We start from the raw sequence: 40,757 nt of genomic DNA on the forward strand, positions 1-40,757 counted from the left end.
GGTTGAGCCCCCCGCGCCCGGCCATCAGGAATTTGCGGGCGGGCGAGGGCATGCGTTCATAGATCGAGACGGCGTGTCCGGCTGCGGCCAGTCTTTCGGCGGCGATCAGACCCGCCGGTCCCGCGCCGATGATGACGATGTCGCTCAAGTCCGTCACGTCCGTCTTTATTTCCATCTTGCATTATGCTCATTGCCCTCATGGCATTCTCCTTCCGGCAAATCCAATATTTCGTGGCAGTGGCCGAGAACGGGGCGGTGTCGCGCGCCTCGCACGAACTCTCGATCTCGCAATCGACGGTGACGGAGGCCATTCGCGAACTGGAGGGCGATCTCGGCTTTCCCCTGTTCGACCGGCGCGCCCATGGCGTCGAGCTCACGCTGAAGGGCCACCAGTTCCTGCGCCATGCCCGCAAGATCCTTTCGGAAATTGCCGATGCCCGCCGCGCCCTGCGCTCTGACACGGCGCCGATCGAGGGGCGGCTTGCCGTCGGGGTGACGCCTCTGGTCGCCGCCTATGTGCTGCCCGATCTGCTGGCCCGCTTCCGCCGCGCCTTTCCGCATGTGGCCGTCGACATCATCGAGGACAGCCGCGATTACCTCGATCATCTGCTGGTGGGGGGCGAGCTCGATGTCGCCGTGATGGTGGCAGGCGCCGAGAAGAGTTCGGCGGCGCTGCATGTCGAGACGATGGAGGCCTCGCCCTATCGCCTCTGGCTGCCGATCGGCCATCGCCTGGCCGAGGCCGAGAGCATCGGCATCGTGGATCTCGCGGAGGAACCTTTCGTGCTCCTGATGCTCGACGAGATCGCCGAGGCCGCCGAATATGCCTGGCGGCGGGCCGGCGTGCGGCCGCCGGTGGCCATCCGCACCCGTTCGGTGGAAGCAGCCCGCAGCCTGGTGGCGACCGGGGCCGGCGTCGCCATCCTGCCCGACCTCACCTATCGCCCCTGGTCGCTCGAAGGCGACAAGATCGAGGCGCGCGACCTCGCCGAGGCGCTTGCGCCGGTGGAAGTGGTGATCGGTTGGCGGCGCGGCTCGCCGCTCGACGCCATCGCCGCACAATTCGTCGCCGTGGCGCGGACTTACCGGACCGGCAGAGGGCGCAGCTAGAGCACTTTGCGATTGGGCGGAATCGCCGAAACTTGCATTGCTCTGTCGTTCCAATGCAGCGAAGCGATCCCTCGTCAATGATATCGGAAAAACCGATATCATTGATCTCCCGAATGGTGTGGCGCCTGTGGCTTTTCCAAGGCATGCTCGCCGCAATCAAGAATTCGCCCTGTATTCGGACGGACGGCAACCAGAGGAAAAGCACCATGTCCAGGCTTAGATGGGTTGTGGCGTTGGCGGGTATTACGGCAGTGGCCGTGCCGGCGCTCGCCAAGGAGATCGGCAAGGGGGAGGGCCAGCTCAACATCGTGGCCTGGCCCGGCTATATCGAGCGGGGCGACACCGACAAGAGCTATGACTGGGTCACCGATTTCGAGAAGAAGACAAGCTGCAAGGTCAATGTGAAGACCGCCAGCACGTCCGACGAAATGGTCGCGCTGATGAATGAGGGAGGCTATGATCTCGTCACCGCTTCCGGCGACTCCTCCCTGCGCCTGATCGCCGGCAAGCGCGTGCAGGAGGTTGATACCTCCCTGATCCCGAGCTGGAAGACCGTCGACGAGCGCCTCCAGAACGCGCCCTGGCACACGGTCGACGGCAAGCATTACGGCGTGCCCTATCAGTGGGGCCCTAATGTGCTGATGTACAACAGCGACGTGTTCAAGGAAGCGCCCAAGAGCTGGAGCGTGGTGTTCGAGCCGCAGAACCTGCCGGACGGCAAGCCCAACAAGGGCCGCATCCAGGCCTATGACGGCGCCATCTACCTCGCCGACGCAGCACTCTATTTGATGAGCAAAAAGCCCGAGCTCGGCATCAAGGATCCCTATGAGCTCAACGAGGATCAGTACAAGGCAGTGCTCGAGCTGGTGCGCCAGCAGCACGCCCTGATCCAGCGTTATTGGCACGACGCCAACATCCAGGTCGACGACTTCAAGAATGAAGGCGTGGTCGCTTCCGGGTCCTGGCCCTTCCAGGTCAATCTGATGAAGGCCGACAAGAAGCCGATCGCCTCCACGGTACCGGAGGAAGGGGCGACGGGCTGGGCCGATACCACCATGCTGGCCGCCGATGCCGCCAACCCCAATTGCGCCTATATGTGGCTCGAACATTCGATCCAGCCCAAGGTTCAGGGCGATGTCGCCGCCTGGTTCGGCTCGCTTCCCTCGGTTCCGGCTGCCTGCAAGGGCAATGCGCTGCTGACCGATACGGGCTGCGCCACCAACGGGTTCGACAATTTCCCCAAGATCAAGTTCTGGCGCACGCCGGTGGCCAAATGCACCACGCAGAGCGCCTGCGTGCCCTATTATCGCTGGGTCACCGACTATATCGCCGTGATCGGCGGGCGCTGATGTCGTATGGGGCGGGCCACATGTCCGCCCCTGATCGGTCACCAAATGCGGCCTTGCTGGCCTGTGCGTCCGAGGCTGCCTGGCCTGCCGCGGCCTGGGAATGGTGTGCCGATCTCCAGATCGGCATCTCATCCTTGGTGGGCACTTCGTTTCCAAGGCGGTCGATCGGGAGATCGACCCTCCTCGTGCCGCGCCGAAGGCTGAGGGGTTGACGTTCATGGACGTCGGCTCTCGCCGGTGCGGGGTCATGGAATTTTCGTCCCGACAGAGGCGGCTGAGCCAGCCCACGTCCTCGAGGTATCCTCATGGCTGTAACCAGCACCACTCCTGCCGTCTCCTTCCGCGGCGTCCAGCGCCATTTCGGCAGCGTGAAGGCGGTCGACGGCGTCGATCTCGACATCGCGCCGGGTGAATTCTTCGCCATGCTGGGGCCGTCCGGCTCGGGCAAGACCACCTGCCTGCGCCTGATTGCCGGTTTCGAGCAGCCCACCGGCGGTCATATCGAGATCTTCGGGGAGACGGTGGAGGGCATGCCGGCCTATCGGCGCCCGGTCAACACCGTCTTCCAGGACTATGCCCTCTTCCCGCATTTCAACATCCTCGACAATGTCTGCTACGGCCTGATGATCCGCGGCGTCGCCAGGCAGGAGCGCTATCGCCAGGGACGCGAGGCGCTTGCCATGGTCAAGCTCGCGGGCAAGGAAGACCGTCGGCCCGGCCAGCTCTCGGGCGGCCAGCGCCAGCGCGTGGCGCTGGCCCGCGCCCTGGTGGTCCGGCCCAAGGTGCTCCTGCTCGACGAGCCGCTAGGCGCCCTCGACCTCAAGCTGCGCGAAGAGATGCAGGGCGAGCTCAAATCGCTGCAGCGCTCCCTCGGCCTCAGTTTCGTGTTCGTCACACACGACCAGGGCGAAGCCCTGTCCATGGCCGATCGCGTCGCCGTGTTCAACGAAGGGCGCATTGCCCAGGTCGGCAGTCCGCAGGACATCTATGAGCGGCCGCGCACCCGTTTCGTTGCCGATTTCGTCGGGTCTTCCAACGTGATCGAACCGGACCGGACGCGGGCCTGGATCGGCGTGAGCAGCGCGGCCAGCCTGCGGCCGGAAAAGATCACCCTGCTGCCGCAGGGGGTGGGCGCTGCCGGCGACGCCGTGGTGGTCCCCGGCACCGTGACCCAGGTGCTCTATCACGGTGCCATCAACCGCCTGGAACTGCGCACCGATGACGGCGCCCGCCTCAGCGCCGCCATTCCGGCCGCCATCGGCACGCCGCCCGAACAGGGCGCGGCCATCCGCGTCAGCTTTCCCCGCCGGGCGCTGCACCTGATGGAGGACGCGTGATGAGCCTCGCTATCCTTCAGGCCCCGCGGGACGGTCTTCTGCGGCGCATCTCGGACGTGCTGGTCGCCCGGCGCGGGCTCTATCTCCTGCTCCTGCTGGTGCCGCCGCTGCTCTGGCTCGGCATCGTCTATCTCGGTTCGCTCTTTGCCCTGCTGGCGCAGAGCTTCTTTTCGATCGACGAGTTCTCCGGCACCATCGTGCGTGAGCCCTCGCTCAAGACCTATGGCGAATTGCTGTCGCCCTCCAATCTCGACATCATCGTCCGCACGGTGAGCCTTTCGGCGGTGGTGACGCTGCTGTCCGCCATCATCGCCTTCCCGATCGCCTATTATGCCGCCCGCTATGCCCGCGGGCGCATCAAGGCGCTGTTCTATATCGCGGTGATGATGCCGCTGTGGTCGAGCTATCTGGTCAAGGTCTATGCCTGGAAGCTGCTGCTGGCCAAGGAAGGCGTGATCGGCTGGATCATGGCCAAGCTGGGCCTCGCCTGGCTGCTGGAGGCCTGGCTGGCCCTGCCCATCCTCGGCGGCCCTTCGCTGTCGGTGAGCTATACCGGCATGGTGCTGGTGTTCCTCTATCTGTGGACGCCCTTCATGATCCTGCCGGTGCAGGCGGCGCTGGAACGCGTGCCCGGCTCGCTGATCGAGGCCTCCGGCGATCTCGGCGCCAGCCCTGGGCAGACCTTTCGCAAGGTCATTCTGCCCCTGGCCTTTCCCGGCCTGGTGGCCGGGGCGATCTTCACCTTCTCGCTCACCCTCGGCGACTATATCGTGCCGCAGATCGTCGGACCGTCCTCGCTGATCCTCGGCCAGGTCGTCTACACCCAGCAGGGCACCGCCGGAAATATCCCGCTGGCGGCCGCCTTCTCGGTGGTGCCGGTGCTGATCATGGGCATTTTCCTCACCGTCGCCAAACGATTGGGAGCCTTCGATGCGCTGTGATCCGACAGGGAGTGTCGACCTCCAGATCGACTTCGCACCGACTGGAACCGCCGTTTCTCCAGTATGTCGACCTGGAGGTCGACACTCCAATGGCGCGCCGGCGAGGGCACCATGACCGAGAACCGCTCGCCGCTGACCCTGCGCATCGCGGCCGCCGCAGGCCTGCTCTTCCTGCACCTGCCGCTTCTGTTCATCATCCTCTATGCCTTCACCACCGAGGAGCGCAGCTTCGAGTTCCCGCCCCCGGGCTACACGCTCAAATGGTTCGGCGTCGCCTGGAACCGGCCCGATGTCTGGGCGGCCCTGGCGCTTTCGGTCAAGGTCGCGCTGGTCTCGACCTTCCTCGCCATCATTCTCGGCACGCTGGCGGCGGCGGCCTTGTCGCGCACCCGTTTCTTCGGCCGGGAAGCCATCTCGCTGCTGCTGATCCTGCCGATCGCCCTGCCGGGCATCATCACCGGCATCGCGTTGCGGGCGGCGTTCAACCTGGCCGACATTCCCTTCTCCTATTGGACGATCGTGCTCGGCCACGCCACCTTCTGCATCGTGGTCGTCTATAACAATGCCGTGGCGCGTTTCCGCCGCCTGTCGCCTTCGCTGATGGAGGCCTCGATGGATCTTGGAGCCGACGGCTTCCAGACCTTCCGCCATGTCGTGTTGCCCTCGATCGGCACGGCGCTGCTGGCGGGCGGTATGCTGGCCTTCGCCCTGTCCTTCGACGAGGTGATCGTCACCACCTTCACCGCCGGCCAGCAGCAGACCCTGCCGATCTGGATGCTGTCGGAGCTGATCCGGCCGCGCCAGCGCCCCGTCACCAATGTGGTGGCGGTGATCGTCATCCTCGTCACCGCCTTGCCGATCCTGGCAGCCTATTACCTCACCCGTGAAGGCGAGAACGTCGCCGGCGCCGGCAAATAACCAAGCCTCTTGAGCAAGGTGCGATCTCTTAATCGCACCTTGCTCAAACTCTTTGTTTTGACACGTTTTCTTAAGCGGAAAGTCCGTCGACTTTTCTGGAAAACGCTTCTGGAATGCCCAAGGAGATTGCCATGCTCGATACCAAAATGCTGATCGGGTCGAAATTCGTGCCCGGCACCGAAGCGCCGGAAAAGGTGCTCAATCCCAAGACCGAGGAGACGCTGATCGACCTTCCCGAGGCTTCCGTCGAGCAGGTCGACGAGGCCGTGGAGGCAGCCGCCGCAGCTTTCGCCGGCTGGTCCCGCACCACGCCGGCCGAACGCTCGTACCTGCTGCTCAAGCTCGCCGACGCAATCGAGAAGGACGCCGAGGCCTATGCCACGCTGGAGGCGCTCAATTGCGGCAAGCCCCGCATCCGCGTGTTGCAGGACGAAATCCCCGGCATCGTCGACTGCTTCCGCTTCTTCGCCGGCGCCGTGCGCAACATGCATGGGCTGGTCGCCGGGGAATATCTGGCCGGCCACACCTCGATGATCCGGCGCGATCCCATCGGCGTTGTCGGCTCGATCGCGCCCTGGAACTATCCCCTGATGATGGCGGCCTGGAAGCTGGCGCCGGCATTGGCGGGCGGCAACACCATCGTGATCAAGCCGTCCGAACAGACACCGCTGACGCTGCTCAAGCTTGCCACCACCATCGCCGAGATCTTTCCCGAGGGCGTGGTCAATGTGGTGGTGGGGCGTGGCGAGAGCGTCGGCAATGCGCTGATCCACCATCCCAAGGTCGCGATGGTGTCGCTGACCGGCGATATCGCCACCGGCAAGAAGGTGCTGCAGGCGGCCGCCAAGACGGTCAAGCGCACCCATCTCGAACTCGGCGGCAAGGCGCCGGTGATCGTGTTCGACGACGCCGATCTCGAGGCCGTGGTCGAGGGCGTCAAGCTGTTCGGCTATTACAATGCCGGCCAGGACTGCACCGCCGCCTGCCGCATCTATGCCGGCAGCAAGATCTACGACAATCTGGTGTCCGAGCTCGCCGGTGCCGTGAAGGGGCTGAAATACAACCAGCCCAATGACGACGAGAACGACATCGGCCCGCTCATCTCGGCGCGCCAGCGCTCGCGCGTCGCCTCCTTCGTCGAACGCGCCACCGAGCACAAGCATATCGAGATCGCAACCGGTGGCCATCAGGCGGCGGGCAAGGGCTTCTTCTACGAGCCTACCGTGGTTGCCGGCGCCCTGCAGAGCGACGAGATCGTGCGGCGCGAGGTGTTCGGACCGGTGGTCTCGGTGACGCGTTTCGGCGATGTCGAGGAAGCGCTGGCCTGGGCCAATGATTCCGACTACGGCCTGGCGTCCTCGGTATGGACGCGCGATATTTCCAGGGGCATGCAGATGGCCTCGCGCCTACAATATGGCTGCACCTGGGTGAACTGCCATTTCATGCTGGTGAGCGAGATGCCGCATGGCGGCGTCAAGTCCTCGGGCTACGGCAAGGACCTCTCGATGTATGCCCTGGAAGACTACACCGTGGCGCGCCATGTCATGGTGAAGATGGGCTGACAACCCTTTCCTGCGCTCGAGAGCGCTTCGCCCATAGGCCCTCGCTGACGGCCTGAGACACCCGGCTACCCTCCCCTCGATGGGGAGGGTCATGAGCATGACGGCCGATATGAAGGCGGCGGCGGGCAACGAGCGACGCTGGGAGCGCCTGTCGGACCTGACCACCGATTTTACGTCGTTCCGCCGAATTAATGTGTGTCTTTTTCCAGCCAGCTTGCCCGGCGCGACAATTCCGTCATGATGTCGTCAACCATAAACGAGTTGGGAGGAATCATGACGGCGGTTTCGTCTATGCAAAGGCCATGGTTGGCGGCCTATGACGGAGACATGAAACCGCATGTCGAGGAGGTGCCCTACAGATTGCTGGGCGACATGATCATCCAGAGTGCGCGTGAGGCTCCTCGCAAGACCGCCTACACCTGCGTCATGCCCAACGGAATGCATGGTTCGCTCAGCTATGGCGAGGCCGATCGACTGTCGGACCGGTTCGCTGCCTATCTTCATGGCGAGCTGAAACTGCCGCCGGGATCGCGCGTGGCCATCCAGGCGCCGAACGGACTGGCCTATCCGGTGGTCGCTTTCGGCGTATTCAAGGCGGGCTGCGTGCTGGTCAATGTGAACCCGCTCTATCTGGCCGAAGAGGCGGGTGCGGTCTTCGCCGATGGCGGCATTTCCGTGCTGGTGGTGATCGACATGTTCGCCGACCGAACCGCCAAGGCCCTCGCGACGGTGAAGGTGCCGCATGTCGTTCTGATCAATGCGGCCGAATTCTTCCCGAGCTTGCCGCGCGCATTGATCGGCCTGGTGCAAAAACATGTGCGCAAGGAAATTCCGGCCGCGACTTTCCCGCATATCCGCCTCACGCAGGCCCTGGCGCTCGGCCAGGCCAAGCTCGCGCGCGGCTTGAAGATTGCCGACATCACCGCCAGCATGGACTCGTCCGCGACCGCCTGCCTGCAATATACGGGCGGCACCACCGGCGTGAGCAAGGGCGCCATGCTCACCCATCGCAACCTGATCATGAATGTCCTGCAGGTCCTGGCCTTCGGGGGCAGCGCCTTCAAGCGGGACGATGTGATCATGACGGCGCTGCCGCTCTATCACATCTTCGCTTTCACCGTGAATTTCCTGACCTTCACGGCGTGCGGTGCCCATGTGGTGATGGTTCCCAGCCCCCGGCCGCTGAGCAATCTGCGCAAGGCCTTCGAGAAATATCCGGTCAGCTACATCACCGGCGTCAACACGCTCTATAACGGCCTGATGAACGAGGCCTGGTTCGCCACCCTGCCCAAACCGCATCTCAGGATCTGCATCGCCGGCGGCACCGCCCTGCAGGCGGCGGTGGCCGAGCGCTGGCATAAGATCGTCGGCGTGCCGGTGGGTGAGGGATACGGCCTGACCGAGACGTCGCCCGTCGTCTGCTTCAACCCGTTCGGTTCGGGACATAACGGGGCGGTCGGCGTTCCCCTGCCCGACACCGACGTCAAATGCGTCGATGACGATTTCAACGAGGTGCCGCTCGGCACGCCTGGCGAACTCGCCGTGCGCGGGCCGCAGGTGATGGCCGGCTATTGGCGCCGGCCGGACGAGACCGCCAAGGTGATGCGCGGCGATTGGATCCTCACCGGCGACATCGCCGTGATGGACGAAGCCGGCTATTTCCGCATCGTCGACCGCCGCAAGGACATGATCCTGGTTTCGGGCTTCAACGTCTTCCCCAACGAGGTCGAGGACGTGCTGGCCAAGATGCCGGGGATCAAGGAAGTGGCGGTGATCGGCGTGCCGGACGGAGCGGCCGGCGAAGCACCGAAGGCCTTCGTGGTCAGGAGCGATGCCGCTTTGACCGTGGAGGCCGTGCGCGCCTATGCCAAGCAGCATCTGACCGGCTACAAGGTGCCGAAATTCGTGGAATTCAGGGACGACCTGCCGAAATCCAATGTCGGCAAGATCTTGCGCAAGGACTTGCGGAGCTAGAACGTTTTGCGATTTGGCGGACTCGCCAGGAATCGCAAAGCCGTGTCGAACCAGCGCGTTGGAGCAATCAAGCGTTTCCGTCCAAACGCGCTTTGCTCGAGCTGGGTAAGCTCGACGGCTTCCTGCTTGGCAGCCCGGCGACATCACTATCCTCGACGAATGATCTCCGGCCTCGTCGTACGGAATGTCGGACGGCCGCGCTTCCAGCCGCGTATCACGCGGCTGTTCTCGCGTATCGCCTGTTCGGGCGTCACGCAGTCGATCAATACGATGTCGGCTGCTGCTCCGACCGATAGGCCGGATACGCGCTGCATTCCGCACGCTGCAAGGGGACCAATCATGTCGAAGACGAGCCGCAGATGCTCGGTGCGCGAAAGCTGAATGACATTGGCATAGAGGTTCGCCATGCGAAGGAGTGAGGCATCACCAAATGGTGTGAAGGGGTTGAGAATATTGTTGGTGGCGATCGAGGCATTCACACCCCTCGAAGCCAGAATATGGGCCGGAGCGACCCCACGTGGCACCAGTCGCTCATACTCGCGGCCATTCAGGAACAGGTCCGTGGCCGGCAGGGCCACCACGGCAATACCGGCCTCCCGAAGCCCTGCAGCGATCGCTTCAACCTCGTGCGGCGGTCGCGCCGAAAGGCTCGTCATGTGTCCGAGCGAGACGCGTCCCTGCCAGCCGCGCCGTATCGTTTCCTTCAGGACGACGGGCAAATTGCTCTTTTCGGGTGCGAGATCGAAATCGAGATGGAAGTCGACAGCGACGCCGTGCGCTTGCGCGAGGTCGAAGATCAGGCTGATTTGTCCAGCCGGATCAGGATCGGTGTAGGGAGCACCACCCACCAGATCCGCTCCGTCCGCCAGGGCCTCCTTCAACAAACCTAGCGTTTCCGGCTCGTTGGTGAGCCCTTCCTGCACGAAGGCGCAGATCTCGATGTCGATGGCGAACGCGTAGTCCTGGCGAACGCGTTTGATGGCTTCGAAGGAGCGTAACCCGGCCCGCGGATCGACTTCGACGAAGCTGCGCATCGTCATGGTGCCTTGCATGATGGCCTGCTCGACGACGCGAGCGGCCCGTGCATAGACATCCGCCTCGGTGAAGGACGCCTTGGCTCTTGCCGTCTCGCGCACCGCCTCCGCCAAGGTACCCTCGCAGATGCGGCAGCGATCGAGGATACAGGCTTTGTCCAGATGGATGTGGCTGTCGACGAAGCCGCCGCAAGCCAGCGCACCTTCGGCATCGACGATTTCAACCGCTTCACAACGAAGCTCTCGACCGATCGCGGCGATCGAGCCGCTGCGTATCGCCAGGTCGACCGGTTCCTCACTGGTCGGCAGGCGGGCATTGCGGATCAGCAGGTCGGCTGGGGAAATGTCCATCGTCAAAGACCGATCGCCCCGCCATCGCTGCGCGGATCATGCGCAGCGATGATCGTCCCGTCAGGTCGGAGGCGAATGATGCCGGCATGTCCGCCGAGTTGGCTGAAGGGTTCGATCCGGCCCACCTGATGTCCCCTGTCCGCAAGCTCGGCAAGGAGCGAGGCTCCGGCATGGGCCTCTATCTTCAGGCTGTCGCGACTGTCCGAGAAGGTGCGCCCCAGAAGGAAACGCGGCCGGGATAGGGCGGCAAGCGGATCGAGCCCGTGATCGATCAGCAGCGACAGCAGCAGAGCGAGGGTCTGCGGCTGTCCGTCGGCGCCTTGAGTGCCGTAAAGCAGGCAGGGACGCCCATCCTTCAAGGCAATGCCGGGGTTCAACGTGTAGAAGGGACGCTTGCCGGCCCTGATGCAGTTCGGGCTCGCTGGATCGAGGCTGAAGGCTGCGCCGCGGTTCTGCCATAGGATGCCCGTGTCGCCGGCGACGACACCGCTGCCCCAGTCGAAATAGAGGCTCTGCAGCATGGCAACGCTCCTGCCCGCGCTGTCCGTCGCCGCCAGGAAGGCCGTGTCGCCGGTCTGGAAGGGGGGCGGCCAAGGCGCCGCCTTGTCGAGATCGATCGAGCGTGCCTTCACAGCCAGGCGGCGCGCATCGAGCAACCGCGCGACATTCACGTCTGTGAAGGCGGGGTCGGCGATCGACGGGCGATCGAGGAAGGCCTGTTTCACGGCTTCCACGAGGAGGTGGTAGAATTCGGCCGAGGCAGGGTCGAGCCGGGCCAACTCGAAGGAAGACAAGATAGCCATGATGGCAAGCGTCGTCGCGCCTTGCGTCGGCGGCGGCGGCGCAAGAAGGGTCAGGTCGCGATAGTTCTGCGCCAGTGGCTGCTCACGCAGTGTGCGGGTGCTGGCGAGATCCGCAGCAGTCAGGGGTGAACCGGCGGCTCGCAGGCCCGACGCGATGCGCGCGCCCAGCTCGCCTTCGTAAAACTCGCGCACGCCGTGATCGGCTATGGCGCGCAGCGACCTCGCCAAGGTCGGCTGGCGCTGTATGCCGTTCCGGAAGAAGACCCCCTGGAAGCCAGGCCATTGCGTGACCTCGCTTCCGCGGAAACGATACCAGAATTCCTGAGAAGGGCTGACGTCGAAGCCGTTTTGGGCCAGCGCGATGGCGTCGTCGAGCAGGCCGGCGACGGACAATCGGCCCTGCCACTGGCTGTGGGAGTAATCGAGGACTCGTCCCCAACTGTCGACGAGGCATGCCGTCGTCATGGCCGAAAGCGGCCCGCGAAGCGAGATGACAGACAGATCAGGGATGAATCCTGCCGCCTGGCCAATGCCGAGGAAGACGGTGGCAGAACCCGTGCGATCGGCAACAAGCCAGACCGCGTCTCCGCCGAGGCCACAAAAATGTGGATAGAGGACCGAGAGTGCCGCGCTCGCGGCAACCAGCGCCTCGATGGCGTTGCCTCCCCGCTCGAGGATCTTCGCCCCGGCCTTTGCGGCGAGCCAGTGCGGCGCGACGACCATGCCCCCGCTCGACGTCGCGTTCTCGCTGGGCCCTTGCCGCTGGACGGTCTTCATGCAATCGCCGCGATTGTGTGAACAGACCTCCAGTCAAGCAAGTTCCGGGCCATTTCCGGCGTAAGCGTTCGAACTCTTCCAGGCCCGACGTCGGTGCAGCCGGCGGGATCCCGGCGATGGGACAGACGACAGCGAAGCGTTCGCAGCGTGTGGGTCGCCGCACGACAAAAAAGAGCAGATTGCGGCTTTTGCTCATCGCAATCTGCTCTTGGACTGTCGTATCCGCTGCAAGCGGAAAGAGCTGGCCGGAAGGCCTGACCCCGCGTCTACTGCCGATAATGCTGGATGCGCGTGGTGCGCAGGCCTGCCAGGCCATGGCGATCGATCGAGGCCTGCCAGGACAGGAATTCCTCGGTGGTCAGCACATAGCGGTTGCAGGCCTCCTCGAGGCTCAGAAGTCCGCCGCGCACGGCGGCGACCACTTCTGCCTTGCGCCGGATCACCCAGCGCTGGGTGCCGGGAGGCGGCAGGTCCGCAACGGTCAGGGGGCTGCCGTCGGGGCCGATGACATATTTCACCCGAGGGCGAAGAGTTTCGGTCATGGGTACGCTCACACAATTCGAATGACCATGTGAGCTGCAGGCTAGGGGCGCTCGCTTAAAAATTGTTGAAGGAAATTTAGAAAAGCCCTTGATCTGGCTTCGATCATTGCAATTCGCCAACAAGCTGAATCAGGCCTTAACTTCGTCGGCATCTGTTGGTTTGCCTGGCGGCAGAAAGGGCTTGGCCAGGGCATGGTAGAGTTTCTCCCGGCAGATGAGGGCGGAGACGCCGTCGGCGATGATGGCGGTCGCCAGCAGGGGCAGCACCATGGCGCGGCTGTCCGACATTTCGGAAATGATGATCACGGCGGTGAGCGGCGCCCTGACCACGCCGACGAAATAGCCGATCATGCCGAGAAGCACGATGGCGCCGAGCGGCTGGTCGGGAAAGGCAAGGGCGATCAGGTTGCCGACCCCTGCACCGGTGGCGAGCGAGGGCGCGAAAATCCCGCCGGGTACGCCGGATAGCACGGTGATCAGGCTCGACAGGAACTTGGCCGGCCCGAACCACAGCGGCTCGGCATGGGATTCCACCAGGCGGCGGGCGACCTCATAGCCGGTGCCCCAGGTTGCCCCGTGGCTGAGAATGCCGAGGATCGCAACGAGAAGGCCGCAGATCAGGGCGAGGCGGATGGGCCGGCGGCGCAGGGCTGCGATCGGGGCGAGGGCTGTGGCGCCGAAGGCGAGGACCAGCCGCGAGAACAGGCCGCCGGTGATGCCGCCGATCACGCCGGCCAGCGGGGCGATGAGCAAGGCGGCGCCGAGCGGCAGCGCTTCGTGCACGGAGCCGAAATAGATGTAGTCGCCGGCGATACCCAGGCTGACGAGGCCCGAGATCATCACGGCCGCCATCGCCAGCAGGGCGAGGCGCTGGTGATAGGAGGCCGCGAGTTCCTCGATGGCGAAGGCGATGCCGGCGAGCGGCGTGTTGAAGGCAGCCGAAACGCCTGCCGCTCCGCCGGCGATGATCACGGCGGGCGAGAGATCGATTTTCAAGAGGCGATGCATGAAGGCCATGAGGGCGGCGCTGATCTGCACGGTTGGTCCCTCGCGGCCGACCGAGGCGCCGACCAGGATGGCGCCGACCGTCGCCGCGAATTTGAAGACGGCGACCTTCATGGAGATCAGCCCGGCTGCGACGGCGTGACGGGGATCGCGGGCGCCGGCACTCACCTGAGGAATGCCGGAGCCCCGCGCTGCGGGCGCAAAGCGTCGTGTGAGCCAGGCCAGGAGAGCGAGCCCCAGGGGCGTCACCACCAGTGGCGCATAGGGGGCCTTGTCGACCATCAGTTCGAACAGCTTCGCGGCCTGGTCGGCTGTCCAGGTGAAGGCGAGGGCGACGAGGCCCAGAATGACGGCGCCGATGGTGGTGGCGGTGCGGCGGCGCAGCAATATTGGAAAGTCGTCAGGAATCATCGGGAGACGGGGTCCTTTGCTTCCCTTCTACACCCCCGGGACCTTATGACGGCAAGCAAGAATGGGGATCGGGTCCGAAGACCCAGCGGGCGGCAGGATGCAGGCGAATTGCCCGCTGCACCGCCTAATCGCTCGCCCTCTCGGCGCTGATGATCCATGCGCGCGAGTCGAAAAGCACGCCGTCGGCCGTCATATGCGCATCCAAAAGATCGCGCAGCCGCTGCAGGGGCCGATCCGGCGGCTCGTCCGTGCGCGCGAGCGTATCCTTCACCAGATAGAGGCCCGAGATGGCATCGAAGGCGGCATCGACATTCGGCCCATAGTAGACCGGCTCGTCCACTTCGGCAAAGTCGATCGAGGTGAAGCCGGCTGTGCTCAGAAGCGCCGTGGCCACGGCAGGGTCGCCGAGTGAAAACGGCTTGCCGGCATCAACGGAAATCACCCCTCCCGGAGCCAGTGCCTGCCTGATGGCGCCGGACCAGGTGTTGCGCTCCTGGCTCTGCCACACCATCCAGGCCAGACGCCCCGCCGGGCGCAGGGCCCGCGCGATATTGGCAAAGGCGGCGGCGGGGTCCGCAAAGAACATCACCCCGAACCGGCTGATGCACAGATCGAAGCCGCCGGCCGGAAAGTCGTGGTGCTGCGCGTCGCCCTGTTCGAACACGACGTTTTCCAAGCCTGCCTCCAGGCAGCGCTGTCGCGCGATCGCCAGCATTTCGGCAGAAATATCGACGCCGACGACGCCCGCTTCCACAGCGATGCTGGCGGCATCGCGCGTGGTCTGGCCCGCACCGCAACCGATATCAAGCACCCGGTCGCGTCTTCCGACCCTGGCGGCAGCCCGCAAATGCCGGTTATGCCGGGACAGTTCCGCGTCGTAGAAATCGGCACATTGCAACGCCATCGGACTCACCGGGTTTCGTCGTGGCTATGGAAGTCGCATCCCGCTGCCGAATTGCCCGGCTATCCAGGCCTTTCGCCACAAACTGATTGCACAACAGAACCAGATATGCAATGTCAGATCCAGTTGCAGTATGCAATCAGAAGGGGCGTGCGCATGCAACGGACCGGATCATGCCGCATCACCGGGAAGTGCGTCGACATCAAAGCCGCGAAGCTTCAGACGGAGGCTTTCGGCGCGCCGTCCGACCCGCCCATCGTGCTGATCATGGGGATGATGGCATCGATGCTGTGGTGGCCGGAGAGGTTCTGCAGGGAGCTGGCCGATCGAGGGCACTATGTGATCCGCTACGACCAGCGCGACACCGGTCTTTCCACCCACTATCCGCAAGGTGCGCCCGGCTATTCTTCCAGCGATCTGGCCGACGATGTCATGGCGGTTCTCGATGCTTATGGCCTGGAGGCGGCCCATCTGGTCGGCATGTCGATGGGTGGCTTCGTCGCGCAGGAGGCCGCTTTGCGCCACCAAAGGCGCGTGCTTACGCTCACGCTGATCAGTACTTCGCCGCTCGCGGTCGAGGGCCTGCCGCCCTCGACCAAAGCCTATCGGGAGCATTCTGCGACGGCCGAGGGGATCGACTGGTCGGATCTTGGAGCCATCGCCGATTTCCTGCGCCGCGATGCCGCCATGCTCGCCGGCACCCGGCATCCGCATGATGCCGAGGCCGTAAGCGCGCTGATCGCGCAGGACATGGCCCGGGCACCGTCCTTTGCCAGCGCCACCAATCATTTCGCGCTGGTGGGCGGGGAGGGGCAAGCAAGGCTGCGGGCCTGCGATCTCACGATGCCGGTCCTCGCGATCCACGGCACGGTCGATCCGCTGTTTCCCATTGCGCACGGGGAAGCCTTCGCGACGGTGGTACCGAAGGCACGGTTGCACCGGATCGAAGGCGGCGGACACGAGATTCATGACAGCGACATTGACGAGATGGTGCTGGCCATCGCCCACCATGCGGCATAATGCCTTGTTCGGCGCGGCAATCGCGCCTTCTCCGCCCTGAACTCGTAGTAATTTTCACACAACGTATTGTGCTGATCGAATACAGACCGACGCGCTATTTCACGCTGGCAAAAATAAACTGAAAAGGGCAGGGTGACCGGAGTCTTTCTCCTATCATCGAAAGAATTCGGCGATGCTGAAGTGCCCCCAAGGTAGTAAAATTGCCTTCCGACTTCGGCATGCGCTGGCGACGGGCGTCATTGCCGGCGCGATGACACTGTCGGCCATGGCGGTCGCGCAGTCGCTCAAGCCGGAAATCGGGCCGTCGCCGCCCCAGGATGCCATGCCGCTCTATAAGGGCGGTGTCGACAAGGCGGTCGGCCGGCTGCCGGACATCGTCCGCGATATCATGACGAAATCGCAGGTGCCGGGTGTTGCCGTGGCGGTCGTGCATGGCGGCAGGACGGTGTTCGCCAAGGGCTATGGCCAAAAGGTCAAGGGCGATTCCAGCCGCCCCATCGACGAAAACACAGTGTTTCAGATCGCCTCGATCTCCAAATCCGTTTCGGCGACGATTGCCGCCATCGCCATGACGAGGGGCGGCAAAGCCGGCCGGCCCCTGCGTTGGGACGATCCGGTGCGCAGCTATCTGCCGGATTTCATCCTCGGCAACGATTATGTCTCGGCCCAGGCCACCATCGGTGATTTCTTCGCCCATCGCTCGGGCCTGCCGGAGGCGGCCGGCGACGACATGGAGGATCTTGGTTTCGAACGCCGGGACATCATCCCCCGGCTGCGCCTGTTGCAGCTCGATGCCTTCCGCACCTCCTATCACTACGCCAATTTCGGCACCACGATCGGGGCCGAGGCCGTAGCCGCCGCCATGGGCGAGCGCTGGGAGGTGCTGGCGTTACGCCTGCTGTTCCAGCCTTTGGGCATGGCGTCGACCAGCTATCTGCACAAGGACTTCGTGGCGCGGCAGAACCGGGCCTTGCTGCACGCCTTCGTCGGGGGCACCTTCAAGCCGGTCTATGACCGCAATCCCGACGAACAGGCCCCGGCTGGCGGCGTGTCCTCCAATGTGGTGGACCTCGCCAAATGGCTGCAATTGCTGCTCGCGGGCGGCAAGCACGGCAAGGACACCATGGCCGCGACCACGGCGCTGCTTCCTGCGCTGACGCCCCAGGCGGTGAACGGGCGCGGCGAGGCGCTCGACGCGCGCACCGCCTTCTATGGCTATGGCTTCAACGTGAACGTCAATGCCAATGGCCGGACCTCGATGGGCCATTCGGGCGCCTTCCTGCTTGGGGCGGGCACCACTTTCCAGATCCTGCCCTCGGCCGATGTCGGCATCGTCGTCCTGACCAACGGCGCGCCGGTCGGCGCCGCCGAGGCCATCGCGGCGCGCTTCATGGACGTGGTGCAATATGGCGAGGAAACGCGAGACTGGTATCCCCTCGCGCATCAGCACATGATGGGCTTCTTCAAGCCGGTCGGCGATCTCGTCGGCAAGACGCCGCCTGCCCATGCCAAGCCTGCCAGGCCGCTTGCCAGTTATGCCGGCGCGTATGTCAGCCCTTATTTCGAGGTCGGCACCGTGCAGGTCGAGGGCGACCATCTGGTCGTGCTGCTCGGGCCGCGGCTGATGAAATTCCCGCTCAGCCATTGGGATGGCGATGTTTTCGCCTTGAGACCCGGCGGCGAGAATGCGCCGGAAGGCTCGGTGTCATCGGTCAAGTTCTCGGGGGAGGGAAGTGGCCCGAGGACGATGGTGATCGACTATCTGAATGCCGAAGGGCAGGGCAGTTTCAGCCGATGATCGCCTCTCCGCCCCCGCCCTGACCGTCCGAAAGGAAAAGCCCGCTCGAGAGCGGACCCGGAGCATAGTACCGAAAAGCGGACGCCGGTTTTCGGCATCACGCTTGCCGGAGGCATGCCGCCGCAGGGGAAGCGGCGGGATTGTATCGGCCATGGCGTGCGCGTCAGGCGTAGCGCTTGGCGCCGGCGACGCAGATCACCACGCCCGCGGCGACCGCCCACACTGTCAGGCCGACCTGTTCGTGCAGCAGCAGCGCGGCGAGAGCCAGAGACATGAAAGGCTGCAGCAATTGCAGCTGGCCGACTGCCGCGATGCCGCCCTGGGCAAGGCCGCGATACCAGAAGACGAAGCCGATCAGCATGGAGAAAAGCGAGACATAGACGAGGGCCGAAAGAGCCGGCCAGCCGATGGCGCCGAGATCGGCGGGCAGCCACCAGATCGCCAGCGGCAGCATCACCGGCAGCGACAGGATGAGGGCATAGGAGATCACCTGCCAGCCGCCAAGATCGCGCGACAGCCGGGCGCCCTCGGCATAGCCCAGGCCGCACACCAGGATCGAGGCCACCATCAGCCCGTCGCCCCAGGCATTGCCGGCGGCGCCCTGGCCGAGGGCATAGGCCGCCACCATGGCTGCGCCGGCAATGGAGAATACCCAGAAGCCGAGCCGCGGACGCTCGCCGCCCCTGAGCACGCCGAAAATGGCGGTGGCAAGCGGCAGGAGGCCGATGAAGACGGTGGCGCGCGAGGAGGTGATGCTCTGCAGCGCAAGCGCCGTCAGCAGGGGAAAGCCGACCACGCAGCCGATGGCGACCAGGCTCAGGGAACCGAGCTGCGAGGCGCGCGGCCATTTCTGCCTGAGGACGACGAGAAGGGCGATGCCGAGCAAGCCGGCGATGGCGGCGCGCGCCGTGGTCAGGAAGAGCGGCGACAAATCATGCACGGCGACGCGGGTCGCCGGCAGCGATCCGGAGAAGATCGCCACGCCCAGGAAACCATTGAGCCAGCCTGCCGACTTGTCGTCCATTTCCGTATCTTTCGTATCTCGTTTCGTCAGCCGGCAAGGCGGCGGACATAGAATTTCGTATCGACCGCCATGAGCGGAAAGCTGGTGGGCAGATCGTGCCGGGCGATCTCGGCAAAGCCGTTCTTCTCGTAGAAGCGATGGGCGGCCAGGAATTTGGCCGTGGTTCCCAGGAAGATGTCCTCGACGCCGCTTTCGCGGGCGCCGGCCAGCAGATGGTCGAGCAGGCGCGAGGCCACGCCGTGAGGCCGGCCGCGATAGGGAGCAGCCACGAACATCTTGCGCAAGGCGGCCTGCGGCTTGCCGACCTCATCCAGTCCGATATCCTTCAGGCCGATCGTACCGATGATGGCGCCCTCGTGCTCGGCGACCCAGAACCCGCCGCGGCCGCTCTGATAGAACGAGGTGATTCCGAGCAGGTCCGGCTGCTCGCCTGCCGTGATCTCGATGCCGAATTCCTCGCACTGAATCGGGAGAATGACGCGGAGTATGTTGTCGCAGTCGGCCGGTTCGAAGCGCCTGATGCGGATGGCATTCGTCATGGAGAAACTTTCGAATATTCCGGTTTCTTGTTCCAGAATCGCGCTGGCGTCGACAGAGACAGACCGATACAATTGATCTGAACTGTACTGGGTCATGGAGAGGTACGGATGCTGGACCAAGCCGGTGGTTCCACCCTGATCGAGGCGACGATGACGGAGATCCGCCGTCTGATCGCCACGGCGCCCGGCGCGCGCCTGCCTTCCATCCGCCGCCTTGCCGAACGGCAGGGCGTATCGAAATCGACCGTCGTCGAGGCCTATGACCGGCTGGTCGCGCAAGGCGCCGTGGCTGCACGGCCCGGTTCGGGCTTCTTCGCGGCCGGCCGCATTCGTCCCTTCGCCTTGGCGGAAAGCGGTCCGAGCCTCGATCGCGCCATCGATCCGCTCTGGATCTATCGCCAATCCCTGACGCAGCAGAAAAGCGCGCTGCACCCCGGCTGCGGCTGGCTGCCCGATTCCTGGCTGCCCGAGGACATGGTCCGGCGTGGGCTTCGCGCGGTGGCGCGCGACGAGACCACCAATATTTCCACCTACAGCGTCCCCCAGGGGCTGCGCTCCCTGCGCGAGCATCTGGCCCGCCGCTTCACGGAGCGGGGCCTGGAAGTGGAGCCGGCCGCGATTCTGCTGACCGATTCGGGCTCGCGCGCCATCGACCTCGTCTGCCGCTTTCTGATCCAGCCCGGCGATGTCGTGCTGGTGGACGATCCCTGCTATTTCAACTTCCAATCGCTGCTGCAGGCGCAGCGGGCGCGCATCGTCGGCGTGCCCTATACGCGCCAGGGGCCGGACCTCGAGCGTTTCGCCGGCCTGTGCGCCGAACATCGTCCCAAGCTCTATCTCACCAATGCCGTCCTCCATAACCCCACCGGAGCGACGGTGAGCGTGGGCACCGCCCATCGCCTGCTCAACCTCGCCGAACAGCATGATTTCATTCTGGTCGAGGACAATATCTTCGCCGATTTCGAGGCCCGGCCCTCGCCGAGCCTGGCGGCGCTCGACGGTTTCGAGCGCGTCATCCATCTCGGCAGCTTCTCCAAGACGCTGACGGCGGCCTTGCGCTGCGGCTACATCGTGGCGCGCGCCGACTGGATCGAAGGATTGACGGATCTGGCGCTCGCCACCGGCATCGGCTGCAGCGATGTCGCGGCCCAGACCACGCTGCGCCTGCTTACCGATGGCAGCTATCGTCGCCATCTCGACGGCCTGCGCCCGCGCCTCGCCAAGGCGATGGCCGCGACGGCGGAACGGCTGGAGGCCTGCGGCCTGCGCCTGTGGCTGGAGCCGCAGGCCGGCATGTTCCTATGGGCAGAACTGCCGGAGGGGCTGGATTCGGCGGTGATTGCCCGCAGGGCGCTGGAGCGGGACGTGGTGATGGCACCGGGCAACGTCTTCAGCGTCTCGCGTAACGCTGCGCGCTTCCTGCGCTTCAACGTGGCGCAATCGGCCGACAAGCGCATTTTCGATGTTCTCGCCGAGGTGATGGAGAAGGAGAGATAGCTTCGGCGCGTCGACCTCCGGTCGACATCTTCCGCCGCAAGCGGCTCACCTCCAACAATCGGTCAGGGAGTCGAAATGCCGGCTTTTCTCCGCCACAGGCCCGCCGCGAGATAGGCGAGCGCTCCCAGGGCCGTGATCCAGAAGCTGGTCGGCCAATCGGTATAGAAAGCCAAGATCAGACCGATCCAGGCGATGGCGACCGCCAGGGCGATGGACATGAGCAGTCCCTGCTGGACGCGATGGCTGATTCGCAACGCGGCCGCCGCGGGCGCGACCATCAGCGCGAAGACCAGGAGCACGCCGACGATCTGCATTGCCTCGGCCGTGGCCAGGGCGACGATCACCATGAACAGGGCCGAGATGCGCGCGGTCGACAGGCCCTTGGCCTCGGCGAGCTCGGGCTGCAGGCTGGCGAACAGGAGGGGGCGTCCGATGGCGCCAAGGCCGATCAGGCAGAGGAGGCCGAGGCCGGCCAGAATCCAGACCGTGCCAAGGCTGACGCCGAGCACATTGCCGAATAGGAGATTGGTCACCGCCCCGGCATAGGCCTTGTAGAAATAGAGAAACAGCAGGCCGATGCCGAGCGAGAGGGTGAGCACGATGCCGATGGCGACGTCGCGATGGGCGCGCTCGCCCAGCAGGCCGATGCCGATGCCGGCCAGAACGGTGAAGACGGTGAAGCCCACAAAGGGCGAGAGGCCAAGAAGTGCGGCGCCGGTCGCGCCGGGAAAGCCGACATGCGCCAGGGCATGGCCCGCAAAGGTTTCGCCGCGCAGCACCAGGAAATAGCCAACGGCTCCGGCGACGATCCCCACGATCGTGCAGGCCATGAAGGCGTTGCGCATGAACTCATACTCGAACATTGCAGGATTTCTTTCCTGGGACCGCCGGCTTCCAGCCGGCTCTTGGAACCATTGACCTTACAGGCTGGGAAGAGCCGGCTGAAAGCCGGCGGTCCCAGGAGGATGCCTGCTCTCCCAGATTTCACCCTGCATGCACATGGCTTTCCAGCTCGCCTTCCTCGGCCATCACGAAGATGCGGCCATTGACGCGGGCCACATGGATGGGCGTGCGGTAGAGATCGGACAGGACATGGCGGTTGACGACCTCGTCGACGGTACCGATCGCGGCCCGGCCATGGCCGAGATAGAGCACCTGATCGACGGCGTTGAGCAGCGGGTTGATCTCATGGGCGCAGAACAGCACGGCGATGCCGCGTTCCGAGGCGACCTCCTTGATCAGTTCGACGATGCCGCGCTGATGGGCCGGGTCGAGGCTGGCGAGCGGCTCGTCCATCAAGAGGAGCCTGGGGTCGCCGATCAGGGCCTGTGCGATCAGCAGGCGCTGGCGTTCGCCGCCTGAAAGCTGGGAGATAGGTCGGCGGGCGAGGTCGGCGGCGCCGACCCGCTCGATCGCCGCCCAGGCCGCTTCCTTGTCGGCCGCCGACGCGAAGGGCCAACCCCACCGCGTGCCCTCGATGGCGCCGAGCACGAGTTCGTAGCCGCTGAGGCCGAGCTGGGCGGCGCCACGGCGCATCTGCGGCATGTAGCCGATCTCGGGATTGCCGCGTCGCGGTGCTTCGCCGAGCACGCTGATCCGCCCGGCCTGAGGCGTGACCAGGCCGAGCACGGCGCGCATCAGCGTGGTCTTGCCGGCGCCGTTGGGACCGAGCAGGCCGACGAACTGGCCTTCTGCAATGGAAAAGGAGACGCTGGACAGGATCCGGCGCCTCCCGAGGGTCAGGCTGACTTTCTCGAAACCGACAGCACTCACTGGGTCAAACCGGATAGGGCCAGATCCACCTGGCCGAGCTGTCCATCGAACCAGGCCTGGATCGCGGTGCCGGCCGGCATGGTTTCGGTGACGCCCACCACCGCGACCTTGTGATCCTTGGCAATCTGCAAGAGCCGCTTCGTGGTCTCATCGGTGACCTGATTGTTGTAGAACAGGATCTTGGCCGAGCCGTCCTTGAGGCTGTTCTCGAAGGCGGCGACCTGGCTGGGGCTCGGCTCGCTGTCATTCATGATCGCGGTCTGGAAATCCTGGTTGAGCATCTTGAGGCCGAGGGCATCTGCCATATAGCCGAAAACCGGCTCCGTGGCGGTCACCTTGACGTCCTTGTACTTGGTCTTGATCGCATCGACCTGTTTCGTCAACTCGGAGAAGGACGCCTCGAACTTGGCGAGATTGGCTTTGTAGTCCGCGGCATGGGCAGCATCGCGCTTCTCGAGCTCGGCGGCCAGTGCCGAGGCCACGGCCGGAAACGTCTTCAGCTCATACCACAGATGGGGATTGTCGCCCGCCTTGTGCCCGGTGAGCGCGGCGGCGACGATCGCCTTGCGATCCGGGTTGACGGAGGCGGAAAGCAGCTTGTCCATCCACGGATCATAGTCGGCGCCGTTATAGACCACGATCGCGGCGGTCGAGAGAGCGCGCGCGGTGGACGGGCTCGATTCGAACAGATGCGGATCATCCTCGGGATTGGAAAGGATGGAGGTGACCTCGACATGTTCGCCCCCGATCTGGCTGGCGAGGTCGCCATAGAAATTCTCGGCGGCGACGACCTTGATCTTCTCGGCGGCAGCGGCCGGGGAAGGCATGATCGCTGCCGCGGCCATCAGGACGGCGGCAAACATCATCGAACGCATCGTAATCTCCGTGACATCAGAGGGGGCAGCCTGCACGCTTTTGCAGAGGCTGAAATGTTATAATATAACAATCTTTGATTAGCGGGCGAAACGAGGGATGTCAATTGCATCCGGCCGGATTGCCCCGAACACAGGACTTCGACTTCGGATTAGTGACATCGCCGGAAGGCGGATTCCGGATGCGCGGCATCTCGTCCAATCTAGGAAACGCGGAATTCGCGGCATAGGAAGAGGGGCAAGATGCCCGCGCACCCGGAAATGACGCAAGCCGCGCACTCCAAAATTGGGCGACGCTCACCTGAACTCGATGCCCCCGGCCCTGCCTTGCCCACCGGTTGCACTCGCCTGTAACCACCGATACATCTCCGAGGCGCCATAAAGCTGCTACAACAGCGTCGAAACTTGCCGCCGACCTCCCGGAGCAACGCGCTATAGAGGGCTTTTCATGCGTTCCCCCGTTCTCCTCGTCCTGATGGCCACCACCATGCTTACCGGTACTGCTGAAGCCGCCGAACTCGTTCTCAAGCGTGCCGTGCTCGGCACAGGGGGCGTCGGCTATTTCGAATATGCCGCAGAAGTCACGGGCAAGGAGATGCTGACCCTGCGCGCCCGGCTCGACCAAGTCGACGATATCCTCAAAAGCGTCCTGATCCTCGATCCGGCCGGCACCGGTTCGGCCACGCTGCCGGGCAAGGCCGGTGCGGACGAGACCTTCGCTTCCCTGCCTTTCGCGAAATCCGATCTCGACAGCATGCCTGCCCTGATTGCGGCGCTGAAAGGGGCCGAGATCAAGCTTTCCGGCCCACGTAAGCTGGAGGGGCGGATCGCCAGCGTGCAGACGGAGACGGTGACGAGCAAGGACGGCGGCACCATGACCCGTACCAGGGTCTCGGTCTTCTCCGGCGCCGCGATCGAGCAGTTCATCCTGGAGGAGGCCGAAGGGCTGGAATTCAAGGATATCAGGCTCGGCGAGCAGGTCGAAACCGCGCTCAAGGCCCTGCGCACCGCGCAGGACCGCTCCGGCCGCGACATTTCCATCCAGCTCGCCGAGGGCGGCAAGCGCACCGTGCGCATCGGCTATGTGGCGGAAGCGCCGGTCTGGAAGGCCGCTTATCGCCTGACGCTGCCCAAGGCCGACGAGGACAAGGCGCGCCTGCAGGGCTGGGTCGTCCTGGAGAACATGACGGGCAATCCCTGGAAGGATGTCGAGGTGACGCTGTCCTCGGCCTCGCCTGTGACCTTCCGCCAGGCGCTCTACGATCCCTATTACGTCCAGCGCCAGACGATCGCGCCGCCGGTGAGCCGCACGGCATTGCCGCGCACCGATGCCGGGCAGCAGAACCTCGAACTGAAGGCGACGGCCGGCGGCGGCTCTGACCAGGCCATGTATGACATGGCGCCGACACCAGCGCCCGCGGCCGCCCCGATCGCGCCATCGGCGCGCCTTCGCAAGAACCAGGCATTTCTCGGCCAGGGTGGTGGCGCCCAGGAATTCAGGATGGCCGAGCCGCAGGAAGCCGGCAGCGCCGCCGAGGAGAATGCCGCCGGGGCCAGCTTCACCCTGTCGAAGCTGGTCAGCGTCGGCTCGGGCGAGAGCCTCACCATTCCCTTCGTCGACGTCAAGATGCCGTCGCAGGCCGTGGCTTGGTATCAGGGCGGCAGCCGCAATCCCTGGCAGGCGCTGACCTTGAAGAATGATGGCGCCACCTCGCTCCCGGCGGGGTCGGCCACCATTTACGAAGCCGCGGAGGCCGGGCCGCTCTTCTCCGGCGAGGCGCAATTTCCGTTGTTGCCGACCGGCGATTTCCGCCTGATCGGCTTCGGGGCCGACCAGAAGGTGCTGGTCGACTCGGAGGCGAGTTCGGCCAAGGCGATTACCAAGATCAAGGTGGTCGACGGTACGCTCCAGGTCGAAAGCCGTCTGCGCCAGACCACGACCTATCGGGTCAAGAACGGCGCCGGCGAGCTGCGCCATATGGTGGTCGAACAGCCGCGCGTCGCCGACTGGACCCTGGTGGAACCCAAGGCCGAGGAGGCGACCATCGCCGGGCAGGCCTATCGCATCCGCTTCGACGTCGAGGCTGGCCAGTCCCGGCAATACAAGGTCACGCTGGAAAGACCCGTTGTGGAGGCAATGGCCATTGCCGATGTCACCGGCGAGCGCATCCAGGCTCTGATGGCCGCGCCCGATCTCGACGCCGAGACCAAGGCCCGGCTTGCGACGGTTGCCGAGGCGGCCAAGGCGAGCGACGAGGCGCAGGCTGCCACCAGCCGCCTGGAGGAACAGCGCGATGGCATCACCCAGGACCAGGAGCGCATCCGCGAAAACCTGAAATCGGCGCCGCAGGGGTCCGATCTCGCCCGGCTCTATTCGCAGAAGATGCTGGAACAGGAAAAGGCTCTCGACAAACTCGACGGAGCGATCAAGGACGCCCGCGCCAAATATGAGGCGGCCCGCAAGATCCTCGGGGATCGCGTGAGAGCTCTCTAGAGCAAAGCGCGTTCAAGCGTGAACGCTTATTTGCTCTAACTCGTTGTTCTGACGCGTCTTTGTGATTCTTGGTGACTCCGTCTAATCGCAAAACGCTCTAGCTATAGTCGCATTTGGCCGAAGCAGGCGCTGGAGATATGGAGTGTCGACCTCCGGCCGACATCTCTTGCCGAAAAGAGCCGCCTTTCCAGGATTGTCGACCGCGCGCCATCAGTTGATGGAGCTGAGGCCGCCCCGCCAAATCGGACCGGCTTGAAGTCACGACTGCAATCCCGAAGCAAAACGCAGGTGAGCCCGGCGACCGGGCCTTGCCTCAGCGCCCCACCAGCTTCCTGACCTGACGGACGCAATCGATCGTGGCGGCCTTTGAGCGGTCGATGATCGCCGACTGTCCCGGCGAACGGGGCTTCAGGCCCATGCGGCGCAGATAGTAATTGGCCCGGTAGACGTCCTTGTACTTCCAGTTCGGAAATTCGAGATTGAGCGACAGGCTGATCGAAATATTGTCGTGGTTCTGGAGCCAGTGCGCGCCGTGGGTCGGAATATGCACCGCGTCGCCAGGCTGGAGCGTGATCTTGCGGGCCTTCCGTTCGGCTTCCGGCTTGAAGGTGCCGGCGGTGGTCGTCACCGCGTAATAGCGCTCGAGTTCATCCTCGGTGGTGATGCTCCGATCCATCGGATCGCACACCCAGATGTCCTTGCTGCCGTGAATCTGGGTGAGGACGTTGACCTCGGCATCGAAATGGTAGGGGGTCTTGCGCCGCGGCGAGGTGATGAAGATCAGCATTTCGGTATTGCTGAGCAGCTTGGAGCCCTCGGGGCCGGCAATCCGGCGAATGAAGTCGTCGAACTCGTCCAGCACTTTCTTGTAGCGCGGATCGATTTCGATGTGCTTCATCACCATCCAGGCGCCGGCCGTCTCGATCCGGTCGATGACCTGGCGCACCGTCATGTCCGGTTTGGGGACAGAGCCCCATTTGTCGGTGATCGAGAGATCCCCGGCATCCCAATAGAGGTCGCCCGGGCGCTTGGCCGCTTCCTCCGCCACGCTCGCCAGCGCATCGATCGAAAACAGCGGGTGGCTGGCCAGAGGGTGCTGCATCGAAAAAGCAGCCTTGTGAAGCAGGCGGCGGCACTCCTCGAATGGTTCTACCGTCGACCATTGATCTGAATGCTGAACAATAGATGGTTTCGCCAGCATGCCTCGTTTCCTCTGATTTGGGCGGAATATAACAGTAATTAGCGGTATGATTTATTGATTTATCGCAGATTTTTACTTGGCAGACGAGGCGGGTGGCAGAGTCTTTCGGGGGCGTCCAAATCAATCTTTAGTAGGAGGGAGATGTTCTCTTCCTCGCTCGGAAGCCGTATCACTTAAGGGAAGTCGATGCCCTGCGAACGACAAGATGAACGTCTGGGGCGAGGGGCTCTATCCAATGCACACGGCATCGCACAAGGCGATCGGGGTGCGCAAAGGCACGGTTCGGTCAGCAAAAATCGTGCCTTCTGCCGCCAGGCGAACTATAAAGGCGCAACCGGCGACGCCTCACTGATCCAGCCGGTTTCGAGGGTAACATGCGGCGCTCGGCACGCTTCTTCACTGGTCTGGTTCTATCGCTGGCGCTCGGCCTCTATGCAGCCGAAGCCGCACTGGCGCGCAATCTCGCGCTGGTCATCGGCAATGATTCCTATGCCAACGTCACGTCGCTTCAGAAGGCGGTCTCGGACGCCCGCGCCATTGCCGACCAGCTCGAAAAGCTCGGCTATGTGGTGAGGCGGGTCGAGAATGCCGATCAGCGCGGCATGAGCCGGGCCCTGGTGGCTTTCAACGCCGATATCCAGCCCGGCGATCGGGCGCTGTTCTATTATGCCGGGCATGGCTTCGAGATCGGCGGCACCAACTACCTGTTGCCCACCGACGTGCCCTCGGTCCAGGCCAATCAGCAGGACCTCATCCGCGATGCGTCCTTTTCAGTGGAGCGGGTCATCGACGGGATCCGGGACAGGGGAGCCGGCGTTGCCGTGCTGGTGCTGGATGCCTGCCGCAACAATCCCTTCGCCAATGACAGGTCGCGTTCGGTGGCCGCGACCCGCGGCCTTGCCCGTGTCGACGCGCCGGAGGGTGTTTTCGTCCTGATGTCGGCGGGCGCCAAGCAGGAGGCACTCGATCGGCTGTCGGACCAGGACGGCAATCCCAATTCCGTGTTCACCCGCAGCTTCCTCGGCGAATTGTCGAAGCCCGGCCAGACCCTGGTTGAGATCGCCAAGAAGACGCAGGTCGATGTGCGCTCTCTGGCGGCCAGTGTCGGCCATGACCAGACGCCTGCCTATTACGACCAGGTCATCGGCGACGTCGTGCTGTCGGATGCGGCGGCCGCCGCCCCGGAGGCCGGCCAGCAGGTCGCCTCGGCGAATCCGCCTGGCAACACTGGTCCGAACATCCGCACCGAGATCAACACCGTCGGACGGACCGAGGCCGGCAAGGGGGTCACCATCGGGCCGGGCGTGAAGCTCGGACCGGGCGTCACCCTCGCCGGCAAGGAAGCCCGTATCGCCCTGCAGCATCCGGCCAATCCGCCCACGACAGATCCGGCCAAGGCCTTGAATCTCCAACAGGGCGGCGCGGCGACCGGCCAGCAGCTCGCTCTGGTCCGGCCGGACACCAAGCCGGGTCAGCTGACGCAGCCGATCGGCCGTGCCCCGATCGCCAGTTTCTCGCGCTCCAATGCCGGCTGGACGGTGACATTGTCCCTGCCCGAGCCGGCGACGGCCTTGTCATACCGGGTCGGCGAGGCCGGCGAGTTCAAGGAAACCGGCCTTCTCGACGTGCTCGACCAGCGCACGGGCGGGCGCATGCCCAATCCGTCCTTCTCGATGTCGCCGCGGGCCCAGGCAAGCATCATCCAGGTGCGCTATCGCAGCATCGATGGCGCCGATGTCGGCCCGTTCTCGATTCGCTTCGACCCGGATATCGCTCTTTACGAGGATCAGCGCCGCAGTCTCACCTCGATCCAGGGCAGCTGGGTGGAGTTTCGCGATTTCAATGGCGTGCTGGTCTATTTCACCACGCTGGTGAGCTATCGCTGCGCCATCACCGAGGTGCGTTACGGCCTCAACGGCGCACCGCCGCTGACCCGCTTCGACCTGCCCGTCTGCAACATGAAGGATCCCTATTCGATCCCCGACAATGCCAAGACCTACCTGAAGGTGCCCGGCAGCACCAAGTCGATCAGCGTGCAGGTGACCTGGCGCGACGGCTCGCAGTCCGAGGTCAACACGGTGGAGAAGGATTGAGGCCGGGAGGTCGGGCGAAGAAGGGCCGCACTCTTTGCTTGGAAGCGTCTTTGTGGTTTGAAGGGCCCGTTCAAATCACAAAAAACTTCTGCATCGTTCGCTTCCATGACCTCTGCTCCAGTTCTTCCCGACGGCTATTCCGACGTTCCACCCGGCATGCTTGCCAATGTGGTCACCTGTCTGCAGATGCTGCAAAGACCCAAGCCGAAGCCGGCGAGGCCGCTCGAACGGCCGCTGACGCTGGAGAGGATCGAGAAACCGGCGCTGACCGACTATCGCGCCCTGTTCCGCGCTGTCGGCGAGGACTGGCTGTGGTCTTCGCGCCTGGTCATGCCGGACGCCGAACTCGCGGCGATCCTGCAGCATCCCGATGTCGAAATCTATGTGCTCGGTGGAGGCAAGCAGCGGCTCGGCCTGCTCGAACTGGACTTTCGTCAGCGCGGCGAGTGCGAGCTTGCCTTCTTCGGTCTGGTGCCGCAGGCGATCGGGCAGGGGGCCGGCCGTTTCCTGATGGACCAGGCCCTTGCCAAGGCCTGGGCGAGGCCCATCGAGCGGCTGTGGGTGCATACCTGCACGTTCGACCACCCCGGCGCCCTCGGCTTCTACCGCCGCTCGGGCTTCGTGCCTTTCGCCTTCCAGGTGGAGGTCCAGGCCGATCCGCGTCTGAGCGGGCACCTGCCGCGTGGAGCCGCGCCGCATGTGCCGCTGGCCGATTTCAGCGCCTGATTCTATTTCGCCGGCGTCAGGCGCAGCAGCCGCCCATCCGAATCGTCCTCGATCAGCCAGATTGCCCCGTCGCGATCGACGGCGACGTCGCGGATGCGGGCGCGCATCTCCCAGCGATCGGCCTGGCGGGCGCCGTCCTTGCTGTCGAAGGCGATGCGCACCAGTGCTTCGCCCCTGAGAGCGCCGATGAAAGCCGAGCCCTGCCACTGCGGAAACAGCTTGCCTGAATAGAAGGCCAGGCCGGCGGGGGCGATGATCGGGGTCCAGTAGATCACCGGGGCTTCGAAGTCCGGGCGGGTCCGGTGGCGAGGGATGGGGACGCCGCTGTAATTGTCCCCATTGGAGACGAGGGGCCAGCCATAATTGGCGCCCCGGCGGATCAGATTGAGCTCGTCGCCGCCGCGCGGGCCCATTTCGTTTTCCCACAGACTGCCGTCGGGGGCGAAGGCTAGGCCATAGGGATTGCGATGGCCCAGGCTCCAGATCTCGGCCTGGGCACCGCCCCGGGCCGCCATCGGATTGTCGGCAGGCGCCGAGCCGTCGAGATTGAGCCTGAGGATCTTGCCGAGATTGGTGTCGGTGTTCTGGGCGGTTTCCGGCTCCATGCGGTCGCCGGAGCTGAGGAAGAGATGGCGCCCATCGGGAGCGAAGGCGATGATGCCGCCGGGCTGGCCGCCCCCGCCCTTGGGCGTGGCGCGCCAGATCACGGCAAGATCGCCCAGGAGCACCTTGCCGCCGGCCTCGTTCAGCCTGGCACGCGCCAGGGCCAGCGTGCCGCCACCGGAGCTCGGCTCGACATAGCTGAAATAGATCAGCCCGTCGCGGGCGAAGCCCGGCGAGGCTGCGATGTCGAGTAGTCCGTTCTGGCCGCCGGCCCGCACGCGCGGAACGCCGGAGACCTCCGTCTTGGCTCCGGCCGGGGTCACCAGGAACAGCCTGCCGCCCTTTTCGGTGACCAGCATGCGCCCGTCGGGCAGGAAGGCGATGGCCCAGGGCGTGTCGAAACGCGCGACGGTGGTGGCCTTGAAGGGGCGGCTCGCCGAGGCGGGGCTGTTGGCTGCGTTCACTTCGGCGAAGGCCACACTGGGGAGGACGGCGACGCCCCCGATGAGTGCGGCGGTCAGAGCGATTCGAACGGCATTGCGCATATGAGTCCCCCCGGCCCGCACAATCTGCCGGCGGGGCCCGGCTGCATCAATCTCAGCCGATTGCGTCCTTCCAATGACCGGAGGAGGTTGTCCGTCGGCGACATAGCGGACAGATGTCGCCCTTGCGCAGGATGGCCTCGGCGCAGCGCAGATTGATCCAGGTTGCGGCCAGGAAGATCACGGCAAAGATCAGGCTCTGGGGCGAGAGATCGATCATGGCCATGCCGCGCCGTGCCAGCTGGATGACGAAGGTCGCTGCGACCAGGACCGAGAAGCCGGCGCCGATCGCGCTGAAGGCGAGGCGCAGCAGCGGCCAGGCGGTCGACGAACGCCGGCGCTCCCAGAGGAGAAGCCCGAAATTGGCCAGGGGCGCCACCAGAAACACCGCCACGACCGGGCCGAAAAAAAGCAGGATCCACTCGAAATTGCACAGGAGTTCGCGGCAGGGCAGGCTGTCGATGTAGAGATAGACACCCCAGTAGAACAGGGCGAATGTGCCGCTCGCCAGCCCATAGGCCAGCAATCCGTTGGAGAAAGCCTTGATCTGTGACGGCGTAGGAGAGGTCATGGTCCTGTCCTGCTGGCTTGCTCGAGATCATTTAAGTTAGTGAACGAACGCTAACTTAAATGATCTCCATGCCATCGTCAACCACATTCGGTCCTCATTGAAGGCGATGTGGGAGGGCGCGTGCGATCGGACACCAAACAGGGGATGAAGAGGACCGTCACCGAACAGGTTTGATCCGCTGCTGCAAGGGCGCGAAAGCGGTAAATCTACTCGCGTAGAGCGAAAATCCTGCCACTGGCTTAGACCCTTTGGCGGATATCGTCTTCACGGGCCACCCGGCGTCTTCGTCGTCCAGCAGCGTGAGAAGCCGTCCCCGGCTGCCAGCCTGTCCGGCGACAGATAGTGCTCGTTGTAACACTGCGATAGAGGAACAGGCGGCAAATGGGGCATTGGCCGACACGGCAGGGGTCGGTCATGCCGGCGGGTTTGGCCGGGTCAACTGCAGCAGATCCCAGAGGTTGCCGTACAGGTCCTCGAAAACAGCGACGGTGCCGTAGGCCTCCACCCGCGGCTCCTCGTGAAATTGCACGCCGCGCGCAAGATAGAGGCGATGATCGCGCCAGAAATCGTCGGTGTTGAGGAACAGGAAGACGCGCCCGCCCGTCTGGTTGCCGATTGCCGCCGTTTGGGCGGGAGAGGCGGCCTTGGCGAGAAGCAGGCGGGTTGAGCCGGTACCGGGCGGAGCGACCAGCAGCCAGCGTTTGCCGCCGCCGAGATCACTGTCCTCGACAACCTCGAAACCGAGTTTGCCGACATACCAATCCCTGGCCTCGTCATAGTCGCGGACGACCAGTGTGACTGCACCCAGATACTGCGGCATCGTCTCTCCCGGTGTTGAGGCGCTGGCTTGTGGGAATGCCGCGTGTTGAAGGCTCCGTCTTTAGCCCTGGATCCGCTTCCTTCGCCGTCTCCCGCGCCGCTCGAGAGCGGCTCAGCCGGGGCGGCGGCAGCACGGATTTGCCGACGGTTGCTTACGAATGCTGCGGCGGGTCCTGGCGCACGGTTTCCAGCTTGATCGCCGGCTGGGCGTCCTTGGCTTCAACCGCCTTGCCGCCGACGATGGAGCCCAGGAGGCTACCGAGGGACTGCCGCTCGGTGTAGAGCACGATGACGCAGGAGATCGCCAACGGGATGAGCAGATAGAGCAGCCGGAACATCAACAGGGCCGCGATGATCTCTGCCTTGGACTGGATTACCGCGGGGTCGCTCGGATTGGCGCCGGCCGGCAGCATGATCAGCAGGAAGACCGCCTCGAACACGCCGACGCCGCCCGGGGCGTTGGAAATCAGGCCGGCGCAGAAGGAAGCCAGGAACATGCCCAGCACCACGAAGAAGCCCGGGTTGAGGGCATCGGGCAGGGCGAAATAGATGATGCCGGCCGCGCCGACGATCTCAATGGGGGCGGCGAAGAGCTGCCGGAAGGCGATGGTCGGCTTGGGATAGGCGATCTGCAGCGAACGGATGCGCAGCGGCTTGAGATGCAGGATTGCGCCGGCCTGGTAGAGCAGCACGAAGGCGAGCATGGCCAGGCCGAGCAGGAAGGCGGCGCTGGGTGGGAAATGGAACAGGCGCGAGAGCAGTTCCGGCTCGCCCACCAGCACGATGCCGCCGAGGAACACGGCGCCATAGGCGAAGGTGAAGGCGCAGAAGGCCGTGACCACGGTGACCTCGGCTGCGTTCAGTCCCATCTTGGAATAGGCCCGGTACCGCACCAGGCCGGAGGAAAGCACGGACACGCCGATATTATGTCCCAGCGCATAGGCGACGAACGAGACGACCGAGACCACCGGCCAGGACAGCTTCCTGCCGACATGCATCAGGGCGATGCGGTCGTACCAGGCAAGGGCCGCATAGGCGAGCGTGGTGGAGGCGAAGGCCAGCAGGAGCATCAGAGGGCCGCGATCGACCACGGCCTGCCAGACCTGGCCGACTTCGACGCCCTTGAGCTCCTTGGACAGGAGATAGACCGAGAATACGACGGCGGCGAGCCCGATGACCGGCCAAACATATTCGAGCTTGTTCTTCATCATGTCCGTCTGGGTAAGGTTTCGAACCGGTTGCCGAAACGTGTCGTCACACCGTGTCCCGTAAAGCCATAAACAACGGGATCGTGTCGAACACAAGACAACCGGATGATGAGCGTCGCAGAACGGTCACGCCGGAGACAATCCTACTTTTAACGCAACTAACATGTATTTCCCTCTGAGGCGCGTTAACTCGCTGTAATTCATGCGTTGTCGGCGCGGCGCTCCGAAGCTAGCATCCGGTCAAATCGTCTTTCGCGCGGACTGTTCCATGCTTTCTCCACCGCCTTTCATGCTGACGACCGGGCCGGTCACGGCCTATCCGGCCGTGCTCAACGCCATGGCCCGGCCTGCCGTCTATGATGGGCATCATGCTTTCCAACAGTTCTACCGCGCGGTGGTGGGCAAGCTGCAGGCCGCCTTGCGCCTTTCGAACCTGCCGCTGATCCTGCAGGGGGACGCGCTGCTCGGGCTCGAAGCCGCCGCAGCCTCGCTGATCGGCTGCAGGGACGTCGTGCTCAATCTCGTTTCGGGGGTCTATGGCAAGGGCTATGCCGGCTGGGCCCGTCGTTATGCCGGCGAGGTGATCGAACTCGCGGTGCCGTTCGACGAAGCGATCGACCCGGACCGGGTGCGCGAGGCGCTGGCGGCGCGCCCCGATATTTCGATCATCACCGTCTGCCATCACGACACGCCGTCGGGCACGCTCAATCCCCTGGGGGAAATCGGGCGTCTCGGCCGTGAGCACGGCGCCTATGTCATCGCCGATGCGGTTTCCTCCTTCGGCAGCCTGGACGTGCATCCGCAGGAGGCCGCGATCGACATTTTCGTCACCTCCGCCGCCAAATGCCTGGGGGCCACGCCGGGCCTCAGCCTGCTCGCCGTCAGCGACCGGGCCTGGGATCGAATCAAGGCCAATCCGCAGGCCCCGCGCGCGTCCTTCCTCTCCCTGCTCGATTGGGAACTGGCCGCGGAGGCGGGCCGGGCCTTTCCGGTCACGCCGTCTTTGGCCGAGATCCATGGTCTCGACGCGGCGCTCGACCTCTACCTCCAGGAGGGGCCCGAGCGGGTCTGGGCCCGGCATGCCCGCACGGCGGCAGCCGCGCGGGCGGGGTTGAAGGCGCTGGGCCTGAAGCCATGGCCGGCAAGCGAAGCGATCGCCGCGCCGTCCGCTACGGTCTTCCACGTGCCGGAGGGCATGGGTGACATTCGCCTGCGCGATACGCTGCTGGAGCGCTATGGCGTGATGTTGTCGCTCGGGCGCGGCGAGACGGCTGGCAAGGTGCTGCGCATCGGCCATATGGGGCCGGCGGCCGAGCCGATGCTGGCCGTGACGGCGGTTGCCGCGCTCGGCGGCGCGCTGAACTGTCTCGGCAAGCCGGTCGATGCGGGCACCGGGGTCAATGCCGCGCTTGCCATTCTCGAGCGGGCGTCATCCAATCAGGCTGATTCGAAAGGCTCCTCCCGGGAGGTTGCACATGCCAATCCTGCTTAGCCGCCGCTCATTCCTGCTTGCCAGCGCCGGGACGGCCCTGGCGCTTGGCCTGCCGCATCGCGGCCGGGCCAGCGAGGTGCCGGCTGGCCGGCTGACTGTCGCCGCCGATTCCGAGCCGACCAATCTCAATCCCGCCATCGTTGCCTCGAACGGCGTGTTTTTCGTGGCCAGCAAGGTGATCGAACCCCTGGCCGAAGCCGACTACAACGGTCCGGACGGGCTGGCGCCGAAGCTCGCCTTGTCCTGGGAGGGGGCGGCAGACGGCAAGGCCGTCACCTTCAAGCTGCGCCCCGACGTGAAATGGCACGACGGCAAGCCCTTCACCTCCGCCGATGTCGCCTTCTCCGCCCTGGAGGTGTGGAAGAAACTCCAGAATCTCGGCCGCGTCGTGTTCAAGGATCTCGACAGCGTCGATACGCCCGATCCCCTGACGGCAATCCTGCGCTTTTCGGCGCCGACGCCGTTCCAGCTCATCCGCAACTGCCTGCCGGCCCTGACGTCGGTACTGCCCAAGCATGTGTTTGCCGGGACCGACATCATGAAGAATCCGGCCAATGAGAAGCTCATCGGCACCGGGCCGTTCAAATTCGCCGAACACAAGCCGGGCGAATATTATCTGCTCAAGCGCAACGAGTCCTACTGGGCCCAGGGCCAGCCGCATTTCAACGAGATCCTGTTCAAGGTGCTGTCCGATCGCCAGTCGGCCGGCGCGGCACTCGAGGCCGGCGAGATCCAGCTCGCGGCATTCTCGGCCGTACCGCTCGCCGATCTCGACCGCATCTCGAAGGTGCCGGGCCTCAAGGTCTATTCCACCGGCTACGAAGCGCTGATCTACCAGATGATCGTCGAGATCAACCACACCCGCAAGGAACTGGCGGATCTGCGCGTGCGCCAGGCCATTGCCCATGCCATCGACAAGGGCTTCGTGGTGCAGGCGATCTTCCGCGGATATGCGACGGCGGCCACCGGCCCGGTGCCGCAGACCGACAAGACCTTCTACAATCCGGATGTCGAGCGCTACGAGTTCGACCCGGCCAAGGCCGAGACCCTGCTCGACGAGGCTGGCTACAAGAAGGGCGCGGACGGCATCCGCTTCCATCTCAAGCTGCTGCCGGCGCCGTTCTTCAACGAGACCGTGCAGTTCGGCGCCTATCTCCGGCAGGCCTTGGCCAAGATCGGGGTCGATGCCGAGATCATCTCCAACGATTCGCCGGCCCATCTGAAGGCGGTCTACACCGACCATGCCTTCGACCTTGCCGTCGGCACGCCGGTCTATCGACAGGATCCGGCAATCTCGACAACCATCCTGTTCCAGAGCGCCATACCGGCCGGCGTACCCTTCTCGAACCAGTATGGCTATGCCAATCCCAAGACCGATGCGCTGATTGCCTCGGCCGCCGTCGAGATCGACCCTGAGAAACGAGCCGAGCTCTACAAGCACTTCCAGAAGCTGGTGGTGGACGATCTCGCACTCATCAACGTGGCCGAGTTCTCCTTCATCACCGTGGCCAGCGAGAATCTGCAGAACGTCTCCAACAACCCGCGCTGGGCGGTGTCGTCCTGGGCGGATACCGCCCTGCCGGAGATGGCGCCGTGACATTCTCCCCGGGTGCGCGGACGTCTCGTCCGCATCTTGGAATCGCTGCGCCCGCGGGAAGCCAAGAGCGGACGAGACGTCCGCGCACCCGGGAATAACCGTCCGTGGCCTCACGCTTCCTCCGGCGCCTGGGCGGCGCCCTGGTGGTTCTGCTCCTCGTCGTCATCGGCGCCTTCTTCATGCTCGAATCGGCGTCGGGCGATGCCGTCGATGCCTATGTCGCCGGTATCGGCGGGGCCGACGCGGCGCGGATTGCCGAACTGAGGAGCGAGTGGGGGCTGGACCAGGGACCGGCCTTTCGGCTCAGGGCCTATCTCTCGGCCCTGGCTCACGGCGATTTCGGCTGGTCGACCGCCTTTCAACGGCCGGTGCTCGGCATTTTGCTCGAGCGCCTGCCGGTAACCCTGATCACCATGGGCTCGGCGCTGGCGCTGGCATTCCTGCTCGGCATCGTGCTCGGCTTCCTGGCGGGCTGGCGCCCGAATGGCTGGCTCGATCGCATCCTGTCGCTGGGCTCGCTCGCCCTCTATGCCATGCCCGGCTTCTGGCTCAGCCTGGTGCTGATCCTGGTCTTTTCCGTCACGCTGCGCTGGCTGCCGGCCAGCGGCTTCGAGACCGTGGCCTCCGGCAAGGCGGGCCTGGAGCGGGCGAAGGATATCGCCTGGCACCTGGTGCTGCCGGTCAGCGCGCTCGGCCTGCTCTACATGACCCTGTTCCTGCGCCTGTTGCGTGACGGCATGGAGGAGGTCTGGCACGCCGATTTCATCCGGGCCGCGCGCGCCCGCGGCGTGACGGGCTGGCGGCTGGCGCTGAACCATGTCGCCCGCAATGCCCTGGCACCGGTGATCACCATGCTCGGCCTGCAGTCGGCCTCGCTGCTTGGGGGCAGCGTGGTAGTCGAAAGCGTTTTCGCCATCCCCGGTTTCGGCCGCCTGGCAGCCGAGGCGGTTTCCCGCCGCGACACGCCGCTGCTGCTGGGCGTGGTGCTGTTCAGCGCCGTCGTCGTCATCGTCATGAATCTGCTGGCCGATCTGGTGCAGGCCTGGCTCGATCCGCGCATCGGCGCCAGCGAGCGTGTGGCATGAGCATGCTGTCGGCCATGCTGCGCAGCGGGGAGGGGCGTGCCGGCCTGGTGTTGCTCGCTCTGTTCGCCGCGCTTGCCCTGACGGCGCCGTTCGTCTTTCCGGGCGATCCGCTGGCCATCAGCGCGCCGCCGCTGCTCCCGCCTTTCACCGATTCCGCTCATCCCCTGGGAGCCGACCGGCTGGGGCGCGACATCGCCGCCGAACTTGCCTGGGGCAGCCGTACCACGCTTCTCGTGGCCGTCGCCTCGGCGCTGGCTTCCCTGCTGCTCGGCTGCCTGGTCGGCACGCTGGCCGGCTTCCTCGGCGGCTGGACCGATGACGTGCTGATGCGCCTCTCCGATGCCTTCCAGACCGTACCGGCCTTTCTCCTGGCCATGGCGCTGATCAGCGTGACCGGACCGAGCCTACCGGCCATCGTGCTGGCCATCGCCGCCGGTGCCTGGCCGCAGCCGGCCCGCATCGCGCGCGCCGAAATTCGCTCCTTGCGCGAGCGCGATTTCGTCGCTTCGGCCCGGGTTGCCGGCATGCATCCGCTCGCCATCGGCTTTCGGGAGATCCTGCCCAATGCCCTGCCGCCGGTGATTTCGCTCGCCGCGATCATCGCGGCGGCGGCGGTGCTGATCGAGGCCGCCTTGTCGTTCCTCGGCTTCGGAGACCCCAACAGGCCGAGCTGGGGCAGCATGGTGGCTGAAGGGCGCTCGCTCCTGCGCAGCGCACCCTCCCTGTCGCTGGTGCCGGGCCTCGCCCTCGTTGCGATGGTGCTGGCGATCCATCTCACCGGGCGGGGCTATGCCAAGGCGTTGCGCGTGAGGGAACCGGCGGCATGAAGCTTTTCTCCCTTCGCGGCTTTGGTGTCTCCTATCGTGACCGGACCGGCATACATCCGGCCTTGCAGGGCATCGACCTCGATATCGAAGCCGGACGGCATCTGGTCTTGCTGGGCGGAAGCGGATCGGGCAAGTCGACCCTGGCGGCGGCCCTGGCAGGACTATTGCCGGCCAATGCCGTGACCGCCGGCCGCTTGAGCCGGCCAGGCTTTGCGGCTCAGCCGCGTGCCGGGCGCGATATCGGCATGGTCTTCCAGGACCCGGGCGGCAGCCTCGACCCGCTGATCCGGGTGGGCGACCAGATCGCGGAGGCGCGCCGGGCCTGCCGGGGCGGGAGCCGTGCGGACGCGCTGGCCCTGGCGCGGGATTGGCTCGGCCGCATGGCCTTGCCGGACCCGCACGCCGCGTCGCGCAAATATCCGCATCAGTTTTCCGGCGGCCAGAAGCAGCGCATCGCCCTCGCCGCGGCGCTGGTCAGCGAGCCCAGCGTGCTGATCGCGGACGAGCCGACCAGTGCGCTCGATTCGATCACCCAGCATGCCATCGTCGAGTTGCTTCGGACGCTGACGACCGGAAGCGGGCTCACCTTGATCTTCGTCACCCACGACATCGCCTTGGCCTCCCAATTGGCAGACGATGTCGCGGTGCTCTACCAGGGCCGCCTGGTCGAGGCCGGCCCGGCGGAGCGGCTGTTCCGGGCACCGGCCCATCCCTATCTCAGGGCCCTGTTGCAGACGCGCCAGGAACTGAAAAGTGGGGAACTCGGGAATGAGGAGCTCGGGCATCCCCGTTCGCGCCGTTTCGCCGAGATCGATCCAAGGGATTTTTCCGTCAAGGTGCCCTCTGCAGCGCAGGAGCATGACCATGGCTGAGGCCCTGCTCGAAATCGGGGCGCTGTGCAGCAGCGTCCGCGGTCCGGCAGGGCGGCATGCCGTCCTGAATGGTGTCGATCTTGCCATCGCACCGGGCGAGATCGTCGGCCTGGCGGGAGGCTCCGGAGCAGGCAAGACCAGCCTCGCCCGGGCGATTCTGCGGCTCCATCCGGTCGATTCCGGCTCCATCCGTTTTGAAGGGCGGGAGATCGCGCATCTTGCCGGCAAGGCTTTGCGCCGTATCCGGCCGCGACTGCAGATGGTGTTCCAAGATCCCTTGGCCGCCTTCAATCCGCGGGCCCGGGTCGAGCGCGTCATCGGCGATCCCCTGCGAATCTGGCATTCCCTGTCTCGGACACAGGAGAGGCAGCGGATCCTGACGCTGATGGAGCGGGTCGGCCTGCCGGAACGGCTGCTCGGCCGTTTTCCCCATGAGCTGTCCGGCGGCCAGCGCCAGCGTGTCGCCATCGCCAGGGCGCTGGCGACGGATCCGGCCCTGATCATCCTGGATGAACCGGTCTCGGCGCTCGACGTGGCCGTCAGGGCGCAGATCCTCAACCTCCTGCTCGACATTCGCGAGACATCCGGTACGGCGCTTTTGTTCATCGCCCATGATCTGGCGGTGATGGCGGCCCTGTGCGACCGGCTCTGCGTGATGGATGCCGGGCGGATCGTGGAGTCCGGCTCTCCGGACCGGCTTGTTGCAGTGCCGCAAAGCGAAATGACCCGTTTGCTGGTCGCCGCGGTGCCGAAAATGAGATTCTGAAAATTTTTCGCGAGTCGCAGGGCGATTTCGACTCGGATTCGGCGTACGCAGGCCGGTATCGACTGGAATTTATCCACAGGGCAGGAAATCTTTGGTGCGCCGCAATATGGTAAATTATTCCTGATGGGGGCTGCAAACGGCCCAAAACGGGCATTTTGGATGAGTTTCAATCTGGATGGAGGGGAGCCGCTCCCATGGGTCCGACATGGTCCCATGACGATTTTGCAAAAATCCGCAAAAGGGGGCGTTGACACCGGCGGTTGGGCTCTTCTATACAGCGGCCATCGACGGACGGCGTTGCCGCGGATTGAGCGGCGGCGCTG

36 protein-coding genes (1 of these 36 only partly in view) are annotated in these 40,757 nt (G+C 64.8%); 20 read left to right on the forward strand and 16 right to left on the reverse strand.

The features are described 5' to 3' along the window. Nucleotides 1–157 carry the start of a TIGR03862 family flavoprotein gene (locus J8I29_RS15825; RefSeq protein ID WP_348536030.1) on the reverse strand. 1,064 nt of this gene lie to the left of the window's left edge, so only the first 157 of its 1,221 coding nucleotides appear in the window; its start codon is at nucleotides 155–157; its stop codon lies off the left edge, out of view. 41 nt (nucleotides 158–198) lie between these two features. On the opposite strand from J8I29_RS15825, the gene J8I29_RS15830 reads away from it, so the two are divergent. The 8 genes from J8I29_RS15830 (at nucleotide 199) to J8I29_RS15865 (ending at nucleotide 9,191) form a co-directional block, all read left to right on the forward strand. Beyond that, the gene (locus J8I29_RS15830; protein ID WP_105863957.1) at nucleotides 199–1,110 is read left to right on the forward strand and encodes a LysR family transcriptional regulator; all 912 of its coding nucleotides are present in this window, start codon (nucleotides 199–201) and stop codon (nucleotides 1,108–1,110) included. A 206-nt stretch (nucleotides 1,111–1,316) separates the two neighbouring features. Then, on the forward strand, nucleotides 1,317–2,459 hold the full coding sequence (locus J8I29_RS15835; protein WP_209432373.1) for an ABC transporter substrate-binding protein: 1,143 nt from the start codon (nucleotides 1,317–1,319) through the stop codon (nucleotides 2,457–2,459). 305 nt (nucleotides 2,460–2,764) lie between these two features. Continuing rightward, a complete protein-coding gene (locus J8I29_RS15840; protein WP_209432374.1) occupies nucleotides 2,765–3,796 on the forward strand; it encodes an ABC transporter ATP-binding protein in 1,032 nt (343 codons plus the stop codon). Beyond that, a complete protein-coding gene (locus J8I29_RS15845; protein WP_105863905.1) occupies nucleotides 3,796–4,737 on the forward strand; it encodes an ABC transporter permease in 942 nt (313 codons plus the stop codon). Before J8I29_RS15840 ends, J8I29_RS15845 begins: the two co-directional genes overlap by 1 nt. Before the next feature lie 111 nt (nucleotides 4,738–4,848). Beyond that, nucleotides 4,849–5,655 carry an ABC transporter permease gene (locus J8I29_RS15850; RefSeq protein ID WP_105863959.1) on the forward strand — a complete coding sequence of 269 codons (807 nt, stop codon included), beginning with the start codon at nucleotides 4,849–4,851 and terminating at the stop codon, nucleotides 5,653–5,655. A 131-nt stretch (nucleotides 5,656–5,786) separates the two neighbouring features. After that, complete coding sequence (locus J8I29_RS15855) at nucleotides 5,787–7,217, forward strand: gamma-aminobutyraldehyde dehydrogenase (RefSeq protein WP_209432375.1); 1,431 nt, start codon at nucleotides 5,787–5,789, stop codon at nucleotides 7,215–7,217. Between the two features lie 91 nt (nucleotides 7,218–7,308). Next, nucleotides 7,309–7,458 carry a hypothetical protein gene (locus J8I29_RS15860; RefSeq protein WP_209432376.1) on the forward strand — a complete coding sequence of 50 codons (150 nt, stop codon included), beginning with the start codon at nucleotides 7,309–7,311 and terminating at the stop codon, nucleotides 7,456–7,458. 86 nt (nucleotides 7,459–7,544) lie between these two features. Continuing rightward, entirely contained in the window at nucleotides 7,545–9,191 is a 1,647-nt protein-coding gene (locus J8I29_RS15865; protein WP_245197033.1) for an AMP-binding protein, read from the forward strand. 146 nt (nucleotides 9,192–9,337) lie between these two features. Here J8I29_RS15865 and J8I29_RS15870 read toward each other — a convergent pair whose 3' ends face one another. From J8I29_RS15870 to J8I29_RS15890, 5 genes are all read right to left on the reverse strand, one after another. Beyond that, nucleotides 9,338–10,576: an amidohydrolase family protein gene (locus J8I29_RS15870; RefSeq protein WP_209432377.1), complete on the reverse strand. Its 1,239-nt coding sequence runs from the start codon at nucleotides 10,574–10,576 to the stop codon at nucleotides 9,338–9,340. 2 nt (nucleotides 10,577–10,578) lie between these two features. Continuing rightward, on the reverse strand, nucleotides 10,579–12,156 hold the full coding sequence (locus tag J8I29_RS15875) for a gamma-glutamyltransferase (protein WP_245197035.1): 1,578 nt from the start codon (nucleotides 12,154–12,156) through the stop codon (nucleotides 10,579–10,581). Nucleotides 12,157–12,422: 266 nt separating this feature from the next. Continuing rightward, complete coding sequence (locus tag J8I29_RS15880; RefSeq protein ID WP_068297942.1) at nucleotides 12,423–12,698, reverse strand: DUF1153 domain-containing protein; 276 nt, start codon at nucleotides 12,696–12,698, stop codon at nucleotides 12,423–12,425. A 129-nt stretch (nucleotides 12,699–12,827) separates the two neighbouring features. Further along, nucleotides 12,828–14,114, reverse strand: a complete 1,287-nt coding sequence (locus J8I29_RS15885) for a chloride channel protein (RefSeq protein WP_209432378.1) — start codon at nucleotides 14,112–14,114, stop codon at nucleotides 12,828–12,830. Nucleotides 14,115–14,238: 124 nt separating this feature from the next. Continuing rightward, nucleotides 14,239–15,018 (reverse strand): class I SAM-dependent methyltransferase, encoded by a 780-nt coding sequence (locus tag J8I29_RS15890; protein ID WP_209432379.1) that lies wholly within the window; start codon nucleotides 15,016–15,018, stop codon nucleotides 14,239–14,241. A 153-nt stretch (nucleotides 15,019–15,171) separates the two neighbouring features. Between J8I29_RS15890 and J8I29_RS15895 the strand changes: the two genes are divergently transcribed. Both J8I29_RS15895 and J8I29_RS15900 read left to right on the forward strand, forming a co-directional pair. Then, nucleotides 15,172–16,035, forward strand: a complete 864-nt coding sequence (locus tag J8I29_RS15895; RefSeq protein ID WP_209432380.1) for an alpha/beta hydrolase — start codon at nucleotides 15,172–15,174, stop codon at nucleotides 16,033–16,035. A gap of 172 nt (nucleotides 16,036–16,207) precedes the next feature. Continuing rightward, complete coding sequence (locus J8I29_RS15900; protein ID WP_209432381.1) at nucleotides 16,208–17,833, forward strand: serine hydrolase; 1,626 nt, start codon at nucleotides 16,208–16,210, stop codon at nucleotides 17,831–17,833. Between the two features lie 163 nt (nucleotides 17,834–17,996). On the opposite strand, the gene J8I29_RS15905 is transcribed toward J8I29_RS15900, so the two are convergent. Both J8I29_RS15905 and J8I29_RS15910 read right to left on the reverse strand, forming a co-directional pair. Beyond that, nucleotides 17,997–18,857 carry a DMT family transporter gene (locus J8I29_RS15905; protein ID WP_209432382.1) on the reverse strand — a complete coding sequence of 287 codons (861 nt, stop codon included), beginning with the start codon at nucleotides 18,855–18,857 and terminating at the stop codon, nucleotides 17,997–17,999. Between the two features lie 26 nt (nucleotides 18,858–18,883). After that, entirely contained in the window at nucleotides 18,884–19,396 is a 513-nt protein-coding gene (locus tag J8I29_RS15910; RefSeq protein ID WP_209432383.1) for a GNAT family N-acetyltransferase, read from the reverse strand. A 150-nt stretch (nucleotides 19,397–19,546) separates the two neighbouring features. Here J8I29_RS15910 and J8I29_RS15915 point away from each other — a divergent pair, with 150 nt between their 5' ends. After that, nucleotides 19,547–20,893 carry a PLP-dependent aminotransferase family protein gene (locus J8I29_RS15915; RefSeq protein WP_245197059.1) on the forward strand — a complete coding sequence of 449 codons (1,347 nt, stop codon included), beginning with the start codon at nucleotides 19,547–19,549 and terminating at the stop codon, nucleotides 20,891–20,893. A gap of 62 nt (nucleotides 20,894–20,955) precedes the next feature. Here J8I29_RS15915 and J8I29_RS15920 read toward each other — a convergent pair whose 3' ends face one another. The 3 genes from J8I29_RS15920 to J8I29_RS15930 all read right to left on the reverse strand — a co-directional run bounded on the left by J8I29_RS15920 (nucleotide 20,956) and on the right by J8I29_RS15930 (nucleotide 23,541). Further along, nucleotides 20,956–21,756, reverse strand: a complete 801-nt coding sequence (locus tag J8I29_RS15920; protein WP_209432385.1) for a metal ABC transporter permease — start codon at nucleotides 21,754–21,756, stop codon at nucleotides 20,956–20,958. 121 nt (nucleotides 21,757–21,877) lie between these two features. After that, the gene (locus J8I29_RS15925) at nucleotides 21,878–22,666 is read right to left on the reverse strand and encodes an ATP-binding cassette domain-containing protein (RefSeq protein WP_209432386.1); all 789 of its coding nucleotides are present in this window, start codon (nucleotides 22,664–22,666) and stop codon (nucleotides 21,878–21,880) included. Next, nucleotides 22,663–23,541: a zinc ABC transporter substrate-binding protein gene (locus J8I29_RS15930; protein ID WP_209432387.1), complete on the reverse strand. Its 879-nt coding sequence runs from the start codon at nucleotides 23,539–23,541 to the stop codon at nucleotides 22,663–22,665. Before J8I29_RS15930 ends, J8I29_RS15925 begins: the two co-directional genes overlap by 4 nt. Nucleotides 23,542–23,986: 445 nt before the next feature. Between J8I29_RS15930 and J8I29_RS15935 the strand changes: the two genes are divergently transcribed. After that, on the forward strand, nucleotides 23,987–26,032 hold the full coding sequence (locus J8I29_RS15935; RefSeq protein ID WP_209432388.1) for a DUF4139 domain-containing protein: 2,046 nt from the start codon (nucleotides 23,987–23,989) through the stop codon (nucleotides 26,030–26,032). Between the two features lie 313 nt (nucleotides 26,033–26,345). On the opposite strand, the gene J8I29_RS15940 is transcribed toward J8I29_RS15935, so the two are convergent. Then, entirely contained in the window at nucleotides 26,346–27,134 is a 789-nt protein-coding gene (locus tag J8I29_RS15940; protein WP_181161266.1) for a cupin-like domain-containing protein, read from the reverse strand. Nucleotides 27,135–27,607: 473 nt separating this feature from the next. Between J8I29_RS15940 and J8I29_RS15945 the strand changes: the two genes are divergently transcribed. Further along, nucleotides 27,608–29,326, forward strand: coding sequence for a caspase family protein (locus J8I29_RS15945; protein WP_209432389.1), 1,719 nt, complete (start codon nucleotides 27,608–27,610; stop codon nucleotides 29,324–29,326). 105 nt (nucleotides 29,327–29,431) lie between these two features. Then, nucleotides 29,432–30,052 carry a GNAT family N-acetyltransferase gene (locus J8I29_RS15950; protein ID WP_209432390.1) on the forward strand — a complete coding sequence of 207 codons (621 nt, stop codon included), beginning with the start codon at nucleotides 29,432–29,434 and terminating at the stop codon, nucleotides 30,050–30,052. Nucleotides 30,053–30,054: 2 nt separating this feature from the next. On the opposite strand, the gene J8I29_RS15955 is transcribed toward J8I29_RS15950, so the two are convergent. The 4 genes from J8I29_RS15955 to J8I29_RS15970 all read right to left on the reverse strand — a co-directional run bounded on the left by J8I29_RS15955 (nucleotide 30,055) and on the right by J8I29_RS15970 (nucleotide 33,798). Next, a complete protein-coding gene (locus J8I29_RS15955) occupies nucleotides 30,055–31,200 on the reverse strand; it encodes a PQQ-dependent sugar dehydrogenase (RefSeq protein ID WP_209432391.1) in 1,146 nt (381 codons plus the stop codon). Nucleotides 31,201–31,252: 52 nt separating this feature from the next. After that, nucleotides 31,253–31,768 (reverse strand): hypothetical protein, encoded by a 516-nt coding sequence (locus J8I29_RS15960; protein WP_209432392.1) that lies wholly within the window; start codon nucleotides 31,766–31,768, stop codon nucleotides 31,253–31,255. A gap of 412 nt (nucleotides 31,769–32,180) precedes the next feature. Continuing rightward, nucleotides 32,181–32,588 (reverse strand): VOC family protein, encoded by a 408-nt coding sequence (locus J8I29_RS15965; protein WP_209432393.1) that lies wholly within the window; start codon nucleotides 32,586–32,588, stop codon nucleotides 32,181–32,183. Nucleotides 32,589–32,739: 151 nt separating this feature from the next. After that, nucleotides 32,740–33,798 (reverse strand): lysylphosphatidylglycerol synthase domain-containing protein, encoded by a 1,059-nt coding sequence (locus J8I29_RS15970; RefSeq protein WP_245197038.1) that lies wholly within the window; start codon nucleotides 33,796–33,798, stop codon nucleotides 32,740–32,742. Between the two features lie 265 nt (nucleotides 33,799–34,063). Here J8I29_RS15970 and J8I29_RS15975 point away from each other — a divergent pair, with 265 nt between their 5' ends. The 6 genes from J8I29_RS15975 (at nucleotide 34,064) to J8I29_RS16000 (ending at nucleotide 40,434) form a co-directional block, all read left to right on the forward strand. Continuing rightward, nucleotides 34,064–35,287, forward strand: coding sequence for an alanine--glyoxylate aminotransferase family protein (locus tag J8I29_RS15975; protein WP_245197039.1), 1,224 nt, complete (start codon nucleotides 34,064–34,066; stop codon nucleotides 35,285–35,287). Then, nucleotides 35,271–36,884, forward strand: a complete 1,614-nt coding sequence (locus J8I29_RS15980; protein WP_209432394.1) for an ABC transporter substrate-binding protein — start codon at nucleotides 35,271–35,273, stop codon at nucleotides 36,882–36,884. Before J8I29_RS15975 ends, J8I29_RS15980 begins: the two co-directional genes overlap by 17 nt. A gap of 104 nt (nucleotides 36,885–36,988) precedes the next feature. Then, on the forward strand, nucleotides 36,989–37,969 hold the full coding sequence (locus tag J8I29_RS15985; RefSeq protein WP_348536031.1) for an ABC transporter permease: 981 nt from the start codon (nucleotides 36,989–36,991) through the stop codon (nucleotides 37,967–37,969). Then, nucleotides 37,966–38,796 (forward strand): ABC transporter permease, encoded by an 831-nt coding sequence (locus J8I29_RS15990; RefSeq protein WP_209432395.1) that lies wholly within the window; start codon nucleotides 37,966–37,968, stop codon nucleotides 38,794–38,796. The genes J8I29_RS15985 and J8I29_RS15990 overlap by 4 nt, the downstream gene beginning before the upstream one ends. Then, nucleotides 38,793–39,668 carry an ABC transporter ATP-binding protein gene (locus J8I29_RS15995; RefSeq protein WP_209432396.1) on the forward strand — a complete coding sequence of 292 codons (876 nt, stop codon included), beginning with the start codon at nucleotides 38,793–38,795 and terminating at the stop codon, nucleotides 39,666–39,668. The genes J8I29_RS15990 and J8I29_RS15995 overlap by 4 nt, the downstream gene beginning before the upstream one ends. Beyond that, nucleotides 39,661–40,434: a dipeptide/oligopeptide/nickel ABC transporter ATP-binding protein gene (locus J8I29_RS16000; protein ID WP_209432397.1), complete on the forward strand. Its 774-nt coding sequence runs from the start codon at nucleotides 39,661–39,663 to the stop codon at nucleotides 40,432–40,434. The genes J8I29_RS15995 and J8I29_RS16000 overlap by 8 nt, the downstream gene beginning before the upstream one ends. The last annotated feature ends 323 nt before the right edge of the window (nucleotides 40,435–40,757 follow it).

It is taken from the genome of Labrys sp. LIt4 (assembly GCF_017813775.1).
Lineage (GTDB): Bacteria > Pseudomonadota > Alphaproteobacteria > Rhizobiales > Labraceae > Labrys > Labrys okinawensis_A.

Coding starts and splice junctions, on each gene's coding strand:
- J8I29_RS15950 (WP_209432390.1), top strand. CDS start 29,432: ATGACCTCTGCTCCAGTTCTTCCCGACGGCTATTCCGACGTTCCACCC.
- J8I29_RS16000 (WP_209432397.1), top strand. CDS start 39,661: ATGGCTGAGGCCCTGCTCGAAATCGGGGCGCTGTGCAGCAGCGTCCGC.
- J8I29_RS15940 (WP_181161266.1), bottom strand. CDS start 27,134: ATGCAGCACCCTCTGGCCAGCCACCCGCTGTTTTCGATCGATGCGCTG.
- J8I29_RS15975 (WP_245197039.1), top strand. CDS start 34,064: ATGCTTTCTCCACCGCCTTTCATGCTGACGACCGGGCCGGTCACGGCC.
- J8I29_RS15980 (WP_209432394.1), top strand. CDS start 35,271: ATGCCAATCCTGCTTAGCCGCCGCTCATTCCTGCTTGCCAGCGCCGGG.
- J8I29_RS15870 (WP_209432377.1), bottom strand. CDS start 10,576: ATGGACATTTCCCCAGCCGACCTGCTGATCCGCAATGCCCGCCTGCCG.
- J8I29_RS15835 (WP_209432373.1), top strand. CDS start 1,317: ATGTCCAGGCTTAGATGGGTTGTGGCGTTGGCGGGTATTACGGCAGTG.
- J8I29_RS15905 (WP_209432382.1), bottom strand. CDS start 18,857: ATGGACGACAAGTCGGCAGGCTGGCTCAATGGTTTCCTGGGCGTGGCG.
- J8I29_RS15830 (WP_105863957.1), top strand. CDS start 199: ATGGCATTCTCCTTCCGGCAAATCCAATATTTCGTGGCAGTGGCCGAG.
- J8I29_RS15970 (WP_245197038.1), bottom strand. CDS start 33,798: ATGATGAAGAACAAGCTCGAATATGTTTGGCCGGTCATCGGGCTCGCC.
- J8I29_RS15850 (WP_105863959.1), top strand. CDS start 4,849: ATGACCGAGAACCGCTCGCCGCTGACCCTGCGCATCGCGGCCGCCGCA.
- J8I29_RS15920 (WP_209432385.1), bottom strand. CDS start 21,756: ATGTTCGAGTATGAGTTCATGCGCAACGCCTTCATGGCCTGCACGATC.
- J8I29_RS15935 (WP_209432388.1), top strand. CDS start 23,987: ATGCGTTCCCCCGTTCTCCTCGTCCTGATGGCCACCACCATGCTTACC.
- J8I29_RS15915 (WP_245197059.1), top strand. CDS start 19,547: ATGACGGAGATCCGCCGTCTGATCGCCACGGCGCCCGGCGCGCGCCTG.
- J8I29_RS15900 (WP_209432381.1), top strand. CDS start 16,208: ATGCTGAAGTGCCCCCAAGGTAGTAAAATTGCCTTCCGACTTCGGCAT.
- J8I29_RS15875 (WP_245197035.1), bottom strand. CDS start 12,156: ATGAAGACCGTCCAGCGGCAAGGGCCCAGCGAGAACGCGACGTCGAGC.
- J8I29_RS15930 (WP_209432387.1), bottom strand. CDS start 23,541: ATGCGTTCGATGATGTTTGCCGCCGTCCTGATGGCCGCGGCAGCGATC.
- J8I29_RS15880 (WP_068297942.1), bottom strand. CDS start 12,698: ATGACCGAAACTCTTCGCCCTCGGGTGAAATATGTCATCGGCCCCGAC.
- J8I29_RS15960 (WP_209432392.1), bottom strand. CDS start 31,768: ATGACCTCTCCTACGCCGTCACAGATCAAGGCTTTCTCCAACGGATTG.
- J8I29_RS15955 (WP_209432391.1), bottom strand. CDS start 31,200: ATGCGCAATGCCGTTCGAATCGCTCTGACCGCCGCACTCATCGGGGGC.
- J8I29_RS15910 (WP_209432383.1), bottom strand. CDS start 19,396: ATGACGAATGCCATCCGCATCAGGCGCTTCGAACCGGCCGACTGCGAC.
- J8I29_RS15840 (WP_209432374.1), top strand. CDS start 2,765: ATGGCTGTAACCAGCACCACTCCTGCCGTCTCCTTCCGCGGCGTCCAG.
- J8I29_RS15855 (WP_209432375.1), top strand. CDS start 5,787: ATGCTCGATACCAAAATGCTGATCGGGTCGAAATTCGTGCCCGGCACC.
- J8I29_RS15845 (WP_105863905.1), top strand. CDS start 3,796: ATGAGCCTCGCTATCCTTCAGGCCCCGCGGGACGGTCTTCTGCGGCGC.
- J8I29_RS15890 (WP_209432379.1), bottom strand. CDS start 15,018: ATGGCGTTGCAATGTGCCGATTTCTACGACGCGGAACTGTCCCGGCAT.
- J8I29_RS15995 (WP_209432396.1), top strand. CDS start 38,793: ATGAAGCTTTTCTCCCTTCGCGGCTTTGGTGTCTCCTATCGTGACCGG.
- J8I29_RS15945 (WP_209432389.1), top strand. CDS start 27,608: ATGCGGCGCTCGGCACGCTTCTTCACTGGTCTGGTTCTATCGCTGGCG.
- J8I29_RS15860 (WP_209432376.1), top strand. CDS start 7,309: ATGAGCATGACGGCCGATATGAAGGCGGCGGCGGGCAACGAGCGACGC.
- J8I29_RS15885 (WP_209432378.1), bottom strand. CDS start 14,114: ATGATTCCTGACGACTTTCCAATATTGCTGCGCCGCCGCACCGCCACC.
- J8I29_RS15865 (WP_245197033.1), top strand. CDS start 7,545: ATGAAACCGCATGTCGAGGAGGTGCCCTACAGATTGCTGGGCGACATG.
- J8I29_RS15965 (WP_209432393.1), bottom strand. CDS start 32,588: ATGCCGCAGTATCTGGGTGCAGTCACACTGGTCGTCCGCGACTATGAC.
- J8I29_RS15990 (WP_209432395.1), top strand. CDS start 37,966: ATGAGCATGCTGTCGGCCATGCTGCGCAGCGGGGAGGGGCGTGCCGGC.
- J8I29_RS15895 (WP_209432380.1), top strand. CDS start 15,172: ATGCAACGGACCGGATCATGCCGCATCACCGGGAAGTGCGTCGACATC.